This window comes from Butyrivibrio sp. AE2032 (assembly GCF_000702965.1).
Window position 1 is genome coordinate 2,025,172 of the sequence record NZ_JNLF01000003.1, and the last position, 57,671, is coordinate 2,082,842.

The following is a 57,671-nucleotide window of genomic DNA, read 5'->3' on the forward strand; positions in this document are numbered from 1 at the left end:
GGACGCTGGTCCTTTAATTCCTCGCTGATTGGCTCGCCTGTCAGCTCTGAGAAGTACATTCCCTCAGGAAGCACATAGGGTTCATCTTCCTGCTGAGGCTCTTCCTCTGGAGTAGAAACCTCCTCCTGAGCTGGGATGTCTTCAAGTGATTCAAAAGAAATACCGGTTGCTCCGCCCTCTTCTGCCTCTTCAGCAGTTTTGCCGCAGGCGGTCATTGCAAAAAGGGTAGCTGCGCAAAGTACTACGACGCAAGCTCTTTTGCCATATTCACGAATGTACATTTTTCATAATCTCCTATTTGTAATTAAATCAATCCTAATTATTTTAGCAGATGATACGGGGTTTTTCCATGATTTTTAGATTAAACTTTCATGGTATAATTGAAACAGATATGACTATACCTGTAATGGAGGCGAAATATATGAAGCTGATGTTTATCGGAGCTGACCATGAGGTTACTGGAAGCTGTCATTATATCGAAGCTGCAGGAAAGCACATTCTTGTAGACTATGGAATGGAGCAGGGAAAGAACTATTTCGAAAACGTTCCGCTGCCGGTATCTGCGCCGGAGATCGACTATGTATTTCTGACCCACGCCCATGTGGATCATTCAGGAAATCTCCCACTTTTATATTCAAAGGGCTTTCGGGGAAAGATCTTTGCGACCGAAGCAACGGCAGATCTTTGCAGCATTATGCTTCGTGACTGTGCTCACATTCAGATGCAGGAAGCCGAGTGGAGAAATCGTAAGGGCAAAAGAAATAAAGAAATAGCTATGCTTGAGCCTGCATATACAATGGAAGATGCAGAAAATGCTATTCGGTGCATCGTTCCCTGTAGCTACGGTCAGGAGGTTGAGGTCTGTGAGGGCATTAAGATCAGATTCACTGACATCGGTCATCTTTTGGGCTCCTCCAGCATAGAGGTATGGCTTCAGGAAAAGAATGTATCGAAGAAGCTTGTCTTTTCCGGTGATATAGGCAATAAGGATCAGCCTCTTATCAAGGATCCCCAGTATACTGATGAAGCGGATTACGTTATCATGGAGTCCACTTATGGTGACAGACTTCATGCTGAGGAGAAGTCCGACTATGTGGCTGATCTTGCAAAGATACTGGACAGAACCTTTGCAAGGGGCGGAAATGTTGTTATTCCTTCCTTTGCTGTTGGCAGAACACAGGAGATACTGTACTTTATCAGGATAATAAAGAAAGAGGGGCTTGTTAGCTCTTTTCCTAACTTCCCGGTATTTGTGGACAGTCCACTGGCTGTGGAGGCTACGGAAGTATTTCAGAAGAACCAGTTTGACTGCTATGATGAGGAGGCATTGGAACTCATCAAAAAGCGCATCAATCCTATAACTTTCCCTGGACTTACTCTTTCCATTACGACGGAGGAGTCCAGAGCTATCAACGAGGATCCGGAGCCGAAGGTCATCATCTCTGCTGCCGGAATGTGCGATGCCGGAAGGATCAGGCATCATCTTAAGCACAATCTGTGGAGACCTGAGAGCACCATTTTGTTCGTGGGCTATCAGTCTGTGGGAACCACGGGAAGAGCTATTGTGGACGGGGCTGAGCAGGTTAAGCTCTTTGGTGAGACCATTGATGTTGCTGCGGAGATCACCAAACTTGTGGGGCTTTCCGGACATGCGGACAAGAACGGGCTCATCGAATGGGTTGAAGCTTTTAAGAGGAGACCTAAGAAGGTATTTGTGGTCCATGGTGAAGATTCAGTCTGCAGTTCTTTTGCAAGATGCCTAAGTGAGGAGCACGGCTTCGATGCCTATGCCCCATACAGCGGAACGGAGTTTGATATCATCTCCGGACAGATCCTTAAAGAGGGTATTCCTGTTCCGGTCAAGAAGAAGGAATCAACCATTGTTTCTGACGTCTATGCACGTCTTAAGGCAGCAGGCGCACGACTTATGGGCATCATAGCTAAGTCGGAGGGTATTTCCAACAAGGACAAGGCAAAGTTTGCGGATCAGATAAATTCGCTTTGCGACAAGTGGTCGCGATAAAAAAGATGTGGGAGGAGTTTAGAAATGGCTTTAGCAGATGAACTTTTTATCAACATGTGTAAGGATATTTTGGAGAATGGCACATCAACAGAGGGGGAGAAGGTACGTCCTCATTGGCCTGATGGAACATCGGCTTATACTATCAAGAAATTTGGCGTGGTAAACAGGTATGATCTTTCCAAGGAGTTCCCGATCATGACTCTCAGGAAGACAGCCCTTAAGAGTGCCACCGATGAGATTCTTTGGATCTACCAGAAAAAGAGCAACAATATCAATGATCTTAACAGCCATATCTGGGACGAGTGGGCTGATGAGACAGGCTCCATTGGAAAGGCCTACGGCTACCAGATTGGGCAAAAGAGCCTTTACAAGGAGGGAGAGTTTGATCAGATGGACAGGGTCATCTACGACCTGAAGAACAATCCGTTCTCAAGGCGTATAATGACCAATACCTATGTATTCTCGGATCTTCATGAGATGCATCTGTACCCTTGCGCCTACAGTGTTACCTACAATGTAACCCAGAAGCCGGGAGAGGACAGATTGACCCTGAATGCGATCCTGAACCAGAGATCTCAGGACGTTCTGGCGGCTAATAACTGGAATGTGGTACAGTATGCGGTCCTTGTGCACATGCTGGCTCAGGTCTGCGACATGAACGTGGGTGAGCTGGTACATGTCATTGCAGATGCGCACATTTACGACAGGCACGTACCTCTTATCAAGGAACTTATCGAAAGAAAGCCGCTGCCTGCACCTAAGTTCCACTTAAATCCTGACGTAAAGGACTTCTATGAATTCACAAGAAACGACGTTTCCCTTGAGGGCTACGAAGTAGCAGGAGAACAGCTTAAGGATATTCCTATTGCAATCTAAGACAAAAGGAACCGCCTCCGTGGTAAACGGAGGCGGTTCTTTTATGGCTTAACCATGATGGTGATAGCTTTATTTATTACCTGGATCTCAGTGTCCCTGTAGGCTCCACCGAATTCGCCGTCCAGGGTCCACTCCACGTTTTCGGCGCAGGAGAATTTGGCGTAGCTGACCTGTTTGAAGGTGATATAGGGATTTCCTGCTTCTTTGGAAGCAAGGGCTGCCAGGATCGCATTGAACTCTGTAAGGTTCTTGGGAGCACGGATCAGCATAAGCTCCATCTTGCCGTCGTCCTGCTTAATGTCAGTGTCTCCAAAGAGGTTCATACCACCTACAGAGGCTGAGTTGCTCATGGAGCCAAAGAGAAAGTCGCCTTCTTCGTCGATTCCGTCGGCTTCAACTCTCATGTGGGTGCTGCAGCCGATATTCTGGGGCAGCTCTGCAATGGCGCTTATTACGTAGGCAGCATAGCCAAGCACATTCTTCAGGTCCTGATCTGTGGCATAGCTTACCTTTGAAAAGGCACCAAAGGCTGCCACGTAGTTGAAATAGTTATTGTTCATTTTGCCAAGATCATAGGAGTAGGGCTTGCCGTGAATAGCAACCTCCAAAGCTTTTGCTCTGGTGGAAGGTATTCCCAGACCCCTGGCAAAATCGTTTGTACTTCCGTTGGGAATGTAGGACAGGAGAGGCTTCTTTTTCATGGACATCATGGCCTCGACCACGTGGTTCAATGTACCGTCTCCGCCGCTGCACAGCACCAGGTCTATCTTTCCGTCATACTCATCAAGGAGCATATCAGAAGAAAAAACCGTGCCCGGAATAATAGGGTAAACTATTGGCTCATAGTCTGCCTGAGCAAGGGCTGTGATGATTGGGAAGGTATCATTTCCTGCTTTTCCTGTTCCAGCTTTTTGATTAATTAACACTAAGGCTCTTTTACGTTTAGACATAGTTTGCTTTAGACCCCTTTGCGATAATTATTTTCTCTTTTCATATATCCTGTAGGTGTAAGTAATGTCGAAATATACCTGTTCGTCACTCTCATCTACCATTTCCCACTCGGGAAGCTTATCAAGGTTAGGAAAAAAGGCATCTGCTTCATATACTTTATCAATGAAGGTAACAATGCATCTGTTGCAGTCATCAAGGAATTCCTTGTAGACGCTGGCTCCGCCGATGATGAAAACATCGTCCGGATCCTCATCCTTTATGAGCTCAAACAGCTCTTCTCTGTTATGGGCAACTTCTGCATTTCTCACTTCGTAATCGGGTTTGGTTGAGAGGATGATATTTCTTCTCTTTGGAAGAACTATCTTCTGGGGGAAGGTCTCTAAAGTCTTACGGCCATAGATAATGGTCTTTTCAAGAGTACGTCTTCTGAAATTATCCTTCTGATCTGCGGGAATGCTAACAAGGAGCTGCCCCTTATTTCCAATAGCCCAGTTGCTGTCAACGGCTACGATCGCCTGCATATATCCACCTCCGGTAATCATTAAATATGTTACCTTCTATTGTAGCAAAAAAAGAGGATTGCCACCACATTGCATGATGGCAATCCCCATATATTCTATCGTATTGATGCTTATGATTTGAAGAATTCCATCTCCTTGTTGAGCTTTTCTGCGATTTCTTTAAGACCGTTTGCTGAGCCTGCAAGAGTAGTAACTGTTGCGGAAAGCTCCTGCATGGAAGCTCCTGTTTCCTCAGATGATGCTGCATTTTCTTCAGAGATTGCTGAAAGAGCGCTCATAACATCTACAACAGCATTCTTGGAAGTATCACACTGCTCTGCACCCTGAGAAATGAGTTGTACGCCGCCAACGGTGCTTCCGATATCTCCGAGCATTCCATTTACTGCATCCAGTGTTTCTCCAAGAGCAATCTGCTGATCCTGGTTGCCCTGCTTTACGTCTTCAGCTGCCTGTACAGCTGCCTTGGACTGCTCAAGGAGGATATCCATCTCTTTTCTGATATCATCAGCCATTGCCTTTGAGTCGTCAGCAAGCTTACCAATTTCTTCAGCAACAACTGCAAAGCCCTTTCCTGCTTCTCCGGCTCTTGCTGCCTCGATAGAAGCATTCAGTGAAAGGAGGTTGGTCTGGGTTGCTATGGAAGCGATTCCCTCAACCTTGTCGTTGATATTTGTAACAGCCTCCTGAGTAGCTGCGATAGTTCTTGAAATGTCATCAATCTTTGCGGTCATCTCAGATGAGGAATTCTGAAGGGATGCAAGGGATGCGCTGGATACTTCAGAAGCTTCTTTCATCTTGCCTGTAAGACCTGACAAAGAATCGGTGGAGGTCTGTACATCACCTACGGCTTCGCCAATCCTGCCTACATTCTCAGATGCGCTCTGGATCTCATCGGCCTGCTGTGTAGCACCTGATGCGATTTCCTGAACGGCATTTGAAACGTCCTCTGCTGTCTGGGAAATCTGATTTGCCATATCGGAGAGCTCCTCTGAGGAGATTCCTACATCTGAAGCGGATGCCTTGATATGAGATACTATATCTTCAAGTTTGGAGATAACGGTGTTGGTGCTTCTTACCATTCCGCCAAATTCATCTTTTCTATCGTGGAACTTGTCAACTGATTTAAATCTACCGTCTGCAAGAGCTGAGAGTGAATCATTTACATCGCCGATAGGATCTGTAAATGCTTTTGACATGAAGTAGGAGATAACACCGGCAATAACTGCCAGGATGATACCGATGATGATTACAAGCCAGGCAGCTGATGTGGCGGTTGACTTGATCTGCTTCACGCTTCTTGCGCACGCGATAACAAAACCTGATGAAGATGATCTAACCCAACAAATCACGGACTCGCCGTTACCTGCATTCTGCTGATACATTCCGCTCTCGCCCGGGTCACTCATGAAAGGAGCGCCTGAGAGATTGACGTCTTTTTCATTTTCAGGTGTGAGCTCCATAGCGGACATGGCCGCAACCATACCTGTTCTGTCAGAAACAAAGGCATCTTCGGCTTCTGCTGCAAGGATTTCATGAAGAGCATCCATGCTGTAGTTACGCTGAACCATACCTACGATAGTTCCGTCGTCGGCATATACCGGAGCAACGATGGTGATCTGCCTTGCACCTGTTGAAGCGGAAGTTATAACGTCTGATACATAACAGTTTCCTGCCATAGCCTGCTTGAAATAATCTCTTTGCGATACATCAACCAGTTTTCCCGATGCACGAAGGAGCTGCATACCATCAGCACCGGTAAGAACGGAGATGTTTCCGTCACCAAGATCTGCATCAATGGTATCTAAGTATGCCTGCGCTTTTGAAGCAGCAGTAAGGTCATTGGGGTTGATATAAAAGGCCTTGGTGGAAGGAGCGGCTGCTATTGCCTGCATCGCAACGATGTTTTTCTGGATCACGGTCTCAAATGTGGATTCAATGTACCATGCCTGCCAGTCCAGTGCATCAATTGCGTCGGTTGTCGCCTTCTTGGTTGATGTTACATAACTTACAATGATGGCTGCTACCAGAGGAACGATAGCAACCAGCATCATTACAGAGATGAGTCTGGTCTTGATGCTGTCAAAAAACTTAATGTCTGATGCTTTTGTTTCCGTTTCTTTTGCCATAACACGCCTCCATGAAAAAAAGTGGAAAAAGCTACAGAATAATTATACAACTGTGCACATTAAAAAGAATATTAAAAGTCGTAATATAATAAATATTTAATAATTGCAGGTTTTCTTTTTGAAATTAATTGATAATATGTAGAAATTTAGATAACGATATGATATAATCGTACAGCGACTGTGCCCGGATGGGCTTATAAAGATATTAGTTAAGGAGAAACATGAAATGAGCGTAACAGTAGAGAAGCTTGATAACAGCATGGCAAAGCTTAAGATAACAGTTCCGGCTGAAGAGCTTGAGAAGGCTATCGAAAAGGCTTATCAGAAGAACAAGAACAAGATCCAGCTTCCTGGATTCCGTAAGGGTAAGGCACCTCGTAAGATGATCGAGAAGATGTACGGTGTTGGCGTATTCTATGAGGATGCAGCTAATGAACTTATTGAGGAGCAGTATCCTAAGGCTGCAACAGAGTGCGGAGAGGATATCGTTTCTTCACCTAAGATTGATGTTGAGCAGCTTGAGGCTGGTAAGGACTTCATCTTCACAGCAGAAGTAGCCCTTAAGCCACCGGTTAAGCTTGGAAAATATAAGGGAATCGAAGTAGAGAAGATGGACCTTGACGTAACAGACGAAGAGGTTGATGCTGAGATTGATAAGCAGAGAGGTATGAACGCAAGATCAATCGACGTTACTGACAGAGCTGTTCAGAACGGCGATACAGTATCTCTTGATTTCGAGGGATTTGTTGATGGAGTTGCATTTGAAGGCGGTAAGGGAACAGATTATCCTCTTACAATCGGTTCAGGTGCTTTCATTCCTGGATTCGAGGAGCAGCTGATTGGCTTTGAGATCGGCCAGGAAGGCGATGTAAACGTTAAGTTCCCTGAGGATTATCAGGCAGAGAATCTTGCAGGCAAGGACGCTACCTTCAAGTGCAAGGTTAATTCAATCAGAGCAAAAGAGCTTCCTGAGCTCAACGACGAGTTTGCTAGCGATGCAGGTTTCGATACCCTTGCAGAGTACAAGGAAGATGTAAAGAACAAGCTCATTGCCAAGAAGGAAACAGACCAGAAGGCAAAGAGAGAGGATGCTGTAGTAAGAGCCGTTATCGAGGATTCAGAGATGGAGCTTCCTGAGGCTATGGTTGAGACACAGCAGAGACAGATGGTTAATGAGTTCGCTCAGAGACTTCAGATGCAGGGCATGAACATGGATCAGTATCTCCAGTACACAGGCAGCTCTGTAGACCAGATGCTTGCACAGGTTAAGCCACAGGCTATCGAGAGAATCAAGTCAAGACTTGTTCTTGAGGCTGTTGCTGAGAAGGAGAACATCGAGATCTCTGATGCAGACCTTGAGGCTGAGCTTGAGAGCATGGCACATCAGTACAAGATGGATGTTGAGAAGCTTAAGGAGCTTATGTCTGACGAAGAGAAGAAGCAGCTCAGAAGCGACCTTGCAGTACAGAAGGCAGCTACTTTCCTTGTTGAGAACGTTAAGGAAGGCGCTAAGAAGGCAGCTAAGAAGGTGGCAAAGAAGGCTGCTGATGCTGAGGCAACAGAAGAGAAGCCTAAGAAGACAACAACAAGAAAGACAACAAAGAAGGCTGACGATGCTGAAGCTACAGAGGAGAAGCCTAAGAGAGCAACAAGAAAGAAGAAGACAGAAGAAGAGGCTTAATTTATTCGATCTGATTAATATTAGTAAAGAGCGCTGCGATTTGACCGTAGCGCTCTTTTTGCTCTATAATGATAAGTGTGTTTGTGGTATGTAGTGGTACTATGCACATAAGTAAGATAGAAGGAGTGGAATAATGAGTTTAATACCTTACGTCATTGAACAGACCAGCCGTGGAGAGAGATCCTATGATATCTATTCCAGACTGTTAAAAGAAAGAATCGTCTTCCTTGGTGAAGAAGTAAATTCAACATCAGCAAGTATCGTGGTAGCACAGCTTCTTTTCCTTGAAGCTGAGGATCCTAATAAGGATATCCACATGTATATCAACAGCCCCGGAGGAGAGATCACATCCGGAATGGCTATTTACGACACAATGCATTACATCAAGTGTGATGTAAGCACTATCTGTATCGGAATGGCTGCCAGCATGGGGGCATTTCTTTTAGCCGGCGGAGCTAAGGGCAAGAGAATGGCTCTTCCTAATGCCGAGATCATGATCCATCAGCCTCTTGGCGGAACACAGGGCCAGGCTACTGAGATTGAGATCGCAGCTAAGCATATCATCAGAACAAAAGAGAAGTTGAACAGAATGCTGGCTGAGAACACAGGAAAGCCTTATGAGCAGGTTGCAGCTGACACAGAGCGTGACAACTGGATGACAGCTCAGGAAGCCCTTGATTACGGACTTATCGATTCAATCGTTGAGAATCGCCCTAGAGAAAAAGAGGATAAATAATTATGGCAAAGAATTCCGGAGAGATCAGGTGCTCTTTTTGTAACAAGACACAGGATCAGGTTAAAAAACTCATAGCAGGCCCTGCAGGGGTTTATATCTGCGACGAGTGCGTGGACATCTGTGCTGATATCATCGAGGAAGAATTTGATGATGAGCCTGTTCGCGGTCAGGACCAGCAGATCAATCTGCTCAAGCCTGTGGAGATAAGGAATTTCCTTGACGAGTATGTAATTGGACAGGAAGAGGCCAAGAAGGTTCTGGCTGTTTCCGTTTACAACCATTATAAGAGAGTACTTGCTCCAAAGAATGATGACAAGAATGATGTAGAGCTTCAAAAGAGTAACATCATTATGATCGGACCAACAGGTTCAGGTAAGACATATCTGGCTCAGACCCTTGCCAAGATCATAAATGTACCTTTTGCTATCGCAGATGCCACAACTCTTACAGAGGCCGGCTATGTGGGCGAAGATGTTGAGAACATTCTTTTAAAGCTTATTCAGAATGCGGATTACGATATTGAACGTGCCCAGTACGGAATCGTTTATATCGACGAGATCGACAAGATCACAAAGAAGAGTGAGAACGTATCCATCACCCGTGATGTTTCAGGTGAGGGCGTTCAGCAGGCACTTCTTAAGATAGTTGAGGGAACAGTTGCAAGTGTACCTCCTCAGGGTGGTAGAAAGCATCCACATCAGGAGCTTATCCAGATCGATACCAGCAACATTCTCTTTATCTGTGGCGGAGCCTTTGATGGTCTTGATAAGATCGTTGAGGCAAGACTTGACCGCAACTCCATCGGATTTAATGCAGAGATCGCAGATAAGTCTGAGCGTGAGATCGGCGAGGTTTTGAAGGAGGTTACTCCTCAGGATCTTGTGAAGTTTGGTCTCATTCCTGAGTTTGTAGGTCGTGTGCCTATTACAGTTACTCTTGAAGGTCTGTCAAAAGAGGCTTTGGTGCGTATCTTAACTGAGCCAAGGAATGCGCTGGTTAAGCAGTATCAGAAGCTCTTCGACTTCGACGATGTAAAGCTTACCTTCGAGGACGAAGCTGTTCAGAAGATCGCGGCTATGGCTTACGAGAGAGAGACTGGTGCCAGAGGACTTCGTTCTATTATGGAGAAATCCATGATGGATGTTATGTACGAGATCCCATCTGATGACAGCATAAGCGAGTGCGTTATCACAGATGCCTGCGTAGATGGCACAAGCCAGCCGCTTATCGTAAGAGGCAAAGAGCCTAAAAAGCTCAAACCTGCCAAATAAAGTTAACAGCAATTGATCAAGCGGAGTTGTAAAAGGCTCCGCTTTCATTTTCAGTATTTCCGCATGCGACGCGGAGAAAAAAGGTGATCATATGGTTATAAAGAATGTAAATCTTGAGACGGTCTGTGGAATTACCAGTACTCTTCCGGACAATACACTTCCTGAGTTTGCTTTTGCTGGAAAGAGTAATGTGGGAAAGAGCTCTCTGATAAACGGGCTTATGAACAGGAAAAACTATGCAAGGACTTCCCAGGAGCCCGGAAAGACTCAGACCATCAATTACTACAATATCAATAATGAGTTTTATCTTGTGGACCTTCCTGGCTATGGCTTTGCCAGAGTTTCGGAAAAGACCAAGCAGCAGTGGGGAAAGATGATAGAAAATTATCTTCATACCTCTCGCCAGCTTCGAAGGGTCTTTTTGCTGATCGATATAAGGCATGATCCATCAGCCAATGATGTTCAGATGTATAAGTGGATCGTGCATCAGGGATTCCAGCCGGTTATCATCGCTACCAAGGCGGACAAGATAAAACCCTCCCAGATGGAGAAGCATCTTAATATGCTAAGGTCAGGTCTGGGACTTCCTGAGGAGCTTAAGATCTATCCTTATTCAGCTCTCAAAAAGACCGGAAGGGATGAAATTTACGAATTAATGGATAGTATTTTGGCTGAAGATGGAGAAAAAGCATAAAAAGTTAAGAAAGTTTTAGTGTTTTAAGAGAAACTTTATATGAAATATCGACAACTTGTTTTATAATTAAAGTTGACAGAAGTCATAAGTTAAAGTGAGCGAGGTGTGTGATATGAAGAGTATAGTTAGAAAAGTTTCCGGTCTGTTATGTGTAGCAATGATTCTTGCATTATCATTTAGTACAAAATCTTATGCAGGAAGTGATTGGCCATATTACTTTGATTTCAGTGACCAGCTTCTTTCAATTGATGCCGGAGGATCTGCTGAGGTTGGAGTAGTGGCAAGAGGTAATTATACCTACTTTGTTGGAAACCACACCAGTAGTGGCACATACATCGAGACTAACTTTAAAGGTGGCACCGGAAAGATGATAATCCACATTGGTGCTGATGAGCAGGTAAAGAACGTATTCTTCTATATGTATGCTGATGAAGATCCTGTTAAGCTCGAAGACTATGCTACTATCGAAGTATATGTACAGAACATCCAGCCTTCTTATGCATATCCTGGATCAGATGCTCTTAAGTCATATGCCGGAAATAATGGAGAGTTCAATGCATTTTTCTACTATGTAAACTATGCGGACCTCAGAAATGCCTATGGTGTAAATGGTGACAAGCTTCTTGAGCACTACAACACCTTTGGAAAGAAGGAAGGCAGAGTTGCCAACAGACTTATTAAATGATATTTGTTTGCTAATAAGATAATATGAAAGCCTGATATGTCAAAACCGACATATCAGGCTTTTATTTGTGTATAGAAAGATTATTTTTTTGAGGGATTTACTTCTATGATCTCAGCGTCTGTGTCTATGGCTTCGGCTTCTTTAACGGCCCGGTTAACAGCTTTTGAGAACTTGGATACCCTGGATGCTGTCCATAAATTGGAAATTCCATCGTAGATCAGGAATCCTCCGATGACTTTTATAACGAGCTCTTTTGCCATTTCTGACTTGAATACGAGGAATCCTCCAAGTCCAAGGGTTATCAGAGCCAGGATGAGAGAAATCCACCATAATGGATATTGAAGCTTTATAAGGGAAAAGGTCTGGCCTAAGTTGATAAGTCCACTTACCAGAATGAAGACACCAAACAGCTTTGGAATGAAGCTTGTGAAGGTGCTGGGATTAACGAAGATCCAGACTCCGATAGCTGCTATGATGATTCCTACGGCGAGTTTTCCCGAATCAATCATGCCTCTTTCTGACTTTAAAAGGAAAGCTACGATAAAAAGTGCTCCGATAATGGTAAGGAGTACAGCCAGTGCCCTTGCCATAATGGTCAGGGAAACTTCCGGCCAGAAAATAAGAATGCCTCCGACGATGATCATTACCAGTGCTTCAACAATGTAGTCGATTTTCATTTTCTTGATTTTTTCCATTGACGGTTCTTCCTTCATTAGTATATTTGCATTACGTATCTATTATAGCACTAACAGCGATACTGCAAGCGTTATAATAGGAGTTGACAAGTAAAAAAGTGGTGTTATACTTGTAATAGAACAGAGAACACAAAGCGGGCAATTTATACGCCGCGGGAAGGAGTGTTTTATGAATATACAGAAATTTACTCAGAAATCCATAGAAGCAGTTCAGGACTGCGAGAAGATTGCTGTTGAATATGGTAATCAGGAGATAGAACAGGAACACCTTTTGTATGCTCTTATGACTATTGATGACAGCCTCATAGCCAAGCTGGTTGAGAGGATGGGAGTTGATGTCAGATCCTTCATCACAAGGATAGAGCAGGGGATTAGCAAGCGTACCAAGGTACAGGGGGGACAGCCCTATATTGGTGCTGATCTTAATAAGGCTCTTTTGTCAGCTGAGGATGAGGCCAAGGCACTGGGAGACTCCTATGTATCCGTTGAGCATCTCTTTATGGCTATCATCAAGAAGCCCAACAGGGAGGTAAAAGAGATCCTGGCTCAGTTTGGCATCGACAGGAACAGATTCCTCCAGGTTCTGTCTGAAGTAAGGGGCAACAGGAATGTGACCACAGATAACCCGGAGGCTACCTACGATACTCTTAACAAGTACGGCACAGAGCTGGTGGAGAAGGCAAGGAAGCAGAAGCTGGATCCTGTTATCGGAAGAGATACTGAGATCAGAAATGTGATCCGTATTCTTTCCAGAAAGAGCAAGAACAACCCTGTCCTTATTGGCGAGCCTGGCGTTGGCAAGACTGCAGTTGTTGAGGCGCTGGCCCAGAGAATAGCAGGTGGCGACGTGCCAAGTGCTCTTAAGGATAAAAAGATCTTTTCCCTGGATATGGGTGCACTGGTGGCAGGAGCCAAGTACAGAGGTGAGTTTGAGGAAAGGCTTAAAGCTGTTCTTGAGGATGTTAAGCAGTCAGATGGAGAGATCATTCTTTTCATTGATGAGCTTCACCTTATCGTAGGAGCAGGCAAGACTGATGGCGCCATGGATGCAGGAAATATGCTTAAGCCCATGCTGGCAAGGGGCGAGCTCCACTGTATAGGTGCCACTACTCTTAATGAATACAGACAGTACATTGAAAAGGACGCTGCCTTAGAGAGACGTTTCCAGCCTGTAATGGTTGAGGAGCCTACAGTTGAGGATACCATCAGTATCCTTCGTGGACTTAAGGAGAGGTATGAGGTCTTCCATGGGGTTAAGATCATGGACTCTGCCCTAGTCAGTGCAGCGGTTCTTTCTAACAGATATATTTCTGACAGGTTCCTTCCTGATAAGGCCATTGACCTGGTGGATGAAGCCTGTGCCATGATAAAGACTGAGATGGATTCCATGCCTGCAGAGCTTGATGAGATGAACCGTAAGATCATGCAGATGCAGATTGAGGAGGCAGCCCTTAAGAAGGAGGATGATTCCTTAAGCGTTGAAAGACTTGCTAATCTTCAGAAGGAGCTGGCTGATCTGAAGGAAGAATTTGACGCCAGGAAGGCCCAATGGACCAATGAAAAAGAGGCTGTGGACAAGCTGGCAGCCATGCGTGAGCAGATAGATACCATTAATTCTGAGATTGCCATTGCCCAGAGAAACGGCGATTATGAGAAGGCCGGAGAGCTTCAGTATGGAAAGCTTCCTGCTCTCAAGAAGCAGCTGGAGGAAGCTGAGGATCTGGTCAGAGCAAAAGAAAATGAAACAGTTCTTGTACATGAGAGAGTTTCTGATGAAGAGATTGCAGGTATCATCAGCAGATGGACCGGAATCCCTGTAAGCAAGCTCACTGAGAGCGAGAGGAATAAGACTCTTCATCTGGCAGATGAACTTCACCTTCGTGTGATCGGACAGGACGATGCTGTAACAAAGGTTTCTGAGGCTATCATGAGATCTAAAGCAGGCATCAAGGACCCAAGTAAGCCAATAGGCTCCTTCCTGTTCCTTGGACCTACAGGTGTTGGTAAGACAGAGCTTGCTAAGAGCCTTGCTCAGGCACTTTTCGATGATGAGAACAACATGGTGCGAATTGATATGAGTGAGTATATGGAGAAGTTCTCCGTGTCCAGACTCATAGGAGCGCCTCCCGGATATGTAGGCTATGAGGAGGGTGGACAGCTGACAGAGGCTGTAAGACGTAAACCCTATGCAGTAGTTCTTTTCGATGAGATTGAGAAGGCACATCCTGATGTATTTAATGTACTGCTTCAGATCCTGGATGACGGCCGTGTGACTGACTCCCAGGGAAGGACTGTGGACTTCAAGAACACCATCCTTATCATGACCTCCAACATCGGTGCTCAGTATCTTCTTGATGGGATCCGTGATGACGGTTCCATCAGTGAAGAGGCAGAAAAAGACACTATGGAGGATTTAAGGAATCATTTCAGACCTGAGTTCCTTAACCGTCTTGATGAGATAATCATGTTCAAGCCTCTCACCAAGGACAACATTGGGAATATCATTGGTCTTATTGTGGATGATCTTAACAAGCGCCTTTCCGACAGAGAGATCAGTGTTCGTCTCACACCTGCAGCCCAGCAGTATGTTATCGACAACGCTTATGATCCTATCTACGGTGCAAGACCTCTTAAGAGGTTTGTACAAAAGCATGTGGAGACCATGTCAGCAAAGCTTATTCTTGAAGACAGGGTAAGACCTCATGACGCCATTGAATTTGATGTGGAAAATGGGGAATTGGTGGCAAAACCTGTCAAAGGGTGATACACTGACCATGAACCCAAAGCTGATCAGATGAAAGGATTGCAGTATTGGCAGACAACAGTTGTAAGAGATGCCTTCTCTACGAGATGGCAGGAAATGAAGATGTAAAATCCCAGCTTGAAAAGACTAAAAGCCTTATGTCTCCAGGGGAGAAGGTTTCTGATGAGAAATATGAAAAGAGGCTGTCACAGTGTAAAAACTGTGATAGCCTCTTAAATGCAACCTGTCTTAAGTGCGGGTGCTATGTGGAAATCCGTGCCCTTGCAGACGGGGCAAGATGCCCATCGAAGAAGTGGTGATCAGCTCTTAAACAGGATCTCCATGTAGAGTGCATGGAAATATGGTGTAAAATGGAAGAGGAGAATAAAAACAACAGGTTAAAACGGGTGGACAAATGACCAAGAAAAAACTGGCCCTGGAAGTAATAGAGAGGCTAAAAAAAGAATATCCTGATTCCAATTGTACACTGGCTTACGACAAGGCCTGGCAGCTACTTGTAAGTGTGAGGCTGGCTGCTCAGTGCACGGATAAGAGAGTGGATATGATCACGCCTCTTTTATATGAAAAGTTTCCTACGGTGGCTGCCCTGGCAGAAGCAGACGTGGCTGACATTGAGGAGATTGTCAGGCCATGCGGACTTGGCAATTCAAAAGCCAGGGATATTTCAGCCTGTATGAAGATGCTCCACTATGAATATAAGGATCAGGTTCCGGACACCATGGAGGAACTCCTTAAACTTCCGGGAGTAGGCAGGAAGAGCGCTAATCTTGTACTTGGTGATGTTTACGGAAAGCCTGCGATTGTCACTGATACTCACTGCATAAGGCTTTGTAATCTTATAGGCATTGTAGATGATATTAAGGAACCTGGGAAGGTGGAAAAAGAGCTGTGGAAGATAATTCCACCGGAAGAGGGAAATGGGCTTTGTCACCGCTTTGTGGATCATGGAAGGGCAGTATGTGTTGCCCGTCGTCCCCAGTGCCAGATCTGCTGTCTCAGGGACATTTGCCGATATGGTAAAAAAACCATTAACTAACTGTTTATAAAAAAGTAATTTGACGATATATATGATGACTAGATAAAATGTCAGAAAGTAAAGCAAGTCATTTGTAAACTGCGAAAGGATGCACAGTGTATGGATGCAAACGGATTAAGCCCTGAACAGCAGGCACTTTTGGCAAGTATAATGGGAAAATCTTCTCAGGCCGGTGGCGGCGGTGGTTTCAGCCCGGCTTCTGTACCTATGCCAGGAGGAGCAGCTCCTGCAGCTGCAGCACCTTCCCCTGCAGATTCCGGTAAGATGCTTTCCCAGTCAGAGATTGATGCCCTTATAGCTTCCATGGGCAACTAAAAAGCCTTTCTAAAAACTAAATACGATAAATTTTATCCCAAGGCTATAGTGTAGCCTTGGGATTTTTTGGTTTAAATTTATCGTAGAAATGTTTATTAAATTATTGTAAAAACGAACAAAAACTTTAATTATTGTATATAATTTAAGAGTAGGAAAAGGTCCTTTTTCCGATAATTTTTAAATTGTGAGGTGAAAAGATCTTGGAATATAAGGAGGTGACCCATGTATATTTCAATGCAGTGTTCGGACAATTCAGGCGTGCTCAATACTGAAATCTGTACCTTCTACGGCATCAGATATGTGCCTAGGTTCAGGGCAGCAGTGATCTCTACGGAGCATCTCAACCATGAGTATGTTATTCCCATGACTCCTCAGGACTATGAGGCGGCAGTAAAGCAGATCAAGGATGCCATGAAGACTCGTGCTACTATGATCAGCCTTGAGCAGGGAATGGTAAGCCGTGGAAGAAAAGGTGAGATCAGAAATATGGAGCCTCAGAAACTCGTTATCATAGCCTTATAAGGCTTAAAAACCTTGCATAGAAATGCCTTGCTTAGGTAAAATAGTTATACGAATTAAAAAACCTATCTTTGACACCTAAAAAGCCGCAATCCCAGTATATATCTAGAATTACGGCTTTATTTTTATCTCGCGAAAAGCGTAATGCTGCGTAAACTAGTTTGAAATCGTGGAAAAATAACTTATGAAAGGAATCGGATTGTTTATGTCTGAACCCGTACAGGTTAAAAGAGTGGCTTTGCCTGAAGATACTCTTGCAAGGCTCATTACCCCGGAAAGGGCAAGAGCTCTTTTGAAAAAGGGAGTATATACCTATGGAATTCTTAAGGAAGGTCAGAGGAGTCTGATGGGAGTATGCATATTCTCCCTCTCCGATGATGTTCCTCTGGCTGTAAGCCTCGAAGAACTCTATGTGCTTAAAGAATATAGGGGGAACGGATATGGGAAGATTCTGCTTGAAAAAGTGATCGAAGAGCTTAAAAAAGACAAAATCCGGTATGTTCTTTATAAGAAGGTATCAGAGAAGATCGAAGAGGTTTTTGAATGTTACGACTATGCCATAAAAAACGGATTTGTCCCATCTGTAATAGATGAAAAGATCCTTTACTACGATATTGTAAGTTTATTGGGCAGAAACTTTGAGAACAAAGAGAGCGAAATAAAAAAGGAGATGGACAGAGTCGTCAGATTTAAAGATCTGTCAGGTGAAGAAATAATAAGGTTTAACGAAAAAAAAGATCATGGTTTATATAAGATTAGGCTTAAATCATTTGATGAAAAACTGACTCATTTCTTTATGGATAAAGGAGAAATCCTGGGAGTGGCAAAGGCTGTAAGAGATGGAACCAAGGTTATCTTAAACAACATCTATTTAAAGCCGGAAATGAATCTGACTCAAAATTATGAGGCACTTTTGATAGGGTTTGTACGGGCAGCAGCTCATGATGAGAGCATTGAACTTGTTGTTATCCAGACAGTGGGAAATGGGAGAAAAGAAATTGTCAAAAAGCTTCTGGGTAGGTCAAATGCAGAATATCCCGCAACAGAGCTTGTGAGATACCTTGATACTAAGGAGGTAAGCAAATGAAGGGAAAATTTGATGATGAAAGCATAGAGCTCTTTTCGAACACATATAGCGAGGAAGAAATCAATGAGCTCATTTCGGGAAATAAGATTAAAGAGGGGCCAAAGTACAAGGAACAATCTGTAAAAGACCTAATAGAGAACAATAAGCTGAGTGAATCAAATATAGAGCTTAATGAGATCGACAAAAATACTGATCTTGAAAATATGCTCATCAATGATCACAGTATGATGGATGCTTATGTCGAAGATATAAAAGGAGCAGATAAAGAGCTTGATAGACAAAGAGCTGAAAAAGAAAAGGGAATTCTTTATAAAGAGTTCTTTGATAGCTATATTAATGATCTTAAGAATAAAATTGCTCTATACCAAAGACATACTAAAGATACGAAAAAAGACTCTGTTCAGTATCAGCGACTTATTGATTCTCTCGCTAATGTCAGAACTATTTTAAATTCAAGGGATCAGGATATAAATAAACTTATTGATTCGGTCCTCTATCTCTCAGAAGCGGCAAACGCTTACTATGACACGCATAGAGGAAGCAGACGGACAGATGAGGGAAAGGCCAGGAAAAAAATGGCCAAAGATATAAGGGACTTTATGAGGGATTTTTTCTTCGGAATGTCATTTAGCTATGGGGATAGTGGCGTTCCGGAACCTGACATCAAGGTTCCTGACGATGCCGAAAAAAAGCGTGTAAACAAGAGTATTAAGGATTTTGATAAGGCATATAAAAACTGGTGCACCAACTTTGCCAAAGATGAGATCATAGATGAAAGAATTCATGTCAGAGAAAAGTTTTCTCTGTTTAAAGCCTATGAAGAAGATATACAAAAATATAAGGCAATTCACAGTGAAACAAAAGAAGAAGATATGCCCTATGTAATACGGCAGTATGACATGTTAAGTGAACAGTGTCATTTCCTTGATCTGCTGGAGGAGCAAGAAGGCAAGAGAGTATTAAAAGATAAAAATAACAAAGAGATGCTTTCCCTGGATGAGGAAATAGAAAAATACGCTGAAGATCAAGGGGATGAGGAAAAAGAAGAGAAAATATCTTTTACAGGAAAAAATGAAGGACTGAGTGATAAAACGGTAAAAGCCCTGGAAGAGGTAGATAAGTGGTTTGTAAGAAACTCTTATAATGGCGGTTTTATGGGAAATATAGCGGATCGGTTTAAGAATAACAATTCCGAGATCGTAAAGTTACTGCTGGCTAAGACCAAGAGAGAGAGGCTCTACATCTACTATCTTCTGGAGACAGACCACAGGAAAGACCCATCCCTCGTTGATGTTCATGACGCAATGGATAATTATGTTCCAAAGCTTGATCTTATCAAGAGCACAATACTGGCCACACCGCTTAAGTTCTACAGCCGCTTTGCAGGTGACTATGTCTATATGCACAAGTTATCTGATGCCTTGAGAGCCAACAAGAATAATAAGCAGATGCTTATAAGATTTTCTGAACTCAATGCGGAAACAAAAAAGGACAAGAAAAAGAAAGAGGCTCTCTTAGAAGCCAAAAAAAATGGCCAAGCACTAACTCGCCGGGAAAGACTTGACGTTGCAGCCATTGAACGTGATCTGTCGCTTAAGGACGCCTATAGAGTCATGAAAAAACTCAGAAATAAGCAGACAGAACTTGAAGTGACAGACAACACTGATAAAAAGCATGAGATACAGGAAGAAATCGACAAGCTGACCCGGGATGCAAAAGAGAGCCTGCGGGACCTTATCGAAAAAGACAAGCAGGTAGGAGAAGTCAGGAAGGCCCTCGGCCTGGATAAAGGCAAGGTTGGAGATAAAAATGCACCTTTAGATGTGAAGGAAAAGAATGACAACAGCCAGGTCCAACAATTCAGCGGTGAACTTGACAGCTTTGCCGGAGCTCAGCAAACTCTTTCAACAATCTCCACTGCTGCATCCACGTTATCAAAAGTCAGCTGGGGGCTGGATGAAGCGGCATCCAAGGAACTTAGCTCTATTTTGGGCACTGACGTAGGTATCTCATTTGCGGTAGCGAGTAATCTGTTATCTTTCTTTGCTTCAGCTTATGCCCTGAGTTTTGCAGCAAACATGCATGCGGGAGATATTATGAAGACTATAATTTCCCTGGGGCAATCTCTGACCAGTGCTGTGTCCAAATTATGGACCACTGCGGAGAAAGCTGAATTTGTTGCAACCCATGGCAGTAATGCAACCTATGTTGCAAGCGAGGCTCTTCAGGCGACAGGTATTGCGGCCGCCGGAGCCACTATTGCTATTGGCGCTTATACAGCTATTTCCGCAGGTCTTGATTCGCATAATGCCGAAAATGCAAAAAAACTTCTAAAATCAAAATATACTAATCGTCTGCGCAGCAAACAGGAGATACTCGATGATAAGTCATTATCCAAAGATCAGCGGGACGCAGAACTTAAGAAGTCAAAGGAAGCCAGATATGAAAAGAATATGATAAGGCTCTCAGAGAAACTTAGCGAAAGAAAGGCACTATCAGGTGAGGTTACTATGGTGTCAGGTACTATGGCACTTATAGGAGTTTTGATTCCCGGTGTTGGAACTGTGATGTCTCTTGCAGGACTGGGACTTATCCTGGCTCATAAACTTACCGATCGAAGCATAATGAGGTCTATAAGAGAAGAGACCTTTGATGAATTTTTCAATTTCCAGGAGTTCTATGATAAGGTCAAGTCCAGAATGGACAACGCAGGAAAGACAATTTATGATCCGGACAATTTCAAGGACATGCTCAGAAGAAGGTTGGCAGCAGCTGCGGGGTATGCTGATCTTATCTCGGCTCAGATGGGAATAGCAACAAAATATGCAGAGCTTATATATGAAAAGCTCTTTCCTTCAGATAAACCGGCCGACGGAGACGAACAGATCGAAGGTGATCTTAATGTCGAAATTGACGAACAGGACAAAAAAGTCGATAAGGCGAAAGAAGACGAAAAGAAGGCATATATCCAGATAGTAAAGAGCTTTGGACTTTCTTACAATGAAAAGAAGAAAAAGCCTGCCAAAAAGCTCCTTGTCAGAAAGATGTGCGGCAGATAAATAATCACCAAAGAGGAGAATAAGCATGAATATAAGTGAAAAGAAACAGGAAAGACACGAACTTCTTGAGAGAATGGAAGACGATCTTCAAAAGGATCTCATTGCAGCTAAGCTGAATACTCCCGAAGAGGAAAACGGGCACGAGATTCTAAGTGTAATGTATGATGCGCTTGGAATGGAGGAAGATCCTGTATTCGGTGAGTTTTACTTTCTGGATATACCGGACGAAGAGGCAGAGGTTCAGCATTTTTGCGCAACCCTGACACTGGCTGATGATGTAGAAAGTGAGCATCTGCCGGAACTTTTTGAGGCTATGAGCTACATAAATGCAGCTTTGCCCTGCGGCTCATACAGGCTGGATATGGACAAAAAGTATCTCTCATTCCACCTGGCAGTGCCCTTAAGTATTGATATGGACAAAGAGGCACTCTATGAGGAGATGCATATTGTATTGGCAAATGCCATCTCTATCTGCGATGTTTACATGGATCTCGTTCTTAAGATCATGGCCGGCACAGAGACACTGGATTATGTTAAGGAAGTACTTAACCCTATGAGGAACGAGTAAAAATATGGAAGTGATAACGATCACCGGTGACAATGCACTGGATTTTTCAGATTATGTCAGCGAGGACATTTTAAGCTTCCTTGATCGGGAATTCTTCAGAGGACTTGGGGTAGTTGACAATTACTTAAGTCCCGTGGGAGCTATCGTCTATGAGCTGATGGAATATGACAGCGAAAAAGATATCAAAAGCCGCATATACTCGTTCAAGGTGGAAGGTGATGAGGTTGCAGACCTGATCATGTCCCAATATCGGGAGGATGTCGGAGAGGAAAACGTGGTGGAGAGCCTCTATGAGTTTGCAGACGAGGAGACGGAGCACTATTTTAAGCACTACGGGTTTGAGTCTGAGAGGATGGAATCCATCGAGCTGCAATTAAGCGCAAAAGACATAAAAAGCATAGTGGAGAAGAACGGAACCAAGAAAATTCCGTCCTATATAAAAAGCCTTTCGGAGATATCTCCCCTGCAGTACAGGGAGTATTTGAAAAAACTCCTTGTTCACGGGCAATTTGGAATATTGGAGGATCTGGCCTACCTTCCGGTGACCTGGTTTGACGGGGACGTATCCTTCTGTTCCATGGCCGACGGCAAGATAGACGGCATTTTTTTGATCCGCAGATTACCATCGGGAACTCTTTTGCCCTGCCTTTTTACATCCTTTGGTATCGATTCAAGAACGAATCTTGGATTTCTTATGTTTTCTGCAATTCAAAGGGTGGCGGAGAAATGCGAAGATGGCACAAAAGTGATAATACGTCGCCGCAACACCAATGTAAGGAGCCTTACAGACAAGCTTTTTCCCGGTAAAAAAGGACCTTTGGTATTCATAGGTAAGAGAGCAGAAGGGGAGGTGAGCTAATGATGACAGATATTATAAACGTTGCTATTAACCTCATAGCTGCTCTTATAACGCTGTGGGTCTTTGTGTTGTTTCTGAAAAATAACCACAGAGATCATAAAGCAGTCTCGGCCTATTTTTTCCTTGTACTTGCTGCGCTTATCATGGGCATAGTGGGAGTGGCTTTAGAGTTTGTTGAAGGACCTGCGAATTCGGGGCCGCATGCACTGGCAGTGTTTCTGGAATTTATATATGAGGCCTGTATTGATCTGTCACTGGCGATCTGGTTTTTGTACTCCTCTTTTAAGACCTATGACAGTATTGATTATATAAAGCGCAAATTGCTGAGATATTCAGCTCCTATTGCTATTATTTTTCTTTTGGATGTGGTGAATCTGTTTACCGGAATGTTCTGGTACTATGACAGCAATGTGGTATACCATTCTACGGATCTTTATGACTATTGGGGTATGGTCCGTTATATTTACCTTATCATGTCGATCTATCAGTTCAGAAATTATAAAAAGGAAAACGGTAAGCAGCAGTTTTTCACAATTTGGATATATGTAATACCTGTAGCTTTTGGATCCATTGCAGAGTCACTGACCGGTCATACCTTTTTTACTCTGGGTATTGCAGTAGGTACTGCTCTTTTATATATGCTGTTTAGGGAAAAGGAAAAATATACAGATGATGAGAGCGGTTTTTACAATCTGCAATATCTTGGCAGATTAGAGGATCAGGTAAATAAAGGAGAGCGTGAGCCCCGTATAGCCATAAGGCTCAGCCTGCTTCAGAATAAAGACGTAGATGAGTTTTATAACCAGCTGAAAACTATACTTCCTGAGGGGTGCGATACCGTAAGGACAGACGATAATACCTTTATCACTCTTGTGTACAGTGATGCCAGGGGACTGGCCAATCTGCTTACGGAAGACATTCACATGATCGCAGAAAGTCAGAAAATTCCTGTAGAGGTAGAAACTTTTACAAAAGACAGAAATGAATCGTCCATCCATTTTTTGGCCGGGTTAAAGCAAAAATGAAAAAAGCCGATAGTATATCTTAGAAATGTTCATATGAAGGAGATAACGCATAAATGAGCAGAATGGATCCTCAGAAACTCGTTATCATAGCCTTATAAGGCTTAAAAACCTTGCATAGGAATGCCTTGCTTAGGTAAAATAGTTATACGAATTAAAAAAGCATCTACATAAAGTAGATGCTTTTCTAACATTGGGTTTTAATGAAAGGTATTATGTATGGATAAAGACGTATTTGCTAAAGAGCAGGCACATTTAACAAAGACGTATAATAAGCTCCTTGAGATCAGGGAAGGGCTGCTGAACCAGATCTCAGAGCTCAATGAAAAAGCTGTGGATGACAAGAACGATATCCGGGACAATATCAGGTTTGACTATGCGGATATTGAGACTACCATGGAGACTCTCACAGAGATAGAGGTGTGGAACCGTTACATCGACACCTATAATGTTGAGAGCTCATCCCTTGGAAGGCGACTGGATACAGTGGAAAAGCTCCTTCAGTCACCTTATTTTGCTGAGATCTCTTTGAAGTTTGATGACAGTGAGGAACCGGAGAATTTCTACATTGGCCGTGCTGCCATAGCTGACAAGGGCCACACTCAGATGGTTGTGGACTGGAGATCTCCTGTGGCGGAGGTCTACTATAATCAGGAAAACGGCCCCACAAGCTATACTGTAGATGACAGGACTATCCCAGTAGATCTGAAGCTGCGCAGGCAGTTTGATATACAAAGAGATAAGCTTATTTCCTTCTTTGACACACAGATAGCCATTGAAGATCCAATGCTTCTCAAGTCTCTTTCCCAGACCAGGTCTGACAAGATGCAGGCAATAACTGCCACCATCCAGAAGGAGCAGAACACCGTGATAAGGTATCCTGATGTTCCGGTTCTTTTGGTAAACGGCATCGCAGGAAGCGGAAAGACTTCTGTGCTCCTTCAAAGGATTGCATATCTCTTTTACCAGAAAAGAAAAACTCTGCGCCCGGATCAGGTGTGCCTTCTGACACTTAATCCTGTGTTCAGGGACTATATTGATAACGTACTGCCGGATCTTGGAGAGACCAATCCTCTGACCCTGACCTGGCGTGAATTCCTTGATATGGCCAGGGTTCCTTCCGATGGAAACGAGCTTGATTACACCCAGGATGAGAGCCTTGATAAGATACATGAGGCTATGCAGACCCTGAAGCCTGAGCCAGAAGATTTTGTGGACATTAAGCAAAAGGAAAGGGTAGTTCTTTCAGGAAAAGAAGTATTCGATGTGGTAAAGAAATTCAGCCAGTTCCCTCTTGGGGTAAGGCTTATACAGACTGTTGCCGATGAGCTTGAGGTGAGAGCTAAAAACGCCCTTCACAACATGGATATTGATTCAGGTGATGAGTCAGATTCCACAGCCGGTTCCGAAGTTGCTGAGGACAACAGGATAGAGAATGATTATGGCGGAGCCTTAAGTACCATCAGGCACTGCGGTTTTGTGGATGTTAAGCACGTGGCACGGCGCATCCTTGGAAGTGAGCAGGTGACTGCTGCAGAGTGGCTGTTCACAAGAATGGAGCTGACAGGTCAGTGCGACAGGAACATGCGCTACGTTATGATCGATGAAGTTCAGGACTACACCATGGCCCAGCTTCAGGTGTTTAAGAAATTCTTCCCAAATGCAAAATTTATGCTTCTTGGGGATGAGTTCCAGGCAATCCGTGAGGGAACAGTTACCTTTGATCGCATCGGTGAAATGGCAAAGGCTGATAACAAGCAGTTTGTGGAACTGCCTCTTTTAACCAGTTACAGAAGTTCACCGGAGATCACTGATATGTTTGCATCCCTCCTTCCGGAGGAGAAAAAGATGCTGGTTTCTTCCGTGCAGCGTCCGGGACAGGAGACCACTATAAAGAAATGCAAGACTGATAAGGAGTACTACGAAGAGCTTTCAAAGCTCATAAAAGATTTTGAAGAAAAAGACGGGCTTACAGCTGTAATCTGCAGAGATGGCTTCAGCCTTGAAAAGATAAGCGAAGGGCTTGGAAAAGATGCTCCAAAAACTGTAGCAGAGTCAGACTCACTTCCAAAGAGCGGAGCATTTCTCATTGAGCTTTCCCTTGCCAAAGGCCTTGAGTTTGACAACGTGATCCTGGCAGACGGGGATTCGGATTCATATCCTTCGGACGAACTGGGCAAGCACTGCATATACACTGCGATTTCCAGAGCAACCCAGCATCTGGCCATCATCGCCAAAGGGGAGCTTTCAAAGACCATAAAGTGCTGAAAAGGAAGTATGAAATTCTTCCTGGAGGATTAAGCCTTGACTGGGAAGCAATGGAAGGATTGATAAAAGAAAAATGATATTAGTTCAGCAAATGCTTGTTTTATTTGTTCTCATGGGGATAGGGTACTTCTGCGGTAAGAAGGGCTTTATCACCGATGAGTTTTCAAAGAATCTCTCATGGCTGGTGGTGAACGTGGCAACACCGGCCATGATCCTAAATGCTGGAATGAATTATGAGAGCAGCATCAGGGGAAAAGAGCTGTTGTTCGGATTTGGAATGGCTCTTTTAGTATATGCTTTTCTTATTGCCATATCATTCCTGGTGATCCCGCTCCTTCGGATTCCGGATAATGATAAGAATGTATACCGTGTCATGACTATCTTTTCAAATATAGGATTTATGGGGCTTCCCATCCTACAGGCAGCCTATGGGTCTGAGGCGGTTCTTTACGGTGCGATTTTCCAGTTCCCTTATAATTTTTTGATATACACCTATGGTATAGCTGCCATGAAGGGGGGAAATGCCTTGGGGAGCAGTGAAGGCCTTAAAAGGATCATCAACGTGGGAGTGATCTCAAGCCTTTTGGCTATTGTGATATATGTTTCAGGAATTCATATGCCGGTGGTTATCCGCACCTCTGCAAGACATCTTAGTAATCTGGCAGCCCCTTTAAGTATGATGGTCATCGGTCAGTCCATGATCCACTTTAAGCTAAGAGGTATTCGAGGAAATATAAGGCTTCTTGCCTTTTCAATCCTGAAGCTTGTAACCTTCCCTATTCTGGGAATGCTGCTCCTTAGCTTCTTTGTGAAGGATGAGATGCTTCTGCATGTCTGTTACATCATGCTGGCAACTCCTGTAGGTTCCATGACAGCCATGGTGGCCCAGCAATATGGCGGTAATTATACTCTGGCAGCAAAGGGAGTGGCACTGTCGACAGTTCTTTCCGTAATCACGATACCTCTGGTGTCGCTATTGATCTTCTAAGTGAATATTTTCTTGAGAATATAAGGGGTGTCATGTTTGACATCCCTTCTTCATGTGGTAAAATTTGTAGATAAGTCTAATAGAGCGAAAAGACATTTAATAAGTAATAAAGGAGTATCACAGTTATGGCAGAAGTTTATAACCATCATGCAGTTGAAAAAAAGTGGCAGGAATACTGGGCAGCCAACAATACATTTAAGACAGATGTTTGGGATTTTTCAAAGCCTAAGTATTATGCCCTTGATATGTTTCCATATCCATCAGGAGTAGGCCTCCATGCAGGTCATCCGGAAGGATATACTGCTACCGATATTATGTCCCGTATGAAGCGCATGCAGGGATATAACGTATTGCATCCGATGGGATATGATTCTTTTGGCCTTCCTGCGGAGCAGTATGCTGTTACAACAGGTAATCATCCTGCAGGATTTACTGAGAAGAATATAGAGACTTTCTCAAAGCAGCTTAAAGAGCTTGGCTTTGACTACGACTGGTCCAAGATGATCGCAACCAGTGATCCTAAGTTCTACAAGTGGACACAGTGGATATTCAAGAAACTTTATGAAGCAGGTTATGCTAAGCACATCGATATGCCTGTTAACTGGTGTGAGGAGCTGGGAACAGTTCTTTCAAATGATGAGGTCATTGACGGAAAGTCAGAGCGTGGTGGATATCCTGTTGTAAAGAAGATGATGAAGCAGTGGGTTATCGACCAGCAGGCTTTTGCTGAGGAGCTTTTGGACGGCCTTAATGAGATCGACTGGCCTGAGTCAACAAAGGAGATCCAGCGCAACTGGATCGGTAAGTCAACAGGTGTAGAGGTTGATTTCAAGATTGTAGGCGGAGGAGAGTTCTCAATCTTCACCACATGTATCGAGACAATCTACGGTATTACTTTCATGGTTCTTGCTCCCGACGGAGATATCGTAAAGAGCCTTATGGACAGAGTTGAGAATCCTGAAGAAGTTCAGGCATACATCGACGAGACACTTAAAAAGAACGACCTTGATCGTACAGATCTTAATAAGACAAAGTCAGGATGTCCTCTTAAGGGGCTTTATGCTATCAACCCTGTAAATGGTAAGGAAGTACCTCTTTTCATTGGTGACTTCGTTCTTGCAAGCTATGGTACAGGTGCTGTTATGGCTGTTCCTGCTCATGATCAGAGAGACTTTGAGTATGCAGAGGTTCATAAGCTTCCTCTCATCCAGGTTATCAATAATGCTGAGGGCACAGTAGATATTTCAGGTCATGCTTTCGAGAAGCAGGACTACCTTGGCAAGGGATGCGTTCTTCTTAATTCTGAAGAGTTCGACGGACTGACAGTTGAGGAAGCTAAGAAAGCTATCACCAAGAAGCTTGTAGATATGGGAGTTGCAAGAGAAAAGGTCAACTACCACTTCCGTGAGTGGATCTTTGCAAGACAGCGTTACTGGGGCGAGCCTGTTCCATGCGTATACAAAGAGGATGGAAGTATTGTATTCCTTGATGATTCAGAGCTTCCTGTTGTTCTTCCTGAGCTTGAGGACTACAAGGGACACGGCGGAAAGGCTCCACTTGAAAATGCTACAGAGTGGAAGGCATACGACAAGAACGGTCTTAAGGGCACAAGAGAGACTTCAACAATGCCTGGATCAGCCGGATCTTCCTGGTACTTCCTTAGATATATCGATCCTGATAACGACAATGAGTTTGCAAACCAGGAGCTTTTGAAGCACTGGATGCCTGTAGATCTTTACATCGGTGGACCTGAGCACGCAGTAGGACATCTGATCTATTCACGTATCTGGAACAGATTCCTTTACAACAACGGTCTTTCACCTGTTAAGGAGCCATTCAAAAAGCTTGTTCACCAGGGCATGATCCTTGGTGAGAACGGCATCAAGATGGGTAAGCGTTTCCCTGAATTCGTTGTTAACCCAAGTGATATCGTTCGTGAGTATGGTGCAGATACACTTCGTCTCTATGAGATGTTCATGGGACCTCTTGAAGTGTCAAAGCCTTGGAACTCAACAGCTGTTACAGGTGCAAGAAAGTTCATCAACAGGGTTTACACCTTCTTCACAGAGCCTGCAAATATTACAGATGACAACAATGGAAATCTTGAGAAGGTTTACCACCAGACTGTTAAGAAGGTTACAGGAGACTTCGAGGCACTGGCCTTTAACACAGCCATCGCTCAGATGATGATCTTCGTAAATGCAGTATACAAAGAGGGCAGCTGTCCACGAGAGTACGCAGAGGGCTTCATCAAGATGCTTTCCTGCATCTGCCCACACATTGGCGAAGAAATCTGGCAGCTCCTTGGTCACGATAACACTATCGCATTTGAGTCATGGCCTACCTATGATGAGTCAAAGTGCGTAGAGGATACAATCGAGATCGCAGTTCAGATCAATGGTAAGGTAAAAGACAAGCTCTCTATCGGTAAGGAAGATCCTAAGGACGAAGTTATCGCCAAGGGAAAAGAGCTTATTGCAGATAAGCTTGAGGGCAAGACCATTGTAAAAGAGATCTATGTTCCGGGACGTATCGTGAACATTGTAGTAAAATAATTTGACAGCAACTTTTGCAATGTAAGCAACAAAATATTCTATTCAAAATCATCCTCCAAAAAAGTAAGGTATATTCAGTGATTGAAATTCGCTTACGAAAATGGAGGATGATTTTTTATGGAAATGACACTTCGCTGGTACGGCAAAGAGTACGACACAGTTAAGCTTTGGCAGATCAGACAGATCCCCGGGGTTACAGGAGTTATCACAACTCTTTACAACAAGCAGGCTGGAGAACTCTGGACACAGGAGGAGATCAAGGCCCTTAAGGCAGATGTAGCTGCTGAGAAAATGCATATTGCAGGTATCGAGTCAGTTAACGTATCTGATGCCATCAAGGCTGCCACAAAGGATAGAGACGAGCACATTCAGAACTACATTGACACTCTGGAAAATCTTGGTAAGGAAGACATCCACATGGTATGCTACAACTTCATGCCTGTCTTTGACTGGACAAGATCAGAGCTGGCAAGGAAGAGAGAGGACGGTTCAACAGTTCTTGCTTACACTCAGGAAGCTATTGATGCAATCGATCCTGCGAAGATGTTTGAATCAATCTCAGGTGAGATGAACGGTACTGTAATGCCAGGCTGGGAGCCTGAGAGAATGGCTCATGTAAAAGAGCTTTTTGAGATATATAAGGATGTTGACGAGGACAAGCTCTTTGAGAACATTGTTTACTTCCTTAAGGCAATCATGCCCGTATGTAATAAATATGACATCAAGATGGCTATCCATCCTGATGATCCTGCTTGGTCTGTATTTGGACTTCCAAGGATCATCAACAATGAAAAGAATATCTTAAAGCTTATGAAGGCAGTGGATGACGTTCATAACGGTGTTACCTTCTGCTCCGGTTCCTACGGAACAAGTCTTGAGAATGATCTTCCTCATATGATCAGAGCACTTGAAGGCAGGATCCACTTTGCTCACGTAAGAAATCTTAAATTCATTTCTCCTACAAACTTTGAAGAGGCTGCACATCTTTCATCAGATGGAACTTTTGATATGTACGAGATCGTAAGAGCTTTGTACGAGACAGGCTTTGATGGACCTATCCGCCCTGACCACGGAAGAATGATCTGGGGTGAAGTTGCAATGCCAGGTTACGGCCTTTACGACAGAGCCCTTGGCGCAGCATATATCAACGGACTTTGGGAAGCAATAGAAAAGAGTCACGAGAGAACTTTCGCATAATAGGGGAGAACAACAATGAAACTTAATTCAAATAGCGTCTATACAGATAACACCTGGAAGGAGAAGGGCTTTTTCGTTCCTTCCTACGACAGAGAGAAAATGATAAAAGAAACTGTAGCAGCGCCTCAGTGGGTTCACTTTGGCGCAGGAAACATCTTCAGGGCGTTCCAGGCAAACCTGTCCCAGAGAATGCTGGAGATGGGTGAAGCTACAAAGGGACTTACAGTAGTTGAGGGCTTTGACTATGAGATTATTGAAAAGATGTACAGACCTCACGACAACCTTTCAATTCTAGTTACACTTAAGGCTGACGGATCAGTAGAAAAGTCAGTGATCTCAAGCATCGCCGAGTCCTGCATTCTTGATTCTGCAAGGGCTGATGAGTTTGGAAGACTTAAGGAGATCTTTGAAGCAGATTCCCTTCAGCTTGCAACCTTCACTATTACAGAAAAGGGCTATAGTCTTGTAAACGCTGCAGGTGAGACTCTTCCTGCTGTTGCTGAGGATTTTGAAAACGGCCCTGAGGCTCCAAAGAGCTATATCGGAAAGGTGTCTGCTTTATTATATGCAAGATACAAAGCCGGCCAGAAGAAGATCGCCATGGTCAGCACCGACAACTGCTCCCATAACGGAGATAAACTATATGCAGCCGTTAGTTCTTTTGCCAAGAAATGGACTGAGAATGGCAAGGCAGATTCTGGCTTCCTTGCATATATCGATGATGAGAGCAAGGTAAGTTTCCCCTGGTCAATGATTGATAAGATCACACCAAGACCAGATGATTCAGTGAATGAGATCCTTAAGAAGGACGGAGTTGAGGAGCTGGAGCCTGTGGTTACATCCATGAAGACCTGGGTTGCACCTTTTGTAAACGCTGAGGAGAGCGAGTACCTTGTTATCGAGGACAAGTTCCCTAACGGAAGACCTGCCCTTGAGAAGGTTGGCGTTATCTTTACTGATAAAGAGACTGTGGACAAGGTTGAGAGAATGAAGGTGTGCACCTGCCTTAACCCTCTTCACACAGCTCTGGCTGTATACGGCTGCGTTCTTGGGTACGAGAAGATCTCTGATGAGATGAAGGATGCAGAGCTTGTTAAGCTTGTAAATGAGATTGGCTACGTGGAAGGACTTCCTGTAGTTACAGATCCCGGCGTAATCAAACCAAAGGAGTTTATCGACACTGTAGTTAATGTCAGGATTCCTAATGTGTTCATGCCTGACACACCACAGCGTATTGCCTGCGACACCTCACAGAAGCTCCCCATCAGATTTGGTGAGACCATCAAGGCCTACTTGGCATCAGATTCTCTGGATGTAGAGAGCCTTAAGTGCATTCCTCTCGTTCACGCCGGATGGCTTCGTTACCTCATGGCTGTAAACGACGAGGGTAAGGCCTTCGAGCCAAGCCCAGATCCACTTCTTGAGAAAGCTAAGGGCTTCGTGTCCGGTATAAGCCTTGGAGAGACTGACAAGGACAAGTTAAAGGCAGCAGTACTTCCTCTTCTCAAGGATGCTACTATTTTTGGTGTTGACCTTGAAGAGGCCGGTCTTTCAGACCTTGTCATTGACTACTTTGCAGAGCTTGTTAAGGGCCCCGGAGCTGTAAGACAGACCCTGAAGAAAGTTTTGGGATAAAGGAAAAACAAAGAAAATATGGAAGCCATGGAGATTGATCAAAGCGTCTCCATGGCTTTTTCTTTTAAATCAAATTAATGGTACAATGAAAAATAGAGTAATTGTTAATAAAATTTTGATAAAAACGAGGGAGGTTTTCCATGGAGCTTACCGGAATAGGATTTGAAAATGTGGAGGCTTTTTTACCACTGATGCCTTCTGCGACAGTGAATGTGACAGACTACAGGGTAGCCATCGGAGCCATAGAGGACGACAAGGCTGTTGGCGTGGCTTTATATAATGATCTGGGAGATGCCCTTATGCTGGACTACATCTATGTAGATCCCGAATATAGAAGGCGAGGTATTGGAACAGCCCTGATAGAGGATTTCTTAAAAGAGATACAGGGAACGGGAGCTGTTGCTCTTCATACTAATTATCCCGAAAAGTCTGCGGAGCTCCATCAGTTTTTTGAGGCGAAGAAATTCAGGCTCTTTAGAGACGGGATTTCCTGGAGAATACCGGTTGAAGCTCTTTTGAATTCCAAGTCCCTTGAAAAACTTTTAAAGACTCCCTCAAAGAATAAGGTACTTACCCTTGGAAGTCTTAACAGGCATGAGCAGCAAATCCTGAGAAAGGCCATGGCAAAAGAGAAGCTGGATCCTTCAATTGTGGGGGACAGCTCACTGTTTGATCCCCTTTCTCTTGTGACCATAAATCTGGAGAAGGATGCTCCCATGGCATGCATTTTCAGCCAGAAGAGCAGGAGCGAGATCTCGGTTCTTTATCTTGTGAACTTCACTAAGGACCCCATGCAGCTGGTGGATCTTTTCAGGGCATTTAAGGATGTTGTTGAAAAAGAGTCCTACGAAGACAATGATCTTTTGCTGGTGACCATGGATGCTGGCATGGAGAAGTTTGTTAAGAGCATTGTGGGATCTGAAGACAAGCTTATTAACGAAGGAAATGTTGTTAGTGGAATCAGGATGCTGGTATAGGAGGGAGTAAAGTTATGTCAATCGGTCATGATCTGGATATAAAGGAATGGGAAAATCCCTTCAAATATTCAAGTAATTTCAGAGAATCAGATATAGCCAAAGACACCATCGCAATGGCGCAGAAACAATGGAATGGCATTGATGATGCAGAGCTTGCCTACCAAAACCATGTGCAGCAGGTAGATGCTAACATAGCGAGCCTTAGAAGAAAAGCAGCTGCAGATACCTTTGGTGAGAGACTCCTTGAAAAGACCCAGAAGCTTCAGGAGGGATCCACATGGCTGGCCCAGAGGCGGGTTCCGGGTCAGAAGGCATTTGAGCAAGAACTGGACAAGACCGCCGAAATATTTGGCATGAATACCCTTGGTAAATCCCAAAGGACCAAGAGAGGAAAGAAATTTGAAGAAAAGGCAGCTCTTCAGGCAGAGATGGCTACTCAGATGAATGGCTACATCCTGACCAGAGAAGCATCTTTGGATTATGTGCTGGAGCATGGAAGAAACTATGCCCTTGGTGAAGATATGCTCATTTCCATGAAGGATAACGCTGCGCTGGACAGGTACGGCTTTGTGGGCGGAATAGTAACATTCTTCCATCAGGCTAACAGCGATCAGAAACTGGAGGAAAATGACAGAGCCGGAGAGATGGCAAAGGATATGGCCATGTATTCGGTGGCAGTTGGGGAAGAGATGTCAGATGATGACAGGCTCCTTTACATGCAAAAGGGTTCTCTGGAACTGTCTGACCTGTTTAAGAATAAATCCAGATTCTCTTTCTATAACAGAGTGCTTGATAAGCTTAATGATCTGGACTTTACGCAGTTTGAGTATAAGACCAACGAGTCTTTTGCAATGGGTAAGGGCAAGAAGTCATTTGCCAGCAGATTTGCAACCCTGAGATACTATTCTCATTGCGTGACCATGCTTGAGGACATGGAAGCGGAAAAAAAGAAAAATCCTGATTTCAGGCTGCCTGATGATTTTGAAGCCCTGAGAATTAAGGCGGAGTTCATAAAAGAGATACTGGTTGATTATGAGAACAGGGCACTGCTTATTCAGTCGCCTTTCTTTGCCCTTCTGGCTGCAAAGGATTTTGATGGTTTTTCTGTTCAGGAGCTTGAAATGAGAATGGAAAGAACATCGGATACGCTTGCAAAGCAGTACCTGGAAAGTGTTATTAAACAGAAGAAATCAAAGGGATTTGGAAGAGGAGTTTCTGCCAAAGAGGTCCTGAAGCAGAGACTGGCAGGACAGCCTTTGCCTGAAATACCGGGCTATGAAGAGGCCAGATACACAGAAGAAGCAAGGAGAGAGGCAGTTGAGAACTATGAGGGTCAGCAGCCTGAAACCTATTATACTGAAGACGTCCTGATTGATCTGGCGGAAACAAAAGCCAAGCCCAGAACTATAACGTCAGAACTGGCCTGCAGATCTTTACCCTTTATTGTTGATAAAGAGGCTGGAGAGGAGGAATGTAAGGTCTTTAAGCAAAGAGTCTATGACCTTCACAGGGAACTTAATGGAACTGCTGCCCAGACTATGACCAATAGACAGGGCGATGCAATAATGGTTCCGCTTTTCGCTGAAGTGGATTCTACAACTTATAACGCCCTCTTAGAAGATCAGCAGGTACTGGAGAACTACCGCGCAAAGGTTGCAGTACTGACAGACCTGGCTGACAAGTCCCTTCCGAAGGATGCTGCTGCCATAAATCAGTACATAGAAAAACTGCTTGATAGCGATGAGTATAAAGAAACTCTGAGCAATATGGCAGAACATGTAATTACGTTGGAAAAGGCTCTTTTAAAATGGCGATCACCTGAGGGACAGGCTGATAGAGATAAGATCCTTAAATCCCATTATCTTCCGGGATACTTCGATCAAAAGAGCTGGTCCTGGAAAAAGAAATAATGAGTAAAGATAAATCTCTTGTGAAATGGCTGCTGTCCATGATAATCTGCGGAACCATACTGATGAGCTTTGTTATAGCTGGCGTCAGTATGGCTCTTTACATGCGCTCAGTAAAGCGCATCTACAAGACTGAGATGTTAAAGAGCGCTGAGGCTGCTATCGAGCTTGTGGGAAAAGACAAGTTGGAGGCACTTTGCCTTGATGCGTTTTCTGAGAATGCTAAGGATCCGGAGAATAAGGAACGCACTCGTAAAGTTCTTTTGCAGGTTTATCAGGACGCCAGGCTTACGGACCTGGTATTGTACGCCTTTGATGATAAGTCATTGAAAGGAACAGCTATAGTCGTGGCTTTTGATGATGATGTCAAAGAGGGGGATGGAATAAGCTTCAGGAAAAGAGAATTGGACCGCCTTCTAAAGGGTGAAGCCACAAGGATAGTGGAAAAAAATGATGATGGAAGTTATGAGAATACTATTTTTAAAGCAGTTACGGATAAGAACGGTGGCATTATAGGGCTTATCAAGATCAGCTCGAGACTTAGGGATACTTTTGATTCAAGGATCAGGTTTTTATTGTTGTATGTGCCGCTGATAGTGCTTCTTCTTGTGGTATTTTCGGTTGTGTCACTTCGTATGTTCCAAAAGAGGATCATCAATCCAATAACTGAGATTACCCAAGCGGCAAACTGTTATGGAGCCAGGGATATGATGAACCTGGACAGTGAAGAAGAGCAAAGCTTTACGATCCCTGTTGATGTAAGAAATGATGAGCTCGGTGTTCTTTGGAATACCTGCCATGACATGGAGGCCTCAATTAAGGAATCCATTATCAAGCTTAAGACTGTGACGGCAGAAAAGGAGCGCCAGGCAGCAGAACTAAGTGCTGCTTCTCAGATCCAAAAAGGTATGCTTCCCACCGCAGATCCGGCGATAGATGATCACAAGGCATTTTCTATATTTGGTAGCATGACTCCCGCCAAGGGTGTCGGCGGTGATCTCTACGACTATTTTCTTATAGATGATGATCACCTGGCAATGGTAGTGGGAGACGTATCCGGTAAAGGAATGCCGGCAGCTCTTTTCATGGTGCTGGTGATCTCCCAGATAAGGATGAATTCCAAAAAGGGAATGGGCCCTGCTGAGATACTTAAGGCTGCTAATACAGTTATCTGCGCCAATAATCCTGAGATGATGTTTGCCACGGTGTGGATGGGAATATATGAGATATCAACAAAGACCATGAGGGAATGCAACGCAGGCCATGAGGACTGCGCCATTAGAAGGGCAGGAGGCAGATTTGAATTTGACATCAAATCCCATGACACGCCCCTTGGAATAATGGATGACATGGATCTTACAGAGTTCTCAGTAGCTTTTAACTCCGGAGATGAGCTTTTTGTCTACACGGACGGAGTGCCGGAGGCAGCAGATGTGGCAGAAGCTCAGTATTCGCCTGAGAGACTCCTTGAATGCCTCAATGAAAAAAGTGGTCTTTCAAATGAAGAGACTGTAGGCCATGTCCTTGATTCCATCAGGGGATTTGTAGCTGATGCTCCTCAGTTTGATGATATAACAATGCTTTCCTTTACTGTCAGATAATATGAATTTCTTTTATGAAAAAAAGGCTCCCGCTTGGTTGCGAGAGCCTTTGTATATGGATTCGTTTATGTGTGTTATCAGGCCACATCTTCATCAGAAAGGGATGTGCTCTGATGTACCATAACCTCTTTGTTGTAGCAGGCGAAGGCTGATTCCACAAGGTCCTTGTCTGGCTTTTTTGTGAAGAGAGATATCACAGGAACGATGATAAGTCCTGCAAGCATACAGAATGCACCGGCATTGATAGGTGACTGTAAAAGTGCAGGGAAGCTTGGTCTTACAAGCATGTTAGCCAGCATGACAACTGTTGAGAACACGAAGTTAACCCATACAGCAGCCTTTGTGGTGCCCTTCCAGTAAAGACCAAACAGGAATGGTGCAAGGAAAGCACCTGCGAGAGCGCCCCATGAAACACCCATGAGCTGAGCGATAAAGGTTACGTTCTGCCTGTACTGGATGATGGCGATAACAACGGAAATTGCAACGAATACAACGATCAGTACTCTCATGATAAAGAGCTGCTTCTTGTCATCCATGTCTTTTACAACGTGACCCTTAAGAAGGTCCAGTGTAAGAGTAGAGCTGCTGGTAAGAACCAGTGATGAAAGTGTTGACATAGAAGCTGAAAGAACCAGTACCACAACAACTGCAATAAGAATATCAGGAAGTCCTGAGAGCATTGTAGGAACTACTGAGTCATAGCCGTTGGCAGCGATATCGATCTTGTCTGAAAAGAGTCTTCCGAAGCCTCCAAGGAAGTAGCATCCTCCAGCTACAACAAAGGCAAAGAAGGTAGATACGATAGTTCCCTTTGAAATTGCCTTCTCACTCTTGATGGCGTAGAATTTCTGAACCATCTGAGGAAGTCCCCAGGTTCCAAGGGATGTAAGGATTACAACGCCCAGGAGATTAAGAGGATCAGGACCAAAGAAGGAAGCGAAGACACCGGGAGTAGTTGATACCGTTTCATCGCTTATTCTTGCAAGACCGTCTAAAGAAGCAAGGAATCCGCCCTGGCTGCCCAGTACAGATAAAACAACTGCACAGATACCCACGAGCATGATGATTCCCTGAATGAAATCGTTGATGGCTGTAGCCATGTAGCCACCTGCGATAACGTAAATACCTGTAAGAACAGCCATTACTATAACGCAGATTGAATAGTCGATATTAAATGCCATACCAAACAGTCTTGATAATCCGTTATAAAGTGATGCTGTATAAGGGATCAGGAAGATGAAAGTAATGATTGAGGCTGCAATCTTAAGAGATTTTCCGCCAAACCTTGATGCGAAGAACTGAGGCATTGTAGCTGAATCAAGATGCTGTGTCATGATCCTTGTTCTTCTTCCAAGAATAACCCAGGCCAGAAGTGAACCGATAAGAGCATTTCCGATTCCAACCCATGTAGATGCGATGCCGTATTTCCATCCGAACTGTCCGGCATATCCAACGAAGATAACTGCTGAGAAATAAGAGGTTCCGTAAGCAAAAGCTGAAACCCATGGACCAACGCTTCTTCCGCCAAGGACGAAGCCATTTACATTAGTGGAGTTCTTTCTGCAGATAAAGCCGATTGTCAGCATGACAGCAAAGAAAACCACAAGAAGTAGTGCTTTGATTAACATATTATTACCCTCCAACAAAATACATTCTTTTAATACTTTAACGCTTTAAAGCTTTTAAGTCAAGAAGTAAATTGTTTTCATGGAAACTCCGAAGTACGTCTGCGAAGTTTTCTGATATAATAGAGTCAAGTGTTATGCGTATCTTAGAGGGGTACAGAAGTGGAACTGAAATTCTTCTTTGCTGATTTCGAACTTATAGGGGCTATCTTTTGCCTGATCGCCACTGCATATCTGGTTCTTGGAAAGTCAGTCATCAAGAAACAGTACAGAGCACTTGCTTATCTGGAGGCAGTTGTGGCAGTCATGCTGTTTTTTGATGCCTTCGCATGGTACTACAGAGGTATTCAGGGACAGCTTGCTTATTGGGTGGTTTTTGTCTCCAATATGATCAGTTATATAGCCGTAGCTCTTTTGCAGGTTTTCTATGTACACTATGTCATTGTTTCTATGCGGGAAAAAGAAAAGGATTATAGGATCTTGTTTGTGATATCCGGCTTTTCCTGGACAAACATAGCTCTGATTGTAATATCCCAGTTTACAGGTTTTATCTATTCCATTGATCCTGCCACAAATCTCTATCAGCGTGGTAATGGATTTCCATTGATTTCAGCTATTGCTTTTATCAATAGTATTGTTGCGCTCGGTTACCTTCTTAGCAAGCGTAACCAGCTTTCTTTGTACAGGTTGATGGCTCTTCTTAGCTTTGTTCTGCTTCCTACACTGGCAGGAGTTGTTCAGTTATTCATATATGGCTATTCTCTTTCGAATCTGACATGCTTTGCCTGCGCTCTCTTCATTTTCTTCCAGGCGATTTACGATAACACTAATATCCTGGTGGGGCAGCAGAAACACATAAGTAAACAGGATAGTGAGCTGCAGGACATGAGGACCAGGATTGCTCTTTCACAGATCCGTCCGGAGTTCCTTTATGATGCTCTTAATTCAGTTTACAACCTCTGTGACAAAGATCCTGCTTTGGCAAAAGAGCTAATAGTGCATCTTGAGAATTACCTTAGAGAGAACATTCAGTCCATTGATATGGAAGGCCTTGTTCCCTTCGGACGAGAGCTTGAACATACCAGAGTATTCCTGGCTATAGAAAGGTTCAAGTACAGGGACAGATTTGAGGTGGAATTTGATATAGACACCACAGACTTTGAACTTCCTGCCCTTACTGTTCAGCCTATCGTGGAGAACGCCATAAGGCATGGAATCAGTGTCCTTCCTGCGAATCACAAGGGTCTGATCCGCGTCAGCACAGAAAGAGGAAATGGCTACGTAAAGGTTCAGGTTACTGATAACGGAATTGGATTTGACATGAACGAATACTACAGGGATGATTCCGATGGCAGCAGCCAGATCGGTATTAAGAATGTACGAGACAGGCTTAAAGTTATGGAGGATGCGGAGCTTCACGTAACATCAAAGCCAGGCGAAGGAACAGTGGTAGATATTATCATACCTACGAAACGATAAACAAGGGGACGCCATGAGCGTCCCCTTGTTGTTTGTTGTCATTAAATTGCTGCGATCTCTTCCTGGGTTAGGATCTTTACACCGGCGCTTGTAAGGCGCGCCTCTGCAGCCTTGGTGTCAGCTACACGGAAGATCATGTAGGCGTTATTGGCAGTCTTGCTGCCGGAGAAGGCATACATGTACTCGATGTTTACTGACTCGTCGGTGAACTTATCAAGAAGCTTATCAAGGCCTCCTGCTTCGTCAGAGATCTCAATGGCAAGAACCGGTGTGAGGCTTGCCACGAAGTCGTTCTCCTTAAGGGTATTGATGGCACTTAAGGCGTCATCAACTATAAGTCTCGCAATGCCGAAATCCTTGGTCTCAGCCAGGGATGTGGCTCTTAGATCAATAGAATGTGCTGCCAGAACACCTGTCATCTTTTTTAGGGTTCCGGGCTTATTTTCAAGAAAGACGGATATCTGCTGTACGCTCATGTTTTCCTCCTTTTGTTTAGTTGATTATTTAAACATATGAACGATATCCGGATTGCTCCACTGCGTTCTCGCAATCCTACGAACATTCGGAAATCGATATGCTCATAAACTCGCATATCTTTTTTCCTTATGTTCGTTCGGTCTGCAAGGTATCAAAAATCCTTGTGCAAGCACAGTCTTTTGATACTTTGCATCCCTATATCGTTCAGATCTTTCTCTTATCGATGACTCTAACGGCTTTACCTTCAGATCTTGTAATGGACTTAGGTGCAAGGAGAGATACCTTTGCCTTGATGCCAAGCATGGACTTAAGGTCGCCCATAAGTTTCTTCTGACGCTCCTCAATTTCACCAACGTTATCGGTGAACATCTCAGGAGTCATCTCAACCTGAACATCTAGGGTATCTGTATTGTTTACACGGTCAACCACAATCTGGTAATTTGCGCCATAGCCATTGTTCAAAAGAACTGTCTCTATTTCGCTTGGGAATACATTTACGCCACGGATAATGAGCATGTCGTCGGATCTGCCCATAGGCTTACCCATTCTGACGTGGGTTCTTCCGCAGGAACATTTCTCTCTTGTGAGAGTGCAGATGTCTCTTGTACGATATCTGATCATTGGGAAAGCTTCTTTATCTACGGCAGTGAAAACAAGCTCACCCTGACTTCCCTCAGGAAGGACTTCCTCTGTCTCAGGATCGATGATCTCTGCAATGAAGTGGTCCTCATTGATGTGCATACCGTTTTGAGCTGAACACTCGAAGGCAACACCGGGACCAGAAAGCTCTGTGAGACCATAGATATCAAAGGCTTTGATGCCCATTGTCTTCTGGATTGACTGGCGCATCTCCTCACTCCAGGCCTCAGCTCCGAAGATACCAGCCTTAAGAGGAATATCGTCAGGACCATAGCCCAGCTCCTGCATTCGCTCACCAAGGTATGCAGCATAACTTGGGGTACAGCACAGGATAGTAGCTGAAAGGTCTTTTATAAACATGATCTGTCTGTCGGTGTTTCCGGAACTGATGGGAACTGTAAGACAGCCCACCTTGTGAGAACCTCCGTTTAAGCCCGCTCCTCCGGTGAAAAGACCAAAGCCGTAAGCTATATGGCAAACATCGTCCTTGGTTCCGCCGGCAGCCATGATGGCTCTGGCACAGCAGTCTTCCCAAAGGTCCAGGTCATGCTGAGTATAAAAGGCGATGACTCTTTTGCCTGTGGTTCCTGAAGTGGAATGGATCCTTACGCACTGATCCTTGGGAACTCCCAAAAGACCATAAGGATAAGCTTCTCTAAGATCTGCCTTTGAAAGAAATGGAAGCTTATGAAGATCATCAACTGACTTGATATCCTCAGGCTTTACGCCCTTGTCTTCCATTTTTTTACGGTAGTAGGGAACATTGTCCCATACATGTTTAACCTGCTTTACCAGCTTTTCTGACTGGATCTCTCTTATCTTTTCATAAGAGGCGCATTCTATTTCCTGCTGAAAGTATTGCTCCATTTTTTTCTCCTCCCAATCGGATCATTTATCCCCAAAACATCAGGCGTGGTTCTTACCCAGCTCAAATGCTTTCTTGTTCATTTCCAGGAACTTAGGTGGGACGTTGGCCTCTAAGGACTTCATCCACGCATCCTCCGGAAGATCGAAGTAGTGGGAGAGTCTTCCTAAAAGCACGATGTTAACAGCTTTTGCTGAACCTGCTTCCTCAGCCAGGGAAAGGCAATCAAGAGCGTCTACCTTTGCGCCTGTGGCCTTGAGCTTCTCCACCAGGTTTTCCGGATACTGGGCTGCACCAGTAATAACAGGCATTGGATCTATCTGCTGTGTATTTGTTACGATCTGACCATCCTTTTTAAGGAAGGGCAGCCATCTTGCGGCCTCAAGAATCTCGAAGGATACGATGTAATCAGCCTGTCCCTTATCGATAACAGGGGAAAAGACCTTGTCACCGTATCTTACATAGGTTACAACGGATCCACCTCTCTGGCTCATGCCGTGTACCTCTGATACCTTTACGTCATAGCCCTGGGCCATGAGAAGATGACCTAAAAGTTTACTTGCAAGAAGTGAGCCCTGTCCACCAACGCCCACGATCATAATGTTCTTAGTGTTCATTTTTCTTCTCCTTTTTTTCTTGTCCCGCTGCACTAAACTCGAAAATACCTCGTTAAGTGCACGTGACTGGTTCGCACTAGGCTCGATAATACCTCACCAAGTGCTCTACACAAAGGCACCAACAGGACAAAGCTGACTGCATACGTTGCAGCCTACGCAAAGTGTGTTGTCGATTGCAGCCTTGCCATCCTTCATGGAGATAGCAGGACAACCGATCTTCATGCAGCTCTTACAGCCAACACATTTGTCTCTGTTTACGTTCAGAGGAGGATTGTGCTTAACATATTTAAGAAGAGCACAGGGACGTCTTGAGATGATAACAGAAGGAGCCTCTACTGCAAGCTCTTCCTTAAGTACTCTGTCGCACTCTTCAAGATTGTATGGATCAACAACTCTCACACGGTCAAAGCCCATTGCCTTGCAAAGAGCTTCAAGGTCAATCTTTCCTGCAGGGTCACCCTTGATGTTGTAGCCTGTTGTAGGGTTCTGCTGATGACCTGTCATACCGGTGATGGAGTTATCTACAATAACGATGGTTGAGTTTGACTGGTTGTAGGCAACGTTTGCAAGACCTGTCATACCTGAGTGCATGAAAGTTGAATCGCCGATTACAGCAACAGTCTTGTTCTCGCTCTCCTTGCCACGAACTTTGTTAAAGCCGTGAACAGCACCGATGGAAGCTCCCATGCAAAGAGTCATCTCGATTGCTCCAAGAGGAGGAACGGCTCCAAGTGTGTAGCAGCCGATATCACCAAGAACTGTGCAGTTGTTCTTTTTAAGAGTGTAGAACAAACCTCTGTGAGGACAACCTGCGCACATTACTGGAGGTCTGTTAGGAATTGCCTCATCAAGTTCAAAGGAGTCTGAAGTCTCTTTTCCAAAGAGCTTTGCAATTAGATTTTGGGAGAACTCATCACATACAGGCAGAAGCTCTTTTCCTGTGACCTCAAGACCAAGAGTCTTTACGTGATTCTCAATGATAGGATCAAGCTCCTCAACAACAAAGAGCTTTTCAACTTTTGAAGCAAAGTCCTTAATGAGCTTCTCAGGAAGAGGATTGGTCATGCCAAGCTTAAGAACAGATACGCTGTCACCAAAAACTTCCTTTACATACTGATAAGATGTGGAACCGGTGATGATACCGATCTTGGTGTCACCCATCTCTACGCGGTTAACAGAAGAGGTTTCAGCAAACTCGATAAGCTTTCTGGTGCGCTCCTCAACCACGGGGTGGCGCTTTTTGGCGTTTCCCGGCATCATTACGTACTTGCCAATATTCTTCTCATATGGGAAATCAGGAACCTGACGTTCACCTGTTTCAACCAGTGACTGGGAATGAGCAACTCTTGTGCACATCTTAAGTAGTACAGGAGTGTCATACTTTTCAGAAATTTCGTAGGCGAGCTTGGTGAACTCAAGGGCCTCTGCTGAGTCTGAGGGCTCAAGCATGGGAACCTTGGCAGCAATGGCGTGATGCCTTGAATCCTGCTCGTTCTGGGATGAATGCATTCCTGCATCATCAGCTACAACTATAACCATTCCGGCATTTACACCGGTGTAAGACATTGTGTAAAGGGGATCTGCAGCCACGTTAAGACCAACGTGTTTCTGTGCACAGAAGCTTCTGCGACCTGCAAGGGATGCGCCAAAGGCTGACTCCATGGCTACCTTCTCATTGGGAGCCCACTCACAGTAGATCTCATCATATTTAGCAGCTTCCTCAGTAACCTCAGTACTTGGGGTTCCGGGATAACTGGAAATAAAGCAGACTCCGGCTTCGTAGAGACCGCGGGCAACAGCCTTATTGCCCAGCATGAGCTGCTTAGCATTGTTGTCGTTCATTTTGTAACCTCCTACCTGTATTGCTGCGCTTTAAAGCACTAAAGTAAAGTATACATAAAATCAAGTAAAAGGTCAAATTAAAAAAAGACATAAGTGCGATGCACCAATGTCTTTTTTGTGTTCAGTTATTAACAAAGGGATTACCGAAAATGGTCTTCACCATCCAGACAAGAAGGACGAATACCAGGATTGGAACTATGCAGGATGCCACGATCATCACTGCCAGGGATTCCATAAGGCTTTCTATAAATGCTGTGACGCGGTCCACGGTGTCGGTGGTGATGGTGGTGAACTCGTTAAAGAATCCGTCCTCAGAATCTCCATCAATCTCCAGTTCATTGTACTCTGTGATGGTGCTTTCAATTCGCTCTGACTGGGCATCGTAGATCATGTCGGAAAGCTTAACACTGGCGGGAACGATCAGGTAGATCACAAGGCCTATTATTGCGATTTTCCCTGCTATTACCTTAAGGCTCTTTTTATTCCAGACCAGCGCTGCGCAAAGGATCAGACATGCCAGTGGTATCAGGAAAGAGAAGGTGATGTAGCCCGTGATGGTTATCATGAACTTCTCCAGGTAAAGAGCGCTGAGTATCAAAAGGAAGTATTTGGCAAGCTCTGCCAGCTGCTCTGCGATGGGAGTGCACATGTCTCCGGGTAAAAGAGATAATGTTGCGGATGTGGCTGCTGCTCCGCCTGAGAGAGTCATCACCGTTCCGACCTTTTCTTCAGTCTGTTCTATGGCATGGGTATGGGTATCAGGTGATGCTGCCCAGGGTGCTATCACGGTAAAAGAGATAACGGCCACAAGAAGTATTAACACGATGGCGGTGATTTTTTTGAGATCAAAAGTGTTGTTCTGTTCCATATTTAAGTGCCCTTTGGGGGCTTTCCTCCTGTCTGGTTTTACTGTCGTATATCAATTTCATAATCTGAGAACGCGCTGTAATTCCTGATGAATCCGTTGATGAGAAGTTGGGCCTGCTCATCGGAGCGCTCTAAAATTCCGCTGTCTAAGGCTTTCTGTTTGGCAGCTTCCTCGAAGTTCTTAAGGGAATCATTGTAATCTTCCATATTCATGGGATTCCACAGGGAGTCCTTTTCAGAAAAGACCTTGAAGGAAGACTTGTCTATGTTCACGTTCTGGATCTCTGAGGGCGGTATCACAACCGTAATTGTCTTAGTTTCATCGTCCTTTTCCAGTTCGATCTTTTCGAAATCAATGCCTGCAGTGACGGAGCCTTCATAGCTGTAAGCCAGTTCTGATGAGGAGTTGAACACACCGAGAACTTTTTTATCCTTGGTATATTTCTCCACCTGGGTGAAGTAGTATTCCTGGGTTATGAGAGTGCCCATATTCCGAAGGCCGTCCTCCACTGTATCAACACTGACGGTTACCAGGACCTTTTCTTTTTTGGTGGGTGTGGAAGCTGAGACGGAGGCACTGTCCCCGGTGGGAGCCGATTTTTCTTTTACGCTGTACATGATACACAGCACCAGCATGGCCAGTACCGCTGCGCCAATTACTATAAGATAAAAAGTATTCTTTGGATTCTTCAGGTTTTCCATGGATCAATCCTCCAAAATGGATTTTTGAAAAAAGAAATGCCAGGCACGATACGCACCTGACATTATTATAACCTATGAAGTGATTCTTTAGAACTTTACAACTTCAGGAGCCTTGGTAAAAGAGCTAAAGGTTGCAGTAGCGTCTTTCATGTAGAAGACTTCTGTGTTGCCGTCATCAGCCTTGTACATTCCCTGAAGTGAAGGATATGCATCCAGCATGGCTTGGCATGCGGAAAGTGTGCTGTCCTCAACAAGTGTGCAGGCGACCCTGAGCCACTCGCCGTCCTTGAATGCACAGATCTCAACCTTTGGATTAGCGTGGATCTGCTTGGAAACATCCTTTACCTTACCGGTCTGGATGTAAAGCTTTCCTTCGTAATTATTTACTGTGCCAAAGGGTCTTACTCTTGGCTGATCACCGTCAATGGTAGCAAGATAGTAGGTTCCTGCCTCTTTTAAAAACTTCTCGACTCTTTCCATTTGTATACCTCCATATACAATACAAATTGACCTTCAATGAATTAATTAAACCACGAAGTTCATGGGCGGTAAAGACTAATAATTGATGCTTTTTAGTTTGACTTTTTTTATTAATTCTGTATACTTTACTTTAGTGCTTTAAAGCACAGATATGAAGGGAGAAGGTTACAATGCCTATTACAGATTTACTTGAGAGAAACAGCAAACTCTATGGGGAAGAGGTTGCGCTGGTGGAGATCAACCCTGAGATCAGGGAAGAGCAGAGGGTTACCTGGAAAGAGTACGAGCTCATCCAGCCCACATCCACATCTTATTACAGACGTCAGATCACATGGTCGGTTTTCGATGAGAAGGCAAATCGTGTTGCAAATATGCTTATGGAGAGAGGAATCCAGAAGGGACAGAAGTGTGCGATACTTCTTATGAACTGTCTGGAGTGGCTTCCTATCTACTTCGGAATCCTGAAGGCAGGGGCTGTTGCGGTTCCTCTTAATTTCCGTTTCACCTCAGAAGAAATTGATTACTGTCTGAAGGCTTCCGACTCAGATGTTCTTTTCTATGGACCGGAATTCATCGGAAGAATTGAAGATATTGCAGAGAAGATCAAGAAGGAGATGCTTCTTTTCTATGTAGGAGACCAGTGTCCATCCTATTCAGAGGATTACTACAAGCAGGTTTCCAACGCATCTTCTGTGGCTCCAAGGATCCTTATTGAGGACAAGGATGACGCTGCCATTTACTTCTCATCAGGAACTACAGGCTTCCCTAAGGCTATTTTGCATATCCACACAGCGCTTATGCAATCAGCAAAGATGGAAGCTATGCACCACGAGACAACCCACGAGGATAACTTCCTTTGCATTCCGCCTCTGTACCATACAGGAGCTAAGATGCACTGGTTCGGATCTCTTTATACCGGTTCAAGGGCTGTGCTCTTAAAGGGCAATTCTCCGGAGGCTATCTTTAAGGCAGTTTCTGAGGAAGAGTGTACCATCGTATGGCTCCTGGTTCCGTGGGCTCAGGATATTCTGGCTGCGCTGGATTCCGGAAAGATGAAGATTGAAGATTATCACCTTAAGCAGTGGAGGCTCATGCACATTGGTGCTCAGCCTATACCACCGTCACTGGTTCGCCACTGGCTTAAGTATTTCCCTAACCATAAGTACGACACCAACTATGGACTTTCAGAGTCCACCGGCCCAGGCTGTGTTCACCTTGGTATGGAGAATGTCCACAAGGTAGGTGCCATCGGCGTTCCCGGTTATGGCTGGAAGACAAAGATTGTCGATGAAGAAGGTCAGGTTGTTAAGCAGGGCGAGATTGGTGAGCTTTGCGTAAAGGGCCCTGGAGTCATGGTTGAGTATTACAAGAACCCTGAGGCTACAGCTGAGATCCTGAAGGATGGCTGGCTCTTTACCGGTGATATGGCCCGTCAGGATGAGGATGGCTTCATCTTCCTGGTTGACCGTAAGAAGGACGTTATCATCTCCGGTGGTGAGAACCTGTATCCTGTTCAGATCGAGAGCTTCCTTATGAAGAACGACAAGATCCACGATGCAGCAGTTATCGGACTTCAGGATGCACGTCTTGGTGAGATTGCAGCTGCCATCATCCAGGTTAAAGAGGGCATGACCCTCACGGAAGAGGATGTGGAACGCTTCTGCGTTGATCTTCCCAGATATAAGAGACCTAGAAAGATCATCTTCGCCAACGTTATCAGAAATGCCACAGGTAAGATAGACAAGCCAAAGCTCCGTGAGATATACTGTGGTGAGAAGATCGTTGAAAAGCAGAATCAGTCTTGATGCCAGGGTGCTGCGACGAGTAGTGTTGCGCCTTGTGTCGAGATCCTGAGGGAGATTTATTATGTCAGACTTTGCACCGGTTTCGCTGGTGAAATGCGAAACTTACGAATACGATGAAATCAGAAAGGCTCTTCATGAGAGCCTTTCTTTAGTTGATGGGCTTTCTTTTGTTAAGCCCGGAATGAGGGTTGGAATAAAGGCAAACCTGGTAGCAGCCATGGACCCTGAAAAGGCCGCTACAACTCACCCTGTACTCCTTAAGTGTCTTTGCGAAGAGCTTGTGGAGAGGGGAGCTTCAGTGGTTATCGGGGACAGTCCGGGAGGCCTCTATACGCCTGCCTTTGTACGAAATGTTTATAAGAGCTGCGGACTTCTGGAACTGGAAAGCGCTGGTAGCGATGGCGATGATGGAACTTCGGCCCCTGGAGAAGGTTCGATGGGGACAAAAGATCCAGCGGTGTCTTTGAATGGCGACTTCTCTGTCAAGAATGGGGAGTTTCAGGAGGCGGTGTCTTTAAAAACCTTTACCTATACAGGATGGTTGGATAGTGTGGATGCGCTCATCAATTTTTCTAAATTGAAGACCCACGCCATGATGGGGATGAGCTGCGCAGTTAAGAACATGTTCGGAACTATCCCAGGAACCACAAAGCCTGAGTATCACATGCGTTTTCCTGAAGAGAAGGCCTTTGCCAATGTTATGGTGGACCTAAACGAGTACTTTAGACCTGTACTCTATATAGTAGATGCCATAGATGGTATGGAGGGCAATGGTCCCACTGCCGGAGAGAAGAGACATATCGGCGCTGTGCTTGCATCTAAAAAGCCCTATGCCCTTGATATGGTCTGCGCTGATCTTATCGGAATGGAGCTTAAGGATGTACAGACTCTTTTAGTGGCAAACGAAAGAGGCCTTGGACCTGCAAACGCTGATCAGGTTGAGGTTGTAGGTGATATTTCGTTGGCGGAAGCCAAGATTGCTGATTTTAAGCGTGCTACCATCCATCAGAGCATTACCTTTGAGGGAGGCGGAATACTTAATGCCATCAAATCCCTTGGCGTAAAAGTGGTATGCAATACCAAGCCCCAGGTTAAGAAGCCGGAATGCATCGGCTGCAAGAAGTGTTTTGAAACCTGCCCTGCAAAAGCCATCACAATGGTGCCAGGAAAGAACAAGACCGGTCCTAAAGGACAACTCCCACAGATAGACAGGAGCAAGTGTATTAAGTGCTTCTGTTGTCAGGAATTCTGCCCTGTTGGCGCCATGAAGGTTCACTACAATCCGCTTGGTAAGCTCCTTAACAGAGTGCAGAGTTGAATATGTCTAGAACATACTAAATGGTCATTAAGGGGAGCAAGCTAAATCTTGCTCCTCCTCCCACAAGTATATTTAACCCAAGTGGTGTCAAGGGCTGCCCGGGCGCCTGAGGAGCAGCGCCCAGCGTACTGTCCCTTGACCCCACAGATCTGAATTTGATGAGATGGCTGGAGTGCCAATGAGCAGGCTTCCAATGACGTTTTTCATCCATATCATTGGTTTTGAGATTTAATCATGAAAAACTTCTCCCAATATGGTGCTCACAAGACCTGTTTTTCATCTATAACAGGCAGTTCTAGGTTTTACACATGAAAAATAACGCTTATTCAGGATCCTCTTAAGTATATTTTTCATCTATATCTGCACATATTGAATTAATTCATGAAAAATAGCCTGCCATCTAGTTTTCTAAAAGGATAAATTTCATCCATATCAGCATTTTTTAAAAAAAAACATGAAAAGCCCATTCATCCGTGCTTCCGAATATTATGTTGGAATATAATTTACTATATGAATCTTGAATTTAATGTGGTTGCTGATTGCGTTATCAAGGGACTCAATATGGACGTGTAAGGAGTGACACGAAAATGCTAAAAAGACTTACTGAACGAATCTGGTACTACCCAATGGAAGAGTATCGTGACAGACCCAATCTCGGATATATTCGCGGTGACAATTGGAGCCTTGCGGTTGATGCAGGTCATTCAAAAGCACATACTATGGAGTTTTACAAGGCACTTGAAGGGGATGATCTTCCACTTCCTAGGCTTACTGTGCTAACGCACTGGCATTGGGATCATACTTTTGGGATGCATGCAGTGAATGGTCTATGCCTGGCAAACGAGCGCACCAATCAGTACCTGATTGATATTGGGCGCAGGCTCTCAGAGGAAGGGACGGCTTTTTTTCTGGACTTTGATGAGCGGATACGTAATGAGTATGCCGGCGACAGGCCTGTAATTGTAAAGCCTGCGGATCTGGTTTTCCATGACAGCATGATGCTGGATCTCGGCAATTGTTCGGTCAGGATCTTTCAGGCTGATGCGCCACATACTGACGATTCCACATTTATCGAGGTTCCCGGGGAAGGAGTTCTCTTTGTTGGGGATGCGACCTGTGGGGCACTTCCTGATTGGAGAAAAGATCCTGTGCTGAGCAAGAACCTGGCCGAGACCATTAGGAAGTCAGAAGCCACCACCTGCCTTGAAGGCCACTGGGTTCCGGTTCCCAAGGAGGATACAATACAAGACTTGCTTGAGACTACTTCTTAAAGCAAGTGGGAATCATTCATAAGTTGTCTGAAATATTAGGCATGGCAAGTGTAACTTGATCTTGAAGTATTATGCACAAGGAGGATATGTTGATGAAACGAGAACTAGGAATAGCCAGATGTGGATTGGCTTGTTGCTTGTGCTCTGAGAATGTCGCATGCAAGGGCTGTAAACTTGATGGATTCAAGGAACTCTCATGGTGCAAGGATGCTGACTTCTGTGAAAACAGAAGGTGTGGAATAGAAAAGGGGATTCCTGGATGCTGGGAATGTAATGAAAAGGATTGCAGAAAAGGATTATTTGCAGAAAAGATAAAGCCCCGTGCTTTTAATGAATATATTCGTCGCTTTGGCTTGGAAGCGTTACTTGACCGATTGGAAATCAATGAGAAGGCAGGAATTGTCTACCACAGGGAAGGAATAATCGGCGATTATGATGACTTTGACGATCTCGAGGAATTAATACAGTTTATACGGACTGGAAAAAGATAAATCTAATACACTGGTATCAGAGGCGCATGTATGATGGAACCTTTGTGTCTTGGCTGGCAATTGACAAAGCCAAGAAATTCAGTCTTGTCAAGGCTGATGAAATTCTTCAGTGGCTGAAAGAGAAAGCTCTGAATCTGCTATTAGACAACTGTTTGGAAAATTATGGAGGATAATGCATGGGGAAAATCAAAATAGAAACATTTCGAATGGATTACTTAGAAGATTATTACAATGCGTTTACTGAGGAAATCACAAAGTATCAGTGGCCAGATCCTTTTGAAAATGTTGAAGAGGCAAAAAAGATGCTTCAGAGCTTTCTAGATGAGGTTGATCAGGGAGAAACAATCTTATTATCTGTAATATCAGAAGATGGAAAGTTTGTCGGAAGTTCAGAAATACATGGCCTTTCAGAGGAGTGTCCTGAGGTTGGAGTATGGATTAAAGAATCTGAGTGGAATAAAGGCTACGCATACGAAGCACTAAAGGCGGCACTTGATCAGGCTCGTGATAAGAGTGGAAAAAGAGAGTTCTTTTACGAGGCAGATGTTCGTAACGTTGGAAGTATGAAGCTCCTTCATAAATTTGAAGATGATTACGAAATCATAGATCAGGGCATAGAGAAGATTACTACTGATTCTGGAAAGGAGTTGGAACTTCAGGGATTTGTACTTAAGGCGATGAAATGATAATGGAAAGTCAGACTCACGTAGTATGATTCACAGGAATTATCAGTATCTGACAAAAGAGATGTCGGACAAATTTGTGGATGATGCTGTAGAGACAATAATGACGACAATTAAACCGATGATTGGATAAGGAGCTGTGAATAATGTTACCGACAATAGATGAAGCTTTAAATGAATTAGAAATAGCAGGACAGATTAATCCGGGGCCATGGGTAAAGCACTCTATTAATACCGGCGTTGCTGCTAGAAATATTGCAGAAAAAGTACCTGGTCTGGATCCTGAAAAAGCATATATAGTGGGCCTTATGCATGATATAGGAAGACGGGTAAAGTTTGGCTTTGTTGATATTCCTACACACGTATATGAGGGATACAAATACTGCATGGAAAAAGGCTGGGATGAAGCAGCGCGTATCTGTATGACGCATTCATACCTTTTGATGCAGGACGAATTTAATTATGAACCGGAAACAGAAAATGAAAAGGCCATCAAGGCTTATATTATGGATTGTACAGTTGACGATTATGATAAGTTGATTCAACTATGTGATTCCCTCGCGGTTGATTACGGATTTGTAATTCTTGAAAAGAGATTTGTGGATGTGACGAGAAGATATGGAATAATGGAAGGATATATTAAGGGATGGGAAGTGGCATTTGGAATAAAAGAGTATTTTGAAGAAAAGATGGGCTGCTCTATCTATGATGTGCTTCCTGACATTGGTAGAACAACACTGTTGACTCCTAAGCCTTGGAAACCGCCGGTAGAATCGGATAATGCCGAGAAAACATGATAAGTGAGGGGAAATACGTGGATATTGATTCGGGTGAGTTTTATGCCATAGGCAGAGAAAGAGGAAAAACCGAGTGATCCTAATGGAGAAAGAATAATGATGCGTTTTGAATATGGAAATCCTGAATCTACAAATGTTCTCATACAAATGGTTGACGACCATGATTTGTCGGTGATTGAAAATGAAGTGAGAGCTATAACAGAGGAAGTTGGGGATTGCTTTCGTCTTGTTGCCTTGAAAGTCTGCGACTGGAATCAGGATCTATCACCGTGGAATGCACCGGCTGTGTTTGGTAACGAAGCATTTGGAGAGGGTGCAGGAGAGACATTGAAAAGAGTTCTGGCTGAGATTAATGATCCGGAAAAGAGATATTACATCGGTGGATATTCTCTTGCGGGGCTGTTTGCTCTCTGGGCAGCTCATCAGACAGATAAATTTGAGGGAGTTGCTGCCGCATCACCGTCCATATGGTTCCCGGGATTTTTGGATTATATGAATGAAAACAGAGTTCTTACAAATTCTGTGTATTTAAGCCTCGGTGACAAGGAGGAAAAGACGAAGAATCCTGTGTTGTCAACAGTCGGCAATAAAATCCGGAAAGCCCATGAACTGCTCAAAGCTCAGGGGAAAAGCACTATCCTGGAATGGAATCCGGGAAACCATTTTAAAGATGCAGATATCAGAACCGCCCGTGGATTTGCATGGGTGTTGAAACACAGCTGATAATTGTTGGAGAGAAATTGGTCATCCACATGGATGGAAACAGATTTAACAATATATTGTCTGGAGTTTCGTTTAGTTTTCGTATCAGTTTGCATGACGGAAGGAATGGAGCAAAACCAAAATACGGAATAGCCGTGAAGGCCTTATCGAGAGCAAAAGGAGATTGAAAGTCACAAAGGAAGAGATACTTTCCAATCTTGATCTTGCAGACAAGTCATGGTAAAAAGGATCCCGAATACATCGACTAGGAGTAGATAAAAATGATTGATATAAGAATTGCAACAAAAGAAGATATAGAGTGTTTGATGAGTATTCGTCTTGAGATGCTTAAGGTGGTGAACAATCTGCCAGAAAATTATGAGCATTCAGATGAAGTGATAAATGAAAGTTACGATTACTTGTTGAATGGAGATCAGATGACTGTTCTGGCTAGCGACGGAGATAAAGTTATTGGTTGCGCATCCATGAGTTTTTTCAGGATAATGCCAACCTTTGCGCACCCCACAGGAAAAAGAGCCCATCTTATGAATGTCTACACAAGAAGTGAATACCGTCGTCAGGGAATAGCGCGAAAAATGGTTGAACTACTGATTGAGAAAACATGGGAAAAAGGTGCAACGGAAATAAGTCTTGATGCTACTGCATTAGGAAGACCGCTCTATGAAAGTATGGGCTTTACTGATTCAACAGAATGTATGGTTCTGACGAATTTGTAGGAGGAAGAGTATGAGAGAAATAACACCGAACGAGGTAAGCAAACTCTACGATTGTATTTGTGAGTTATCAGACTATCACAATACAACTTCTGTGAATTTTAAAGGGTATTATCCTTTAAATCCATACGAAAAGACCCTGGAATCATTTGAGGCAGCATTACGAGAGAAAGAATCCTATATTGCAGTCACTGAAATTGAAGACCGGATTATCGGCTTCTGCAAAGTAGATATTAAAGGAGAAATCGGTAAACTGGACTATTTGGTGGTAAAAGAAGAATTCCGGGGAAGAGGGTTTGGTAAAGAACTCATGGACTGGGCAATGCAAATTTTTGACCAAAATAAAGTTCGACATATCGAAGTAAAAGTGGTTGATGGTAACAAGACGATTCATTTGTATGAAAAGTATGGTTTCAGAATGAAATCTCACATATTAGGGATTGAGAATGATGGATGATTTGATAATAAGGCAGGAGACGCCTGCAAATTATAAAGAGCCAAACTATTAGTATTATGTACGAGGAGATATCTTTATGAAAAAGATAATTGGCAGGATTATAATCGTCATACCGGCACTGGCGCTTCAGGTAGTCTGGTTCTATCTGACACTGGGGCTGTTGAACAAAGCTACAAAGGGCCACCTGGGAGAAATCATCAATGGTATCTTCACCGTGCTTGCGGTTTTCTTTGTGACGAGGCTGATTGCAAGGAGAGATGAGAGCTCTTATAAACTGTTGTGGGTGCTCGTAATAGTTGCGCTTCCGGTTCTTGGAGCAATGCTGTATTTTACCCTGGGGAATAAGACCACAGGCAGAGCCCTTAGGAGAAGTCTTCAAAAAACTGCTTCGGAGCTAAAAGGACTATATAATGGTGAACAGCTGCGAAACACCGAGAATTTGGATGAAATCGCAAAGGAAGACGTAAGACTTTCACAGACACTGTCTTTTATCACTGAGTCCACAGGCTTCCCTCTTCTTAAGAATGATTCATCTAAGTACTATCCCTTTGGTGAAGATATGTTTGCAGACATGTGCGAGGATCTGAAGACGGCAGAGAGTTTCATCTTCATAGAATACTTCATCATTCAGAACGGTAAGTTTTGGGGTACAATTACTGAAATCCTTGCTGAGAGAGTAAAGGCAGGTGTTGATGTAAGAGTCATGTATGATGATCTGGGAAGCATTGCCACTTACTCGGTAAAAGACATATCGGAGCTCTCTAAACAGGGCATCAAATGTGTTCCTTTTAACCCGTTCTTCCTAATCAAATCCCAGCTTAATAATAGGGACCACAGAAAAATAATGGTAATTGATGGAAGGGTTGCCTACAGTGGTGGAGTGAATCTTGCGGATGAGTACATCAATGAGAAGCAGATGTTTGGAAGATGGAAGGACATAGGATTCCGCGTGACCGGAAAAGCTGTAGCCTGCTACACCTATATGTTTTCTGAGTTCTGGAATGCATTTGCCCACGATAAGATTTCTGACGAGGAGCTTAAGAAAGTGGCTGCTCTTGAAATTCCACCGTGCTGGGACAATGGGTACATTCTTCCGTACTATGATTCACCGATGCGAGATGAACATACCAGCAACATTCTTTTTACAGAAGTTCTTTCCACAGCAAAGGACTATGTCTGGTTCTATACCCCTTACCTCATGCTTGGCGATGCACTCTTTGATGCCTTTATCAGAGCCGCTCGAAGAGGCCTTGATGTGCGGATCATCATGCCGGGTATTCCTGATAAGAAGCTGGTCTACAGGTTGTCCAGAAGCTACTACGAGGATCTGCTCAAAGCCGGCGTAAAGATTTACGAGTACACTCCCGGATTCGTTCATGCCAAAGCCTTTGTCTCGGATGATAAGCTTGCTGGAATTGGAACGGTCAACCTTGATTACAGAAGCCTTTTCCTACACTTTGAATGCAGCTCCGTCTTCTATAAGGCCGATATAGTAAAAGAGCTGCAGACAGACTATCTCAATACGTTAGAAGAATGCAGGGAAAGAAGTCTTGAGGATATCAACAGAAAGCTGGTACACAAGCTCATTGATAACTTCCTGCGAGTTTTGGCACCATTGTTGTGAAGGGTTATTTATGAATAAATCGAAAGATGGGTCTTACGGTACCAGTGGATGGAGATGTATCGCAAGAATAAAACAGCAATCCAGCAGGAAAACATGATTTTCACTTGGAACATTGCGTAAATAACGCAGATGATTCTATGTATTCTGACAAAGAAAAAATGAAGGAATGCGGCCAGATTTCAAAGGAAGTGTATAGGAGTTAATCTTCTCTAATAAGCTTGAAATGATTCTTCCTATATTTAATAAGCCCTTCATCTTGCATTCGCGAGAGCTCTTTAGACATATTGGTTCTTTCGAGGTTAAGGTAATCAGCTAGTTGTTGTCTGTTGAAGGGAATATCAAATTCCTTGGAGCCTGTTTGGAGCGAGGTGGCGTTGAGATATGACAGGAGACGTCCACGACAGCTCTTGGAAGATGTGTGGAAGCTGCGTCCGGAGAGAACAAGGTTTTTCTGCGATGAAATAATAAGTATGTTTTTTAGGAACGTTTCCTTCCAGGGAGAGCTCTTTTTATTGTTATCAATAAGATTTCTTATATTGCAAAAGAGTATTGTGCAATCCTCATTTGCTCTGACATCCACCAGAAGAACTTCGCCAAGAAGGGCATAGGTTTCAGCAAAGCACTGATTCTTTCCAACATGGCTCAAAACAGTACAGTTGCCCCAGACGTCATTACTCTCGATAGTGACACTGCCTGAGAGCACCATGCCTATATTTGACGTTTGCTCTCCTGAGTGGAGAACTATTTCATCCTTTCGATATTTCTTTTCCTGGGCATCAAGTGAATCAAGGCATGAAGACAGTTCTTTAGCTGTCATTCCATGGAAAAGTCTGCTTTTTTCTATACCTTCAAGGGTCATGATAATTTCTCCAAAATGTGGTTCAAACAACATACTTGTTATGAACAGTATATTATACTGACACCATCAGAACAACAGGAGAAGAAAGGATTGACAAAAGATATGCATCAGTGCGAAAACAAGATGATGAAAGAGATGGAACAGCAGGCGAGGTTCTTGATTAACCCCGACACTATCCGGGGACTGAAAACAAGTGCATGCTGGTGACCTGTTTTGGTCTCAAGAGTAGCTGAATGAAGAATGCCACTTCCGGAAAGATATTTTTTAACTTAAGGAGAAATAGCAATGGGATCTTTACTATTGGCAGTTATATATCTGATTTTTATTAGCCTGGGGTTACCGGACTCCTTATTGGGTTCCGGATGGCCTAAAATGCAGGTTGTATTTGGAGTTCCGTCATCATACGCGGGATATGTTTCCATGACGATTTCATTCATGACTATCATATCTGCGCTGCTGAGCCCTAAGTTCATAAAGAAATTTCATACAAAATGGATTGTCATTTTTTCGATATTCCTGACGATTCTGGGACTCCTTGGATTTTCAATTTCGGGGAATTATGCGATGTTGTTTTTGTTTGCTGTTCCCTACGGACTTGGAGCAGGAGCCATAGATGCGTCGGTAAATCATTATGTTGCCAACAACTATTCTGGTTCTGTAATGAATTTCCTTCATTGCTTTTACGGAGTCGGTGCGGTAATCAGTCCCTCAATCATGGCAC

At 44.0% G+C, this 57,671-nt stretch carries 52 protein-coding genes (2 of these 52 only partly in view); 38 read left to right on the forward strand and 14 right to left on the reverse strand.

The window, feature by feature from the left end; genetic code table 11:
- A protein-coding gene (locus tag BO18_RS10955; RefSeq protein ID WP_034446182.1) for a DUF3048 domain-containing protein crosses the window boundary here: on the reverse strand, nt 1-281 show its beginning. It extends 874 nt beyond the left edge of the window; the window shows 281 of its 1,155 coding nt (coding positions 1-281); the start codon lies at nt 279-281; its stop codon lies off the left edge, out of view.
- Nucleotides 282-421: 140 nt separating this feature from the next.
- Here BO18_RS10955 and BO18_RS10960 point away from each other — a divergent pair, with 140 nt between their 5' ends.
- Nucleotides 422-2,023 (forward strand): MBL fold metallo-hydrolase RNA specificity domain-containing protein, encoded by a 1,602-nt coding sequence (locus BO18_RS10960; protein WP_034446184.1) that lies wholly within the window; start codon nt 422-424, stop codon nt 2,021-2,023.
- Nucleotides 2,024-2,047: 24 nt separating this feature from the next.
- Nucleotides 2,048-2,899 carry a thymidylate synthase gene (gene thyA, locus BO18_RS10965; RefSeq protein ID WP_034446186.1) on the forward strand — a complete coding sequence of 284 codons (852 nt, stop codon included), beginning with the start codon at nt 2,048-2,050 and terminating at the stop codon, nt 2,897-2,899.
- A 41-nt stretch (nt 2,900-2,940) separates the two neighbouring features.
- Here the strand turns inward: thyA and BO18_RS10970 are convergent, their stop codons facing one another.
- The 3 genes from BO18_RS10970 to BO18_RS10980 all read right to left on the reverse strand — a co-directional run bounded on the left by BO18_RS10970 (nt 2,941) and on the right by BO18_RS10980 (nt 6,497).
- Entirely contained in the window at nt 2,941-3,849 is a 909-nt protein-coding gene (locus tag BO18_RS10970) for a diacylglycerol/lipid kinase family protein (protein WP_034446188.1), read from the reverse strand.
- A 27-nt stretch (nt 3,850-3,876) separates the two neighbouring features.
- The gene (locus BO18_RS10975; RefSeq protein WP_034446191.1) at nt 3,877-4,371 is read right to left on the reverse strand and encodes a dihydrofolate reductase; all 495 of its coding nucleotides are present in this window, start codon (nt 4,369-4,371) and stop codon (nt 3,877-3,879) included.
- 110 nt (nt 4,372-4,481) lie between these two features.
- A complete protein-coding gene (locus BO18_RS10980) occupies nt 4,482-6,497 on the reverse strand; it encodes a methyl-accepting chemotaxis protein (protein ID WP_034446194.1) in 2,016 nt (671 codons plus the stop codon).
- Between the two features lie 226 nt (nt 6,498-6,723).
- Between BO18_RS10980 and tig the strand changes: the two genes are divergently transcribed.
- The 5 genes from tig (at nt 6,724) to BO18_RS11005 (ending at nt 11,564) form a co-directional block, all read left to right on the forward strand.
- Nucleotides 6,724-8,178, forward strand: coding sequence for a trigger factor (gene tig / locus BO18_RS10985; RefSeq protein WP_034446197.1), 1,455 nt, complete (start codon nt 6,724-6,726; stop codon nt 8,176-8,178).
- A 133-nt stretch (nt 8,179-8,311) separates the two neighbouring features.
- The gene (gene clpP / locus BO18_RS10990; protein ID WP_034446199.1) at nt 8,312-8,914 is read left to right on the forward strand and encodes an ATP-dependent Clp endopeptidase proteolytic subunit ClpP; all 603 of its coding nucleotides are present in this window, start codon (nt 8,312-8,314) and stop codon (nt 8,912-8,914) included.
- A 2-nt stretch (nt 8,915-8,916) separates the two neighbouring features.
- Entirely contained in the window at nt 8,917-10,185 is a 1,269-nt protein-coding gene (clpX, locus tag BO18_RS10995) for an ATP-dependent Clp protease ATP-binding subunit ClpX (protein WP_034446201.1), read from the forward strand.
- Between the two features lie 91 nt (nt 10,186-10,276).
- Nucleotides 10,277-10,879 carry a ribosome biogenesis GTP-binding protein YihA/YsxC gene (gene yihA / locus BO18_RS11000; protein ID WP_034446204.1) on the forward strand — a complete coding sequence of 201 codons (603 nt, stop codon included), beginning with the start codon at nt 10,277-10,279 and terminating at the stop codon, nt 10,877-10,879.
- 112 nt (nt 10,880-10,991) lie between these two features.
- On the forward strand, nt 10,992-11,564 hold the full coding sequence (locus BO18_RS11005; protein WP_034446207.1) for a hypothetical protein: 573 nt from the start codon (nt 10,992-10,994) through the stop codon (nt 11,562-11,564).
- An 80-nt stretch (nt 11,565-11,644) separates the two neighbouring features.
- Here the strand turns inward: BO18_RS11005 and BO18_RS11010 are convergent, their stop codons facing one another.
- Nucleotides 11,645-12,259, reverse strand: a complete 615-nt coding sequence (locus BO18_RS11010; RefSeq protein ID WP_034446209.1) for an HdeD family acid-resistance protein — start codon at nt 12,257-12,259, stop codon at nt 11,645-11,647.
- A 169-nt stretch (nt 12,260-12,428) separates the two neighbouring features.
- Between BO18_RS11010 and clpB the strand changes: the two genes are divergently transcribed.
- From clpB to BO18_RS11100, 18 genes are all read left to right on the forward strand, one after another.
- Entirely contained in the window at nt 12,429-15,023 is a 2,595-nt protein-coding gene (gene clpB, locus BO18_RS11015; RefSeq protein WP_034446211.1) for an ATP-dependent chaperone ClpB, read from the forward strand.
- 47 nt (nt 15,024-15,070) lie between these two features.
- Nucleotides 15,071-15,322 carry a DUF6171 family protein gene (locus BO18_RS11020; RefSeq protein WP_034446213.1) on the forward strand — a complete coding sequence of 84 codons (252 nt, stop codon included), beginning with the start codon at nt 15,071-15,073 and terminating at the stop codon, nt 15,320-15,322.
- Between the two features lie 95 nt (nt 15,323-15,417).
- Nucleotides 15,418-16,059 carry an endonuclease III domain-containing protein gene (locus BO18_RS11025; protein WP_034446215.1) on the forward strand — a complete coding sequence of 214 codons (642 nt, stop codon included), beginning with the start codon at nt 15,418-15,420 and terminating at the stop codon, nt 16,057-16,059.
- A 99-nt stretch (nt 16,060-16,158) separates the two neighbouring features.
- A complete protein-coding gene (locus BO18_RS11030) occupies nt 16,159-16,374 on the forward strand; it encodes a hypothetical protein (RefSeq protein WP_034446217.1) in 216 nt (71 codons plus the stop codon).
- Between the two features lie 222 nt (nt 16,375-16,596).
- Nucleotides 16,597-16,896 carry a hypothetical protein gene (locus BO18_RS11035; RefSeq protein ID WP_034446220.1) on the forward strand — a complete coding sequence of 100 codons (300 nt, stop codon included), beginning with the start codon at nt 16,597-16,599 and terminating at the stop codon, nt 16,894-16,896.
- Nucleotides 16,897-17,077: 181 nt separating this feature from the next.
- Complete coding sequence (locus BO18_RS11040; RefSeq protein WP_034446222.1) at nt 17,078-17,980, forward strand: GNAT family N-acetyltransferase; 903 nt, start codon at nt 17,078-17,080, stop codon at nt 17,978-17,980.
- Entirely contained in the window at nt 17,977-21,039 is a 3,063-nt protein-coding gene (locus tag BO18_RS11045) for a hypothetical protein (protein ID WP_034446224.1), read from the forward strand. Before BO18_RS11040 ends, BO18_RS11045 begins: the two co-directional genes overlap by 4 nt.
- A 25-nt stretch (nt 21,040-21,064) precedes the next feature.
- The gene (locus BO18_RS11050; protein ID WP_034446226.1) at nt 21,065-21,607 is read left to right on the forward strand and encodes a hypothetical protein; all 543 of its coding nucleotides are present in this window, start codon (nt 21,065-21,067) and stop codon (nt 21,605-21,607) included.
- A 4-nt stretch (nt 21,608-21,611) separates the two neighbouring features.
- Complete coding sequence (locus BO18_RS11055; RefSeq protein ID WP_034446229.1) at nt 21,612-22,466, forward strand: hypothetical protein; 855 nt, start codon at nt 21,612-21,614, stop codon at nt 22,464-22,466.
- Nucleotides 22,466-23,491, forward strand: a complete 1,026-nt coding sequence (locus tag BO18_RS11060) for a hypothetical protein (protein WP_034446231.1) — start codon at nt 22,466-22,468, stop codon at nt 23,489-23,491. The genes BO18_RS11055 and BO18_RS11060 overlap by 1 nt, the downstream gene beginning before the upstream one ends.
- Before the next feature lie 216 nt (nt 23,492-23,707).
- On the forward strand, nt 23,708-25,756 hold the full coding sequence (locus BO18_RS11065) for a HelD family protein (RefSeq protein WP_034446233.1): 2,049 nt from the start codon (nt 23,708-23,710) through the stop codon (nt 25,754-25,756).
- 73 nt (nt 25,757-25,829) lie between these two features.
- The gene (locus BO18_RS11070) at nt 25,830-26,744 is read left to right on the forward strand and encodes an AEC family transporter (protein WP_081860989.1); all 915 of its coding nucleotides are present in this window, start codon (nt 25,830-25,832) and stop codon (nt 26,742-26,744) included.
- A gap of 125 nt (nt 26,745-26,869) precedes the next feature.
- Complete coding sequence (leuS, locus tag BO18_RS11075) at nt 26,870-29,299, forward strand: leucine--tRNA ligase (protein WP_034446237.1); 2,430 nt, start codon at nt 26,870-26,872, stop codon at nt 29,297-29,299.
- A 117-nt stretch (nt 29,300-29,416) separates the two neighbouring features.
- Nucleotides 29,417-30,496, forward strand: coding sequence for a mannonate dehydratase (uxuA, locus tag BO18_RS11080; protein WP_034446239.1), 1,080 nt, complete (start codon nt 29,417-29,419; stop codon nt 30,494-30,496).
- 15 nt (nt 30,497-30,511) lie between these two features.
- Entirely contained in the window at nt 30,512-32,131 is a 1,620-nt protein-coding gene (locus tag BO18_RS11085; RefSeq protein ID WP_034446240.1) for a mannitol dehydrogenase family protein, read from the forward strand.
- A 140-nt stretch (nt 32,132-32,271) separates the two neighbouring features.
- Complete coding sequence (locus BO18_RS11090) at nt 32,272-33,108, forward strand: GNAT family N-acetyltransferase (RefSeq protein WP_034446241.1); 837 nt, start codon at nt 32,272-32,274, stop codon at nt 33,106-33,108.
- Between the two features lie 14 nt (nt 33,109-33,122).
- Entirely contained in the window at nt 33,123-35,018 is a 1,896-nt protein-coding gene (locus tag BO18_RS11095) for a hypothetical protein (protein ID WP_034446243.1), read from the forward strand.
- Nucleotides 35,018-36,616: a PP2C family protein-serine/threonine phosphatase gene (locus BO18_RS11100; protein ID WP_034446245.1), complete on the forward strand. Its 1,599-nt coding sequence runs from the start codon at nt 35,018-35,020 to the stop codon at nt 36,614-36,616. Before BO18_RS11095 ends, BO18_RS11100 begins: the two co-directional genes overlap by 1 nt.
- Before the next feature lie 77 nt (nt 36,617-36,693).
- On the opposite strand, the gene BO18_RS11105 is transcribed toward BO18_RS11100, so the two are convergent.
- Entirely contained in the window at nt 36,694-38,244 is a 1,551-nt protein-coding gene (locus BO18_RS11105; RefSeq protein ID WP_034446247.1) for a sodium:solute symporter family protein, read from the reverse strand.
- A gap of 159 nt (nt 38,245-38,403) precedes the next feature.
- Between BO18_RS11105 and BO18_RS32695 the strand changes: the two genes are divergently transcribed.
- On the forward strand, nt 38,404-39,720 hold the full coding sequence (locus BO18_RS32695; RefSeq protein WP_051688662.1) for a sensor histidine kinase: 1,317 nt from the start codon (nt 38,404-38,406) through the stop codon (nt 39,718-39,720).
- A 41-nt stretch (nt 39,721-39,761) separates the two neighbouring features.
- Here the strand turns inward: BO18_RS32695 and BO18_RS11115 are convergent, their stop codons facing one another.
- The 7 genes from BO18_RS11115 to BO18_RS11145 all read right to left on the reverse strand — a co-directional run bounded on the left by BO18_RS11115 (nt 39,762) and on the right by BO18_RS11145 (nt 46,209).
- The gene (locus BO18_RS11115; RefSeq protein ID WP_034446248.1) at nt 39,762-40,196 is read right to left on the reverse strand and encodes an acetolactate synthase; all 435 of its coding nucleotides are present in this window, start codon (nt 40,194-40,196) and stop codon (nt 39,762-39,764) included.
- Nucleotides 40,197-40,401: 205 nt separating this feature from the next.
- On the reverse strand, nt 40,402-41,703 hold the full coding sequence (locus tag BO18_RS11120) for a phenylacetate--CoA ligase family protein (RefSeq protein WP_034446250.1): 1,302 nt from the start codon (nt 41,701-41,703) through the stop codon (nt 40,402-40,404).
- A 39-nt stretch (nt 41,704-41,742) separates the two neighbouring features.
- A complete protein-coding gene (locus BO18_RS11125) occupies nt 41,743-42,318 on the reverse strand; it encodes an indolepyruvate oxidoreductase subunit beta (RefSeq protein WP_034446253.1) in 576 nt (191 codons plus the stop codon).
- A 105-nt stretch (nt 42,319-42,423) separates the two neighbouring features.
- The gene (gene iorA / locus BO18_RS11130) at nt 42,424-44,160 is read right to left on the reverse strand and encodes an indolepyruvate ferredoxin oxidoreductase subunit alpha (protein WP_034446254.1); all 1,737 of its coding nucleotides are present in this window, start codon (nt 44,158-44,160) and stop codon (nt 42,424-42,426) included.
- Nucleotides 44,161-44,281: 121 nt separating this feature from the next.
- Entirely contained in the window at nt 44,282-45,028 is a 747-nt protein-coding gene (locus tag BO18_RS11135) for a hypothetical protein (protein WP_034446255.1), read from the reverse strand.
- A gap of 38 nt (nt 45,029-45,066) precedes the next feature.
- Entirely contained in the window at nt 45,067-45,729 is a 663-nt protein-coding gene (locus tag BO18_RS11140) for a DUF4230 domain-containing protein (RefSeq protein WP_034446256.1), read from the reverse strand.
- A gap of 87 nt (nt 45,730-45,816) precedes the next feature.
- The gene (locus BO18_RS11145; RefSeq protein ID WP_034446257.1) at nt 45,817-46,209 is read right to left on the reverse strand and encodes a pyridoxamine 5'-phosphate oxidase family protein; all 393 of its coding nucleotides are present in this window, start codon (nt 46,207-46,209) and stop codon (nt 45,817-45,819) included.
- Between the two features lie 170 nt (nt 46,210-46,379).
- On the opposite strand from BO18_RS11145, the gene BO18_RS11150 reads away from it, so the two are divergent.
- From BO18_RS11150 to cls, 11 genes are all read left to right on the forward strand, one after another.
- Nucleotides 46,380-48,014: a class I adenylate-forming enzyme family protein gene (locus tag BO18_RS11150; RefSeq protein ID WP_034446258.1), complete on the forward strand. Its 1,635-nt coding sequence runs from the start codon at nt 46,380-46,382 to the stop codon at nt 48,012-48,014.
- 61 nt (nt 48,015-48,075) lie between these two features.
- Nucleotides 48,076-49,332, forward strand: a complete 1,257-nt coding sequence (locus BO18_RS11155) for a DUF362 domain-containing protein (protein WP_034446259.1) — start codon at nt 48,076-48,078, stop codon at nt 49,330-49,332.
- Nucleotides 49,333-49,919: 587 nt separating this feature from the next.
- Nucleotides 49,920-50,603 (forward strand): MBL fold metallo-hydrolase, encoded by a 684-nt coding sequence (locus BO18_RS11160; RefSeq protein WP_034446261.1) that lies wholly within the window; start codon nt 49,920-49,922, stop codon nt 50,601-50,603.
- Nucleotides 50,604-50,695: 92 nt separating this feature from the next.
- On the forward strand, nt 50,696-51,094 hold the full coding sequence (locus tag BO18_RS11165) for a DUF3795 domain-containing protein (protein ID WP_034446263.1): 399 nt from the start codon (nt 50,696-50,698) through the stop codon (nt 51,092-51,094).
- Between the two features lie 176 nt (nt 51,095-51,270).
- The gene (locus BO18_RS11170) at nt 51,271-51,780 is read left to right on the forward strand and encodes a GNAT family N-acetyltransferase (RefSeq protein ID WP_034446264.1); all 510 of its coding nucleotides are present in this window, start codon (nt 51,271-51,273) and stop codon (nt 51,778-51,780) included.
- Nucleotides 51,781-51,923: 143 nt separating this feature from the next.
- Complete coding sequence (locus BO18_RS11175; RefSeq protein ID WP_034446266.1) at nt 51,924-52,574, forward strand: HD domain-containing protein; 651 nt, start codon at nt 51,924-51,926, stop codon at nt 52,572-52,574.
- Between the two features lie 96 nt (nt 52,575-52,670).
- Nucleotides 52,671-53,297, forward strand: a complete 627-nt coding sequence (locus tag BO18_RS11180) for an esterase (protein WP_034446268.1) — start codon at nt 52,671-52,673, stop codon at nt 53,295-53,297.
- Entirely contained in the window at nt 53,276-53,464 is a 189-nt protein-coding gene (locus tag BO18_RS34840; RefSeq protein ID WP_185752403.1) for a hypothetical protein, read from the forward strand. The genes BO18_RS11180 and BO18_RS34840 overlap by 22 nt, the downstream gene beginning before the upstream one ends.
- A 93-nt stretch (nt 53,465-53,557) precedes the next feature.
- The gene (locus BO18_RS11185) at nt 53,558-54,013 is read left to right on the forward strand and encodes a GNAT family N-acetyltransferase (RefSeq protein ID WP_034446270.1); all 456 of its coding nucleotides are present in this window, start codon (nt 53,558-53,560) and stop codon (nt 54,011-54,013) included.
- Nucleotides 54,014-54,023: 10 nt separating this feature from the next.
- On the forward strand, nt 54,024-54,467 hold the full coding sequence (locus BO18_RS11190) for a GNAT family N-acetyltransferase (protein WP_034446272.1): 444 nt from the start codon (nt 54,024-54,026) through the stop codon (nt 54,465-54,467).
- Nucleotides 54,468-54,543: 76 nt separating this feature from the next.
- On the forward strand, nt 54,544-56,091 hold the full coding sequence (gene cls / locus BO18_RS11195; protein ID WP_034446274.1) for a cardiolipin synthase: 1,548 nt from the start codon (nt 54,544-54,546) through the stop codon (nt 56,089-56,091).
- Nucleotides 56,092-56,290: 199 nt separating this feature from the next.
- Here cls and BO18_RS11200 read toward each other — a convergent pair whose 3' ends face one another.
- On the reverse strand, nt 56,291-56,950 hold the full coding sequence (locus BO18_RS11200) for a Crp/Fnr family transcriptional regulator (RefSeq protein ID WP_034446275.1): 660 nt from the start codon (nt 56,948-56,950) through the stop codon (nt 56,291-56,293).
- Nucleotides 56,951-57,235: 285 nt separating this feature from the next.
- On the opposite strand from BO18_RS11200, the gene BO18_RS11205 reads away from it, so the two are divergent.
- On the forward strand, nt 57,236-57,671 hold the start of the coding sequence (locus BO18_RS11205; RefSeq protein ID WP_034446276.1) for an MFS transporter. Its footprint extends 725 nt past the window's final position; only the first 436 of its 1,161 coding nucleotides appear in the window; the start codon lies at nt 57,236-57,238; the stop codon falls past the right edge of the window.

Coding starts and splice junctions, on each gene's coding strand:
- BO18_RS10960 (WP_034446184.1), top strand. CDS start 422: ATGAAGCTGATGTTTATCGGAGCTGACCATGAGGTTACTGGAAGCTGT.
- thyA (WP_034446186.1), top strand. CDS start 2,048: ATGGCTTTAGCAGATGAACTTTTTATCAACATGTGTAAGGATATTTTG.
- BO18_RS10970 (WP_034446188.1), bottom strand. CDS start 3,849: ATGTCTAAACGTAAAAGAGCCTTAGTGTTAATTAATCAAAAAGCTGGA.
- BO18_RS10975 (WP_034446191.1), bottom strand. CDS start 4,371: ATGCAGGCGATCGTAGCCGTTGACAGCAACTGGGCTATTGGAAATAAG.
- BO18_RS10980 (WP_034446194.1), bottom strand. CDS start 6,497: ATGGCAAAAGAAACGGAAACAAAAGCATCAGACATTAAGTTTTTTGAC.
- tig (WP_034446197.1), top strand. CDS start 6,724: ATGAGCGTAACAGTAGAGAAGCTTGATAACAGCATGGCAAAGCTTAAG.
- clpP (WP_034446199.1), top strand. CDS start 8,312: ATGAGTTTAATACCTTACGTCATTGAACAGACCAGCCGTGGAGAGAGA.
- clpX (WP_034446201.1), top strand. CDS start 8,917: ATGGCAAAGAATTCCGGAGAGATCAGGTGCTCTTTTTGTAACAAGACA.
- yihA (WP_034446204.1), top strand. CDS start 10,277: ATGGTTATAAAGAATGTAAATCTTGAGACGGTCTGTGGAATTACCAGT.
- BO18_RS11005 (WP_034446207.1), top strand. CDS start 10,992: ATGAAGAGTATAGTTAGAAAAGTTTCCGGTCTGTTATGTGTAGCAATG.
- BO18_RS11010 (WP_034446209.1), bottom strand. CDS start 12,259: ATGGAAAAAATCAAGAAAATGAAAATCGACTACATTGTTGAAGCACTG.
- clpB (WP_034446211.1), top strand. CDS start 12,429: ATGAATATACAGAAATTTACTCAGAAATCCATAGAAGCAGTTCAGGAC.
- BO18_RS11025 (WP_034446215.1), top strand. CDS start 15,418: ATGACCAAGAAAAAACTGGCCCTGGAAGTAATAGAGAGGCTAAAAAAA.
- BO18_RS11030 (WP_034446217.1), top strand. CDS start 16,159: ATGGATGCAAACGGATTAAGCCCTGAACAGCAGGCACTTTTGGCAAGT.
- BO18_RS11035 (WP_034446220.1), top strand. CDS start 16,597: ATGTATATTTCAATGCAGTGTTCGGACAATTCAGGCGTGCTCAATACT.
- BO18_RS11040 (WP_034446222.1), top strand. CDS start 17,078: ATGAAAGGAATCGGATTGTTTATGTCTGAACCCGTACAGGTTAAAAGA.
- BO18_RS11045 (WP_034446224.1), top strand. CDS start 17,977: ATGAAGGGAAAATTTGATGATGAAAGCATAGAGCTCTTTTCGAACACA.
- BO18_RS11050 (WP_034446226.1), top strand. CDS start 21,065: ATGAATATAAGTGAAAAGAAACAGGAAAGACACGAACTTCTTGAGAGA.
- BO18_RS11055 (WP_034446229.1), top strand. CDS start 21,612: ATGGAAGTGATAACGATCACCGGTGACAATGCACTGGATTTTTCAGAT.
- BO18_RS11060 (WP_034446231.1), top strand. CDS start 22,466: ATGATGACAGATATTATAAACGTTGCTATTAACCTCATAGCTGCTCTT.
- BO18_RS11065 (WP_034446233.1), top strand. CDS start 23,708: ATGGATAAAGACGTATTTGCTAAAGAGCAGGCACATTTAACAAAGACG.
- BO18_RS11070 (WP_081860989.1), top strand. CDS start 25,830: ATGATATTAGTTCAGCAAATGCTTGTTTTATTTGTTCTCATGGGGATA.
- leuS (WP_034446237.1), top strand. CDS start 26,870: ATGGCAGAAGTTTATAACCATCATGCAGTTGAAAAAAAGTGGCAGGAA.
- uxuA (WP_034446239.1), top strand. CDS start 29,417: ATGGAAATGACACTTCGCTGGTACGGCAAAGAGTACGACACAGTTAAG.
- BO18_RS11085 (WP_034446240.1), top strand. CDS start 30,512: ATGAAACTTAATTCAAATAGCGTCTATACAGATAACACCTGGAAGGAG.
- BO18_RS11090 (WP_034446241.1), top strand. CDS start 32,272: ATGGAGCTTACCGGAATAGGATTTGAAAATGTGGAGGCTTTTTTACCA.
- BO18_RS11095 (WP_034446243.1), top strand. CDS start 33,123: ATGTCAATCGGTCATGATCTGGATATAAAGGAATGGGAAAATCCCTTC.
- BO18_RS11100 (WP_034446245.1), top strand. CDS start 35,018: ATGAGTAAAGATAAATCTCTTGTGAAATGGCTGCTGTCCATGATAATC.
- BO18_RS11105 (WP_034446247.1), bottom strand. CDS start 38,244: ATGTTAATCAAAGCACTACTTCTTGTGGTTTTCTTTGCTGTCATGCTG.
- BO18_RS11115 (WP_034446248.1), bottom strand. CDS start 40,196: ATGAGCGTACAGCAGATATCCGTCTTTCTTGAAAATAAGCCCGGAACC.
- BO18_RS11120 (WP_034446250.1), bottom strand. CDS start 41,703: ATGGAGCAATACTTTCAGCAGGAAATAGAATGCGCCTCTTATGAAAAG.
- BO18_RS11125 (WP_034446253.1), bottom strand. CDS start 42,318: ATGAACACTAAGAACATTATGATCGTGGGCGTTGGTGGACAGGGCTCA.
- iorA (WP_034446254.1), bottom strand. CDS start 44,160: ATGAACGACAACAATGCTAAGCAGCTCATGCTGGGCAATAAGGCTGTT.
- BO18_RS11135 (WP_034446255.1), bottom strand. CDS start 45,028: ATGGAACAGAACAACACTTTTGATCTCAAAAAAATCACCGCCATCGTG.
- BO18_RS11140 (WP_034446256.1), bottom strand. CDS start 45,729: ATGGAAAACCTGAAGAATCCAAAGAATACTTTTTATCTTATAGTAATT.
- BO18_RS11145 (WP_034446257.1), bottom strand. CDS start 46,209: ATGGAAAGAGTCGAGAAGTTTTTAAAAGAGGCAGGAACCTACTATCTT.
- BO18_RS11150 (WP_034446258.1), top strand. CDS start 46,380: ATGCCTATTACAGATTTACTTGAGAGAAACAGCAAACTCTATGGGGAA.
- BO18_RS11155 (WP_034446259.1), top strand. CDS start 48,076: ATGTCAGACTTTGCACCGGTTTCGCTGGTGAAATGCGAAACTTACGAA.
- BO18_RS11160 (WP_034446261.1), top strand. CDS start 49,920: ATGCTAAAAAGACTTACTGAACGAATCTGGTACTACCCAATGGAAGAG.
- BO18_RS11165 (WP_034446263.1), top strand. CDS start 50,696: ATGAAACGAGAACTAGGAATAGCCAGATGTGGATTGGCTTGTTGCTTG.
- BO18_RS11170 (WP_034446264.1), top strand. CDS start 51,271: ATGGGGAAAATCAAAATAGAAACATTTCGAATGGATTACTTAGAAGAT.
- BO18_RS11175 (WP_034446266.1), top strand. CDS start 51,924: ATGTTACCGACAATAGATGAAGCTTTAAATGAATTAGAAATAGCAGGA.
- BO18_RS11180 (WP_034446268.1), top strand. CDS start 52,671: ATGATGCGTTTTGAATATGGAAATCCTGAATCTACAAATGTTCTCATA.
- BO18_RS34840 (WP_185752403.1), top strand. CDS start 53,276: ATGGGTGTTGAAACACAGCTGATAATTGTTGGAGAGAAATTGGTCATC.
- BO18_RS11185 (WP_034446270.1), top strand. CDS start 53,558: ATGATTGATATAAGAATTGCAACAAAAGAAGATATAGAGTGTTTGATG.
- BO18_RS11190 (WP_034446272.1), top strand. CDS start 54,024: ATGAGAGAAATAACACCGAACGAGGTAAGCAAACTCTACGATTGTATT.
- cls (WP_034446274.1), top strand. CDS start 54,544: ATGAAAAAGATAATTGGCAGGATTATAATCGTCATACCGGCACTGGCG.
- BO18_RS11200 (WP_034446275.1), bottom strand. CDS start 56,950: ATGACCCTTGAAGGTATAGAAAAAAGCAGACTTTTCCATGGAATGACA.